The organism is Empedobacter sp. UBA7252 (genome assembly GCF_002472765.1).
In the GTDB taxonomy this organism is placed as follows: Bacteria; Bacteroidota; Bacteroidia; order Flavobacteriales; family Weeksellaceae; genus Empedobacter; species Empedobacter falsenii_B.
Genome location: NZ_DKSQ01000002.1, coordinates 25,215 through 82,885 on the forward strand (window position 1 = coordinate 25,215; position 57,671 = coordinate 82,885).

Genomic DNA, 57,671 nt, shown 5'->3' on the forward strand with positions numbered 1-57,671 from the left:
TTTTCGATATGTCCAGTAACTTTCCAATTATCATGACCTGGAATAACTTGTTTAATTTTTGGATGTTTTGTAACTAGTTTCTGTACTGTTTTTGGCCATTCAGTAACATTTGCTTCACCTGTGTAACCTAAATTTACAGCGTCAGCACCTTTTATCAAACAACCTCCATTCAGCACTTTATATTTTGGAAACCAAACCACAACATTATCAGAAGTATGTCCTTCACCAAAATATTCAACAACAAATTTTTCATTACCAAATTTGTATGTTTTTCCTAATTCAATCTCAAATTTTGATGTCGCTTTTCCTTCTTTTTTTAATTTAGAATTGGTTAAAGAAGTTGCATAAGTAGGAATATTCAAATCATTATAAAAACTTAAATCTCCTGCTCTATCATCATGCGAATGTGTTGCAAACACAGCGATAACTGGCAAATTATACTTTTCTTGTAACATATCATTTAATTCTTGATATTGCGATTTCTGCCAAGGAACATCAAACAAAACGATTCCTTTATTCGTTACCAAATACATTCCATTTGCATTATACTCAACACCATTAAACGAATTGAATGTTTGATAAACAAATAAATTGTTATTAATCGGATCAATCTGAATTGGTTTTATTTGACCAAATGCAAAACTTCCTATCAATGCTATAAGTGAAAATAATTTCTTCATTAATCCTCGTCTATAAAACGTTTTGTAATTGGTTGATAAGAATCGATGCGGCGATCTCTTAAGAAAGGCCAGTGTTTACGGAAGAAATCAGATTCGTTCAAATCCAATTCAACCACTTCTGTTTCCTCTTTATCATGCGTTGCTAAGTACAACAATTTTCCCTGCGCATTTGTCGCAAAAGAGCCTCCCCAGAACTTCATTGCTCCATCTTGCTCAAAACCAACACGATTTACAGAAATAACCGGAACTCCATTCGCAACCGCATGTGAACGCTGAATTGTTTGCCAAGCATTGTATTGATCTTGATTTGTTTCTTCGTCTTGCGTCGTATCCCAACCAATCGCAGTAGGATAAAATAAAATTTCTGCTCCCATCAATGCTGTTATACGAGAAGCTTCTGGATACCACTGATCCCAACAAATTAACACTCCAATTTTTCCAAATTTAGTATCAAAAACTTTGTAACCTAAATCACCTGGAGTAAAATAGAATTTTTCATAAAACGCAGGATCATCTGGGATATGCATTTTGCGATATTTTCCTAAATATTGTCCATCAGCATCTAAAATAGCGGTTGTATTGTGATATAAACCTTGCGCACGTTTTTCGAATAATGAAGCGATAATTACCACTCCCAATTCTTTAGCTACAACTGATAACGCATCTGTTGATGGTCCAGGAATTGCTTCTGCTAAGTCGAAATTATCGTAATCTTCTACGTCACAGAAATATAATGAGGTAAACAATTCTTGCAAACACACAATTTGAGCGCCTTTTGCAGCTGCTACTTTTACTTGCTCTATTGCTTTGTTTAAATTTTCTTGTTTGTTATTAGTACAAGTCATTTGTACCATTCCAACTTTAACTTTTGCCATTTTATAAATAGGTCTAAAAATAAAAATGAATAATAATTACAAAAATAGCGAATTTAGTAGGATTTAATCTATTAGAATTTATATTTAAGAATATTTTATGTTTCAAATGTGATGAAATTTAAATTTCTATCAATCTATCTAGCAATGCTATTTTGAGAACAGATTTAAGAAAATTTTAAAAAAAGTTTACCTAAATATTATAATTTTTAACAAGTCTTTATTAAATTGTAACTTCTAATTTTGTCGCGTAATAATTTAAAACATGAAAAAATTAATTGCCCTTTCTTGTCTTTTTAGCGGAATATTTATTTCAGCTCAAAGTCAAGAAAGTTACATTTTAGCAGAAAATTCTGCCTCTTCATCCACTTCTATCTCTACAAAAAAAGTAACTTATGACGATCATTTAATGGCAGCAGAATCATTCAACATTCCAATCGTGAAGAGTTTTGATGATATTGAAGGTTTAGTTGCTACAAAAAAATTAGTTGCAATTCCTGAAGAAGGAAATGGGTACACAATTGAGAAATTAACACACAGTAAAGCTTTTTTAAATAACAGAGCAAAAACTGTGTTGGAACGAATTGCTTCAAAATTTCTGGACGAAAACAATGCTACAATTACTGTAACTTCGCTTACCCGTTCTGAAGAAAGTCAAGCAAGTTTAAGACGAGTAAATAGCAATGCAGCAAAAGGCGAAAGTTCTCATAACTATGGTGCTTCTTTTGATTTGTCGTATACAAAATTCAATAATAAATATACGTATAGCAAAACTCATCGTGATAATTTAGAAGCGATTTTAAAACAATTGCAAGAAGACGGTAAAATTTACTATATCAAAGAATATAGACAACACTGTTTTCATGTAACGGTTCGTAATCCCGATCAATTTAAATCAACAACAATGTAATATATAAAAGTTCTTTTCTATTTTTGCAGAAGAGAATTGAATCATGAAACAATTTTTAACAACTTTTTTTATTTGCTCTTCTTTATTCGGTTACGCTCAATCTCGAGTTATTATAGAACCTTCTAAAGAATATGTTCAGCATTTGAATGCCGCAAAATCTCATAAACTTGAGCTAATTGATGGTGATAAAAAGTTGAACAAATATATCAATCAAGGTAAATTGGTTAAAATAAAGCAACGTGGTTATGGTTGGCGAGTTGGTGATTTAACGCATAGTCATTCGTATCTTATTCCAAAAGGTCGAGATATTTTGACAAGTATTGCAAGAGATTTTGTAAAAACAACAGGTCAAAATTTTTTCGTTGTTACATCAATGACACGAACGCTACATGATCAAAATCGTTTGAGAGGAATTAATAAAAATGCTTCTTCTAATGATAGTTCACATAATTTTGGTGCTGCTTTTGATATTTCTTATGTTAGGTTTAATCATAAAATTAGACCTGATTCTAAACTAGAAAAAGAGTTAGAACAAGTGCTAAAAAATTATGTTAGAACAGGTAAAATTTACTACGTAAAAGAATCTAAAATTAGATGTTTTCATATTATCGTTCGGAATTATTAAATTCTGAACGATTTTTTTTTGTTTGTAAATAATAACTATACAATAATCCTATAAACACAAACAAACTACAAAAACCAAATAAGTTTGACATTCCAAACAAACTGATAACACCACCAATTAGAGGACCTGTAATTCCCAATGAGATATCAATAAACAAGCCATACGCAGCTAAAGCAGCTCCTTTACTATTATCTGAAACCAAAGCAACAGCCTCTACTCCCATCGCAGGAAAAACCAATGAAAAACCAATTCCTGTAATACCTGCACCAATAAGAGCGATAAAAGAATTTGGCGCACTAAAAAGAATTAATAAACCTATCGTTTCGACTATCATGCAAATAATTCCAACTTTTAATCCTCCTAATGTATTAATTGAACTATTAAAAAATAATCGTCCTACAATAAACAATAAACTGAAAACACTTAAACATAAAGCTGCATTCGACCAACTATAAAAGTCGTAGTAAAGTGTTATAAAATTAGAAATTCCTCCAAATCCAAGACCTGCAAGTGCTAAACAAATTCCAAAAGGAGCCACTGTTTTCAATACACTTATAAATGGTTGCGGAACTTTTGAAACTGCAGTTAATATATTCTCTTTATTTCTAGCTAAAAAATAACCTATAATCGCACAAACAATACTAAACAAACCAATAAAACCAAGTCCAAAATATTGATTTAAGATAACTCCCAATGGTGCTCCAATTGCCAATGCACCATAACTAGCAACACCATTATAAGAAATTGCTTTCGCTGTATGTTGTTGTCCAATTTTTAAAATTGCCCAGTTTATTGGACTTCCACCTACCATTCCTTCTGCTGCACCAGTAACCAATCTCGCAAGTACAAGAATAGCTATTGACAAAAAATGATTGTTTCTTGTGAAGTAACAAAAGTATAATAAAACTCCTGCTAAAATAAACAAACTCATACTCAATAAAACGGCTGGTTTAGGACCTTTTGTATCTACGATTTTTCCCGCATAACCTCTCAATATAAAAGTTATCACATATTGCAAACTAATTACAATACCCGCTACAAGCTCAGTAAAACCTAATGTTTTTGTAATAAAAATAGGTAAAATAGCCAACGGTAAACCTATAAGTAAATAACCTATAAATGAAAAACTTACATAACCTATAATTTGCATGAAAATTTGTCGTGAACTCATGCTTAATTTCTCTTCCATAACATAATGCAATCGGTTGCAAATTTAGAATATTTAATAATCAAAGACAATTATTCATCCATTATTAAATTTGAAAATATATTATTCTTATTTACTTAAATTTAATCTTTACTTATTGTTGTGTTAATCCGAATACCGCATAAAATATAGAATTTTAACATCTACAAAACAAGAAATTCACACAATGAAAAAAATCGTATTATCGCTAGTATTATTTGGAAGTTTTTATACTTCTGTCAACGCTCAACAACTTGCTAAAGGAATTGTTTTTGAAGATAAAAATCAAAACAATAAATTCGATAAATCAGAAAAACGTTTGGCAAACGTGCAAATTAGTAACGGAAAACAAGTTGTTTCGACAAATGATAAAGGAGAATATCAAATCGAGATTGATAACGAAACTATTTTGTTTGTCATTAAACCAACAAATTACAAAATTCCTACAAACGAATTCAATCAGCCACAATTCTACTACATCAACAAACCTAATGGCTCTCCAAAATTAGAATATGCAGGTTCTGCTCCGACTGGAAATACTCCAAAGAGTATTGATTTTGCTTTAATTCCTACAAAAGAAAACGAAAAATTTTCGGCTTTAATTTTTGGTGATCCTCAAGCTTATACAGAAGAAGAAATCGAGTATTTCTCTAAAGGTGTAATTGATGATGTTAAAGGAATTAAAGGAATGGAATTCGGACTTTCTTTAGGAGATTTGGTTGGTGATGATTTGAATTTGCATCCATCTTATATAAAAGCTGTTTCGAAAGTTGGTTTACCTTGGTACAATGTTATGGGAAATCACGATATGAATTATGATGCAAAAGAAGATCAATATTCGGATGAAACGTTCGAGAAAAATTTCGGTCCAAATAATTATTCATATAATATCGGTAAAGCACATTTTATTGTTTTAGATGATATTTTATATCCAGATCCTCGTGATGGAAAAGGATATTGGGGAGGTTTCCGTCCTGATCAATTAGAATTCATTAAAAATGATTTAAAATTTGTTCCAAAAGATCATTTAATTGTTTTAGCATTTCATATTCCGTTGCGTGACACACGTCCAGAAGATAGAAATCAATTATTCGAATTGTTAAAAGATTACCCAAATACAATTTCAATGTCTGCTCATACACATTTCCAAGAACAGATTTTTTATGCAAATCAAGATGGTTGGCAACAACAAAAACCTCATCACGAGTACAATGTTGGAACAACTTCTGGTGATTGGTATTCGGGACCGAAAGATGCAAAAGGAGTTCCGGCCTCTACGATGCGTGATGGTACACCAAAAGGTTATGCTTTTTTACATGTAGATGGTAATCAATATAAATTTGATTATAAAGTTGCAAATTCACCAAAAGAAAAACAAATCGACCTGTACCACACAAAAAAAGTAAAAGAAGGTAAACGCAATCGTGCTTTTTTATATGCTAATTTCTTTATGGGACATGAATCAAATAAAGTTGAATATCGTGTAAATAATGGTGAATGGAAAGAGATGAATTGGGATCCAACAGTTGATTACAATTATATGGAAACCATCATGAAAATTGATAATGCAGAAATTACAAATATTGGTAACAGACCTTCTGCTCCAGAAATTTCGAAACATATTTGGTCAGTTCGTTTACCGAATAAACTAAAAGTTGGAACTTATCCAATTGAAGTTCGCGCAACCGATTTGTACGGAAACACTTTTACAGAAAAATCTTCTTTCGAAGTTATTAAATAACCGTTTTATACACATCTTGATAAGCCACTTCTTTTGAAGTGGCTTTTTTAAATAAAATATTTTACAATTTATTCATGTTAAATAAAAATCAATAAACCTTTATTCAAATGTAAAACTAATATCAAGACCTCTATTTTAGTAATGTTTACTTAAAAATCTCTTAACCATGAGTTAAACAACTTCATAAAAAGAAGTTCTAGTTTTGTTAAAATTTTTAACACATAAACATTTCACATTTACAGCTATGAAACAATTAAAATTACCACTACTTCTACTAGGTGGATTTTTAAGTTTACACGCCAATGCTAAAACTTACACCGGAACAGATTATCATCAATCGATTTCTCAAGATCAAAATCCAATCAAAGGTCAAATCGTTGATCAAAACGGATTAGGAATTGCAGATGTAGAAATCATCATCAAGGGAACATCTTTTAAAACATTTACAGACGGAGATGGTTTTTTCGAATTTGTTTCAGTAAATGTTGCTCATCCTACATTATTGGTAAATTCATCTCAACACAAATTTATTGAATACACACCGAAAGATATTTCTCAAGTAAAAATTACTTTACAAGAAGAATCTAACCAACTGAATGAGGTAATTGTAACTGCTTTGGGGATAAAGCGAGAGCAGAAAAAATTAGGATTTGCTCAACAAAATATAGGTTCGGAAGAACTTGCAACAGCAGAAGCGAATAACTGGTCTTCGGGATTGAAAGGAAAAGTAGCTGGTCTTAATATTATTTCTGGAGGAAATGGACCAATCAATTCTCAGCAAATTATTTTGCGCGGAGCAAATTCAATCGACCAATCAAAAAATTACGCTTTAATTGTCATCGATGGTGTTCCAATGAGTACAGAAATGACTTCTTCTGGAAACAATACTGCTTACATGGGCGATGATTCACCTATCGATTTTGGTAACGGTATTTCTGACATCAATCAAGCAGATATCGAAAGTGTAACCGTTTTAAAAGGTCCTTCTGCAGCGGCTCTTTATGGAAACAAAGCTGCAAATGGAGCTTTAATTATAACAACAAAATCAGGTAAAAAAGGTAAACAATTAGGTTTAGAATATAAATCAACTGTAGCTATTGACGTTATTAACAATTGGCCAGATTTTCAATATGAATATGGTCAAGGAACTGGAAAAAGTTTCGATAAAAACGGCAATCCTTATTACTCATATCAAACCTCAGCAGATGGACCAAATACAGGAAGTACTTCTTCTGCATTCGGACCAAAATTTGACGGACAATCATTTTTTCAATATGATCCAACTTTAGAAAAACAAGGGGCTGAAAGAACTTTATGGCGTGCGTATAAAGATAATAGAAAAGGGTTTTGGCAAACTGGTTTCACTTTCAGTAATGCAGTTACACTTTCTGGTGGAAATGACAAAGGAAGTATGAGAGCTTCTATTGGACATCAGAAAAATAGCTGGATTATGCCAAATACAGGCTACGAAAATTATACTGCTGCTATTAATGGAAACTATCAAGTAAGTGATCGCATCAAAGTTTCGACTGCCTTAAACTATACTCGCAAAACAAGTGATAATTTACCAGGAACTGGTTACAATAACGGATCTATTGCTTATTTTATGATCTTCCAAAATCCAAACGTAGATTTAAATTGGTACAAACCAATTTGGAAAAAGGATTTCAATGGAGTAAAAATGATTCGCCCATTTAGTTCATACATGGACAATCCTTATGCTATTGCTTACGAAGCTGTTAATCCAATGAGTAGTAATCAAATTGTTGGAAATATTAGAGCAGATTTTAAATTAAGCAATAAATTAAGCTTAATGTTACGTCCTGCAATTAATACCTATACTCAATTGCGCGAACAAAAACGTCCATTTGATATGAATCGTACGCCGAATGGATATTACAAAAGACAAGACATATCTAAAACTGAAACAAATATCGATTTCTTATTAACTTATACTGATAAATGGGGAGATTTTGGTTTCAATGCAAATGTTGGAGGTAATAGAAAAAATTATGAATACAGAAATTTAACGGCTTGGGTAAATGGTTTAGCTTCGCCTGGAGTTTATAAACTTTCGAATGGATTAACTTCTCCTTTTGCAAGAACGTATGATTCTAATTTAAAAGAAAATTCATTATATGGAATGGCTTCATTTGGTTGGAAAGACATGATTTTCGTTGATTTTACAGGTCGTAACGACTGGAATTCTTCTGTTGCAGTAAAATATAGCTCATTCTTTTATCCTTCAGTCTCTTCAAGTTTTATTCTGTCAGATTTATTCAAAATAAAAGGACCTATTAATTACTTAAAATACCGTTTATCATTTGCAAAAGTTGGTAACGGAGGTACAACAGGTTGGACAAATAGATATTACGATCAAAGCGATTTTACAGCATCTGCAGTAGTACCTGGAAGATTATTTAATCCTGATATTAAACCTGAATCTACAACATCATGGGAAACTGGTTTCGAGGCTTTATTATTCAAGAAAAGATTAAGCTTAGATTTTACAGTTTATCAACAAAGTACAAAAAATCAAATCTTCGAATTACCAAATGATATCACAACTGGCTATTCAAGAAGAGTGGTAAATGGAGGAGAAATTGAAAACCGAGGAATTGAAATAGCAGCTACGTATTCTCCAATTAAAAGTAAAGATTTTGAATGGAAAATGATTGGAACTTGGTCTAAAAATGAAAACAAAGTAAAATCTTTAGTAGAAGGAATAGAAGGTGATCAAATGATTCTTGGTCAATCTGGAACAGTTTATCAAATTGCTAAAGTTGGCGGTTCTTCTACAGCTCTATATGGTGAAAAATTTGTAAGAAACGATGCGGGACAAATCATTTATGATGCAAAAACAGGTGTTCCACTTAAAAATGGATTAATAGAATATGTTGGAGACGCAACACCTAAATGGAGAGCAGGTTTCACAAATGAAATCAAATTCAAAACATTGCGTTTCAGTTTTACATTAGACGGACAATATGGTGGAATTGTCTATTCACAAACTTATCACAAAATGATGGAGCAAGGAAAATTGGCAGATTCTTTACCTGGTCGAGAAGATGGTTACATCATTGGAAATGGTGTTGTATTGAATGCTGACGGAACTTATTCTCCAAATACAACAAAAGCTGATGTGGCAACTTATTATGCTGAATATAATCGTCGTGCAAATGTAGAATCTAATTCATTCGAAGCTTCATATTTAAAATTAAGAGATGTGAGTTTAACATTTGATTTTCCTAAAAGATTATTATCAAAAACAGGTTTACAAGCATTGTCATTAACAGTTTACGGACGCGATTTATTCACGATTAGTGATTTTCCTTTATACGATCCAGAAACAGCATCATTAAATGGAAATACTTATGTACCTGGAGTTGAAATGGGACAAATGCCGTCAACAGCAACGTATGGAGTAACCTTAAAAGCTTCATTATAATTTACAACATTCAATTTATTAAAATGAAAAAGATTTCAATTCAACTATTTTTTGCCTTCACTATAATTTCAACTGTTTTCTCTTGTACAAACGATTTTGAGAAAGCAAATGAAGATCCAAACTTAATCACAGAAATTAATTCAGGTTCTGTTTTAAATCCTGTTCTTTATGATTTGGCTGAAAATAATGTTTTAAAAAACTACGATATTACAGCTCAATTGATGCAAGTTCATATTCCTTATCCAAGCAATGCAATGGGACTTCATCGTTATGATGTAACAACAGGAACGGGAAATTCGACTTGGAATAATGCCTACACAAATCTTGTTAATTTGGAGGAAATGCTAAAAGTTTCGCAAAAAGCTGGAGATGTCAATTATCAAGCAATTGCATTAACGCTTCGTTCTTTAGTTATTTCTAATTTAACCGATATGTTTGGCGATGTTCCTTTTTCTCAAGCAGCCAAAGCAGAAGAAGGAATTACAAAACCAAAATTTGATACACAACAAGATATTTATAAGCAATTATTAAATGATTTAGAGAAAGCAAATCAATTATATGTAACTAATTTAGGTCTAAAATATGGTACCGATATTTTATTCCCAAGTAGTGAAAAAAACATCAATATAACACGTTGGAAAAAATTCACAAATTCTCTTAAAATGAGATTATTATTAAGAATTTCGAATCGTGATGCATCTGCCTTAACAGAACTTAAAAAAATAATTGATAATCCGACAACTTATCCTATTTTCGAAAGTGAATCAGAATCTGCTATTTTACAAATTTCTGGTTTAGCACCAAGTTTATCTCCTTGGCCAAGAGCACAAGATTATAGAGATAGCCGAACATTCACAACATTTTTTATTGATAAAATGAATGAAACTAATGATCCTCGTTTACCAATTTTAGTCAATAAAGCTTCTAATTTGGATGGTTCTTCATTAGGTTACAAAGGAGTTCCTGCAGCTTACGAAGGAAATAGTTCTGATTACAAATTCAATCCGTCATCTCCTAACAATGCAATTGTTATCGCTCCGATGAAAATTCCATTAATGACTTATGCTGAAGTTGAGTTTATAAAAGCTGAAATGGCTCAAAAAGGTTTAGGTGGTGATGCAAAAACTCATTATGATAAAGCTGTAAAAGCTGCTGTACAATTATGGACGAATATCGAGCCTACTGCTGAATTTATGGCACAAGAAAAAATTAAATACAACAATACGTTAGAACGTATCATCGATCAAAAATATTTTGCTTTATTCTTTACAGATTACCAACAATGGTTTGAATATAAAAGAACTGGTTTTCCAAAATTACCGACAACTTCTACCATGTTGAATGATAAAAAAATGCCTCGTCGTATGCTTTATCCAACAAGTGTTAGAAATTATAACCCAGAAGGCTATCAGAACGCACTTCAACAAATGGGACCAGATAACATCAATACGCGTGTTTGGTGGGATGTAAATTAATTGCATACATTCCACATTTAATAGAAAACGACCTTGTAATTAAGGTCGTTTTCGTTTTATTTGTATCTTCACTAAAAATATTTTTATGCATATAGAAGAGTTAAGAGAGTTTAGTTTAGGACTTCCATTGGTCGAAGAAAAATTTCCTTTTGATCAATCTACTTTGGTCTTTTATATCGCTGGAAAAATGTTTTGCCTTTGTAATATTGACGATTTTGATTCTGTAAATATCAAATGTGATCCAGATAATGCAATCGAATTACGCGCAACTTTCGAAGCTGTAATTCCTGGTTATCACATGAACAAAAAACATTGGAATACTGTTAAAATTCATCAAGACGTGAAAAACATTCAAATCAAAGAATGGATAAAAGATTCTTATAATTTAGTCATCTTAACTTTACCAAAATCTAAACGTCCTAAGTTGATTTAATTCTCTGTTTTCACCAACAATTCACCTATTGTTTTTGATTTCAGTTCTGTTTCTCGCCATTCATTTTCAGGAATAGAATCGGGCATAATACCTCCTCCTACATACAAATTTACTTTATTAGAATAGATTTTTGCACATCTAAGATTAACAAAATACTCCGATTCTGTTTTATTTTGAAAGCCCATAAAACCTGCATAAAAAGTACGATTATAGCCTTCGTTTTCGAGAATAAAATCTTTTGACAGATCCTTTGGCATTCCTCCTACAGCAGGCGTTGGATGCAAAGCTTTCAACAAGTCATACAGCTGAGATTTGTCTTTTAATTGAGCTGAAATAAATGATTTCAAATGTTCAAAAAATCCTGCATTTACCGAAAATGGTCCGTCCACATCAATGTAAGAAGTATAAGGTTCTAAAGTTGACGAAATATAATCAGTTACTACTTGTTGTTCGTGATATTCTTTCTCTGTCCATTCATCTTCTTTTGCTTTTGTTCCAGCTAAAGAAACAGTTTGTATAAATTGATTATTTTCTTTCAATAAAAGCTCTGGCGAAGCTCCAATCCAACAACCTTCTTCTGTATCAAATCGCAAATACACATAGGCATTTGGATAATGTTGATGTAAATTTTTAAAAGTTTCAACTAAATTAATATTCGTTTCTGGAAGTGAATTGATTCGACTAATTACAATTTTTTTAGTTGGTGAATCACTTTGTAATTCTTCAACTGTTTTTTGAATTAAATCAATATAATTTTCATACGAAATTGCTTCATTTTTGTTTGATTCTGGTAAAGAAAGTTCAAAATTTGGTAATTCATTTATTCCAATATCTATAACCTCATTATCATTAAATTCAACCAATTTTGTATTATCGAAACTATTACAAATAAACTTGTTATCCGATTCAAAATCTTTATTTTCCCACAACTCCACTTGTGTAGAATTTGGTTTTCTAAAAAGAAGAAAAGGTTCTTGATTCTGAATTAATCTTTCAAGTTTATCTTGAAATTTTTTAAACATGTTTTTTAGAAATAATAGCGTTTGTTAAATGTGTATAACAGATTAATTTATCGTTTTCATCTTTGATTTCAATCTTAATCAAATGCGAAGTACGACCTTGTTTTACGACTGTTGCATGCCCAAAAATTGTTCCTTCCTTTTTTGGACGAAGATGATTTGCGTCAACATGTTGACCAACCGCCACAAAATCATCCGAATGTAAAATAATATTTGACAATGTACTTCCCAACGTTTCCGCCAAAACGATAGAAGCGCCTCCATGCAATAACCCAAATGGTTGATGAACTTTAGGCGTAACAGGCATTTTTCCTGATAAAAAATCTTCTCCAACTGCCGTAAATTCTATATCTAAAGTTTCAAGTAATGTATTTTTCGAAATTTCATTGAACTTCTGTAAAATATCTTGTTCGTTCATAATTTAATGTATTTTTGGGTTATAAAGTGCTGGATGTTTTGCCCTAACTTTTTTGTAAAAATCTTGAATTTCATCCATCACATCTTCTAAAGTTCTGTTTTCTGTTTCTACAATTTTTGAAATTCCAGCTCTTTTTTTCTTGAAATCACAATAAGCCAAAACAATCGGAACATCTGCTTTTTGCGCGATATAGAAAAATCCATTTTTCCACTTTTCTGCACGAGAACGCGTTCCTTCTGGTGTATTAATTAAATATAATTTATCTGATTCTTTCAAAATATCTGAAGCAAAATCGACCATATTATGTCGTTGAGAACGATCAATTCCGATTCCGCCCATTTTCTTTATAAAATATCCATACCAAGGTTTTGTCCAAGCATCTTTGATAAACATTTTCATTGGAATTCCCATTTGCCAAAAAGCCAAAATAGTATAGTAAAAATCCCAATTGGAAGTGTGCGGAGCGCAAACCAAAACGCATTTATCTACTTTCGATAGATCGAGATGATTATCTAATTTCCAACCTCCTAATGAGTACAAAAGTTTGCCTAAAATTTTTTTCATAAAATGATGCTTTATGCATTTGCAAACATACAAAACTCGAAACGGATATTAGTCAATGTAACCAAAAATAAAAAGAGACATTCCGAAATGAAATGTCTCTTTTTGAATATTATTAATTAAAATACTTCCTAAGTCTATGCAAAGAAATCAACGATTATTTGAATGATTTCTGTAGTTAATGTTAATAGAATCTGTATCATCTTTATAGTGTATTTCTTGGTTTGATTTTTCTTTTTTGTTTTCAGTTCTTGGTAAATTTAGTCCTACTGAACCGTCTTTACTTTCGACACGAATACCATTTTTATCAATTCTAACTCTCGCCGAATCGTTTCCGTCATTCAAATTTATGTTTACATCCTCTGAATCAAGATTAATATCGTCCTCAGAATCTGAATCTTTTTGACAATTCAAACATACGAATTTTTTTCCATTATATCCAATAAATTTATTCTTCAAATCGTATAAATAATCACGATCATTATCATTATTAATAATTGTTATTCGATCAGTGTTATTCGTGTGAATTAATTTGTTCTTAGGAACATACAATTTGATATCAACCGTTTGATTTCTAAATTTACCATCTTTAGGAATTTTAATAAACTCATCTAAATAAAGTTTATTTCCATTTAATTCGTAATTATATCTAATTGCTTCTAAATTGCGTTTTGCTTCTTCTTTGCTTCCTCCTTTAGAAGAATAAGTTACTTGAACATGAAGTTTATCGTCTGTACTTTCTTCAATCTCAAAAATATCATCAATTGGAATGATTAAGTTTCCATCAGCATCAATTAATTGATCTAAATCGTTAAAAGTTTTGAACTTTAAGTTACCTTCATTATTTTCTCTAAAATAAACTTGTAAGGTATCAGAAGGAATAACATAACTTTTTTCTTGTGTCATTTCAACTGAGTTTCTAAATTTACTTGCTGTACTTACAGAAATTCCGATGATTGCAAATAATGCAACAAACCAAAGAGCGATTGATCCAAAGATGACAGCTTTGCTTACTTTTACTTTATTCCAGAAACATTTTACACCTAAAATTGTCAACAAAATACCTGGAATTACCATTAATATTCCTCCAAATATTTTGGCTGCCATGCTCATCCATTCCTCTTCAACAAGATAACCGAATAATTCTGTTGGCATTTCTGTCCAAGTAGTAAAGAAGAAAAAGAATCCTCCAATGATTAATCCAATTCCTGAACTTAGAATGATAAATCCGATGAACCAAAGTAAAATTCGACCAAAAACACCAAAGGCTCCGCCTAATTTATTACTTAATTCTTTGCTTCCACTTACAACAGCTTCACTAGCTTGTTCTACGTTTTTTTTTAATGTATCAATGTTTGCTGGTTGTCCGTACATCTGTAACTTCTCTGATGTTGTTTTTGCTTTTGGAACAAAAATTAACAAGATAAAATAACAGAATACCACTAAGAAAAATGATACACCTGCTGTGAAAATTCCCAAAATTCCAAGAACTAACCAAATAGAACGTACAAACCAAGGATCAACGCCCATATAATGCGCCAAACCAGCAGATAATCCTGTTACAATTGTATCATCTGGATCGCGGTACAAACGTTTCGCACCAGTTTGTTGCCCACCATACGATTGATTATTTGACGAATAATTGTATGATGAATTTGTAGACGTTTTTTCGTTCTCTTCATCTTCTTCAACCTTATATTGATCTGGATGTCCCATCGTTGCAATTACAAAATTGATGTCATCTTCGTTTACGACTTCTCTAAATTTTAATCGTTCACGAAATAATTCAGAAATACGGATTTCTACATCTTCAATAATATCTTCTACACCTTCCGTACCTCTCAACGAAGTTTTTACATCTTGTAAATAGGTCTTTAATTTATTATAGGCGATTTCGTCTAACACGAAAGAAAATCCTCCTATACTTATTGATACTGTTTTATCCATTTTTCTGCGTTTCTGTGGTTACTTTATTCACGGCTTCAATTAACTGTTCCCAAGTTTCAGCTAATTCTTTTAAAAAATTTTCACCTAACTCTGTAAGTGCATAATATTTGCGAGGTGGTCCTGACGTTGATTCTTCCCAGCGATACTGTAAAAGGTCATCATTTTTTAGTCTTGTCAAAAGCGGATATAATGTTCCTTCAACAACAATCATCTCTGCTTTTTTCAATTCGTCTATGATATCAGATGCATAAGCATCTCCTTTTTTGATAATGCTGAGAATACAATATTCCAGTACACCTTTTCGCATCTGAACTTTTGTTTTCTCTATATTCATAAGAACGGCTTGTTTTATTTTGTTATACAAATATATATAAAAGTTTTAGTATTATGCAAAACAAAGTACTGAATTATTTTTAGTATTATAAATAAAAGACATACCAATCTGCCTGTTTATCGAGGTTTATTGAATTAATATTTTTTTTAAGTTTTTTAAGTTATTTAAGAATATTTTAAAATCGATGTTTTTTTTATGAAAAAGTACTTGATTTTACTTGAAAAAATATTAACTATCATTTAAAAATCACCTTCAAAAATCACTCATTCTACTTGAATTAGTTTTATTACCTTTGTCAAAAATCGAGCTCACACAATGAAAAAAATTATAGGAAGTGCAATGCTTTTAGGAGCATTTTTAGCTTCAGAAAGTGCTTTAGCTTGGGGATTAACAGGTCACCGAGTAGTTTCTCAAATTGCAGAACAACATATTAGCAAGAAAACTCGTAAAGAAATTACAAAAATTATTGGTCCACAAAAATTAGCGTATTGGGCGAACTGGCCAGATTTTATCAAGTCTGATGATTCTTGGAAACATGCAGATTCTTACCATTACGTAAATATTCCAGGAGATTTGGATCGTGCACAATTTGATGTTGCGCTAGATGGAACTTCTGATGATAATATGTACAAAAAAGGTTTGTTTTTGATTAATGAATTAAAAAACAACAAGAATTTAACAATCGAACAAAAACAACACGATTTATATTTCTTGATTCACATTTTGGGAGATGCGCATCAACCTTTACATGTTGGGCGTCCAGACGATTTGGGTGGAAATAGAATCAAAGTTGAATGGTTTCGCGATAAAGTAAATATTCATACCGTTTGGGATTCTAAATTGGTTGATTACGAAAACTATTCGTACACAGAATATTCTAATTTACTGGATATTGCAACGAAAGAACAACAAAAAACAATGCAAGAAGGAACTTTTGCTGATTGGATTTACGGCTCTTATATTATTGCAAACAGAATTTACGCAGGTGTTAAAATGGACGATAAATTAGGTTACCGTTATCATTTTGACAACAAAAAAACGATCGAAGATCAAATGCTAAAAGGCGGTCTACGTTTAGCAAAAGTTTTAGACGAAATTTATAAATAAATAGAATCTTTACCGAGATTTACAAATCCTGAAAATGACTTTTCAGGATTTTTTTATGTTCAAAATTTAAATTTTCGGTCATTTTGACATTTGAAAATAGTAAAAACCAGTCATTTTGTCTTAAAATATCGATTTGCACATAATTTGAATAAAGTGAAAACATGAACAATGAAATCAAAAATTTAAACATACAAGACATGAATACAGCAAGAAAAAATAGAGCAAATTATTTTCCTTTTGGATTTGAAAATGCAATGCGTCCAAAATTTGAAACTTTTGTAAATTCTCAAAATCAATTTCCTGCAGTAAATATCAAAGAAAATGAAGATAGTTTCGAGATTTTATTAGCTGCACCAGGTTTAAACAAAGAAGATTTCTCTATTGAAATTGATGAAAATATTTTGAAAATTTCATCAGAATTTAAACAAAATGAAGAAGTAAAAGAAGAAAAATTTTCGAGAAAAGAATTTAATTTTTCAAGCTTCAGAAGAGCATTTACATTGCCAGAAACCATAAACGAAGATAAAATAGAAGCTTCTTATGTAAACGGAATTTTGCAATTAGTTCTACCTAAGAAAGAAGAAGCTTTACCAAAAGAAAAACGTAGCATACAAATTTCATAGATATAGTTAATTTTAGTTGGTTAGTAAATCCTCAATTCTTCGGAGTTGAGGATTTTTTGTTTAAATCAAATTTATAATTTTATCATTTCCTCAAAAACAATGTTAAAAAAAGTGACTATTTTATCGAAAACGGAATCAAAAAGTTCTTAACAAAAACACTTAATAATTTTTATAAAAAAGTGTTTTTTAGTAAAAATTATTAAAAACTAATCTTTTACATTTACAAAAGATTAAAATTCAACTATGCACAAAAACATTTTATCTACAATAACTTATGTTGTAAAAACACGTTTTTGCACAAGCTCAAAAGAATTTCAAACAACTGAATTTAATTCGGATAACGGGTTAAAAAATAGGTTGGATGCTTTTAATTTTCTTAAAAATTACATCGAAATTATTTCAAATGAAGGTTTGCTACAAATTGAAAGTAACTTTATTCAACCAAAAGCAATTGATCGAATAAATACTGAAATCAATTTTCCTAACGAAAATAATTACAAACGCTTAAAACTAGTTAATCAAGAAGCTATTTTTATCACTCCAAATGAAACCATTTTTCCTTACGGAATTAGTTTGTCTTTTGTGTTAAATGAAGATTTCGATTCTTTAAAAAAAGATAACGAATATGAAATTTATTCTTTAAAAAATTCTAAACAAATTAATTATTCTGAACAACTTAACAATTTAATAAACGAATATAAGTTACTGAAAAATTTAGGTTTTGAAGAACAAATAAATGCAATAAAATTAAATAAAAATCTATTCTCAAATTTTGCTATTAAAGATGACTATTTCAAAATTTTAGACACACCTTTTTTGTGGAATAACCCAACAAGACAATTTTTTATAAATAATATTTCGAACAACGAATTTATTCTAGATTGTCTTTACGATCATCTTTTTCATTATCAATATTTTAATTATGTTCAGTTTTTAGAAAAGAATTGTCCGAAAGAAATTGAAAAAAATATTTATGCAATGCTGCATGGTCAGGGAGGTTTATTATTTGTTGGTTATCATCCAGAAAATTTAACCGAAAGTATTATGAGCGATGTCGAATTGATTAATTATTACAATTTACTTGATGCAAATTTTTCTCAGGACGAATATTTATATAAAAACATTAATTTACAGATATTTAGTTTCAATGATTTTCCAGTTTTAGCAATTACGGTTTTTCCATTAAATGAAGAATCGAAAAAGAATCATGCCTATAACCCTGACAAAATATTTGTGCTACAAAATAATCGATTCATTAAAATGAAAGATAGTTAAAAAACAATACTATATTTTCAAAAAAACATAATTACACAAAAGACATCTACAGATGTCTTTTTTTATTTCACAAAATATTCTATTTTAGACCTAATTTGTAAAATTTATCACACGAAATTACTTTAATTATGAAATTGATTAACACATTAACCTACTCTACAATTGTATTATCGTCTATTGCGGTACATGCGCAAGCACAAGAAAAATTAGACCCAACTGTACAAAGTTTTGTAACCGAAATTCAAAATAATTCGCAGTTGAAGAAAATTTCGCACGAATTATTAGACGGAATCGGACCTCGTTTAGTAGGAACTCCACAAATGGATCAAGCAGGAGAATGGGCAATTAAAACGTTGAAATCTTGGGGAATTGATGCCCGCCGTGAAGATTATGGAACATGGAAAGCATGGGAGCGCGGAATAACGCATGTTGATATGACGTATCCAAGAGCAAAATCTATCGAAGCTACTCAATTAGCATGGTCACCAGCAACTAAAAAAGCTGTGAATGCAGATGCTATCGCAATGCCTGTTTTCAAAACAAAAGCTGAATTTGACGCATGGTTACCTTCTGTAAAAGGAAAAGTTGTTTTGATGTCACAAAACCAATCATATGGACGTTCTGATTATCAATACAAAGATTTTGGTTTAGAGGATTTGTATAAAAAAGTTACTGAAACAAGAAAAGCTGAAGCCGAAGCTTGGGCAAATTCTATAAAAGTGACAGGTTACAACAACAATACACTTCCAGAAGTTTTTGAGAAAAATGGAGCTGCAGCGGTTGCAATTTCTTATTGGACAGGAATTATGGGAGCAAATAGAATTTTTGGTGCAAAAACGAAAACTATCCCAATGTTAGATATTTCGAATGAAGATTACGGAATGTTATATCGTTTAGCTGAAAATGGAACTGCTCCAAAATTGACTGTTAATGCACAATCTAAACACAATGGAGTTGCGAAAACATTCAATATTATTGGAGAAATTAAAGGAAAAGAAAAACCAAACGAGTACATTATTCTTTCTGCTCACTTCGATTCTTGGGATGGAGCGCAAGGAGCAACAGATAACGGAACTGGAACTATCACAATGATGGAAACAATTCGTACAATCAAAAAATTATACCCAAATAACAAACGTACAATTTTGATTTGTTTATGGGGAAGTGAAGAACAAGGATTGAATGGTTCTCGTGCTTTTGTAGAAGATCATCCAGAAATTATTAAAAACACTCAAGCTGTATTTAACCAAGATAATGGAACAGGACGTGTAGTAAACATCAATGGATCTGGTTTTGAAAAATCATATGAATACATGACGCGCTGGTTACAAGCTGTTCCTAATTTTATTACGAAAGAAATCAAGACAGATTTCCCTGGAATGCCAAGTGGTGGAGGATCGGATCATGCATCTTTTATCGCTGCAGGAGCGCCAGCTTTCGGACTTAGTTCATTAAATTGGGGTTACGGTACGTATACTTGGCACACAAACAAAGATACGTATGATAAAATCGTTTTTGAAGAAGTACAAACGAATGCAATTTTGAGTGCTACTTTAACGATGATGGCAGATCAAGAAAAAGATTTAGTAAGTCGTGAGCGTCGTATTTTACCTAATGGTAGAGACGGAAAACAGCAAGAATGGCCAGAGGTTAAAAGCCCGGCAAGAAATTCTGATACTTATTTAAAATAAGATATTTTCAAATAAAAAGTCCACTGAAAGTGGACTTTTTATTTCATATATTTAACTTTCTCTATAATCAACAAACGTAATTGGTTTTCTACTTTCTGGCTTGAAAACAATTGATTGTAATTCTTCAAAAGTTTCAAATTTTATAGAAGGCGTTACGCGTAATTTTGCTCTGAAATAATCTTTTATTTTTGCTAAAAAATCATCGGTTTCGTCTGTTGAAACTAATCGAATTAAAATTTCATCTGTTCCAAATTCGTTCGAATAAATTTCGATTAAATGTAATTTGATTTCATCAAAATGATTCAAAATATCATGTAAAGCTGGCGGATACAAGGTTGTTCCTTTGTACTTTATCATATGTTGCTTTCTACCTTCAACTGGTCCTAATCGATACGAATTACTCCCGCATATACATTTATCGGAATGTTTGCGTACTAAATCACCTGTTTTAAAACGCAATAAAGGCATTCCTTCTATTCCTAATGTTGTAATTGTCAATTCACCTAATTCACCATCTTGTACAACTTCATTATTCTCGTCTAAAATTTCTGTGATAATCAAATCTGGCTGATGATGTCCTCCAACCGATTCATTACATTCTGTAAACGCTGTTCCCATCTCGGTTGAAGCATAAGTCGAAAAAAGTTGAATATCCCATTTCGAATTTATTTTTTGCGCCAACAAAGACGAATTCAAATCTTTATCACGCAACGACTCTCCAATACACAAAACCGATTTTACGGATGAATTTTGATAATCGATGTTATTTTTCTCTGCATAATCTAACATTTTCAATAAAAAAGATGGAACAGCAACCAAAAATTTGGGTTGATATTTTAAAATAGAATCCCATTGCAATTGCGGAACTCCAGCACCAACACGAATAACGCCCGCGCCTATTTTTCTCAAACCAAGAAAATACGCCAAACCAGCCATAAAACGACGATCAATCGTTGTCATCAATTGTACAACATCACCTTTTTGAACCCCAATTCGTTGAAAAGAATTCATTTCATTTGCTGCCAGACGATCTAAATCTTTATCCGTCAAACCAAATGTTACAGGATCACCTAAAGTTCCAGAAGTTGTTGAGTAATCAATAATTTCAGTTAATGGAACACATAAAAAATCAAAATTATATTGTTGCAAATCATTCTTCGTTGTAACAGGAATTAATTTTAAATCTTCCGTTGTTTGAATAGATTTCCAATCAATTTGATATTTTTTGAATAAATCTTGATAAAATTTGGAATGCGTCGCAAGATACTTTATCTGTTCTTGAAGTTTCTGATTTTGAAATTCTTTAATCTCTTCTAAAGATTGAAGTTCTAAGGATGTTAACGCGTTTTTCGAGAACATTTGGATAATTTTTTCTGAATTTTATTTCGGTCAGGAACTGTAGTCACCTCCTTTGTCAATGCTAATTTATAATAAAAACTCGCTTGTTGATAATCTTTCTGCTGAAAATAATAATCACCAACTTTGTCATAAACCAACCAAAAATCAGGATTATTTTGAATGTAACTTGTTAAAAAAGTTTCATCAATTTTCTTATTTTCTTTTATCAACTTACTTATTTGGTGTGTTTGTTCACGATATTTTTCATAATTAGAATAATCAGCAGATAAGACAAACTTGTCTTTTTCTATTCTCAAACTATCTACATTTAACATATAATTTGAAATAGAATCATTAAAAATTTTATTCAAATCATAAGCTGTAAACTCACCTAATTGATATGGATTTGACGAAACCCAAACCAATCGTTTATCTGGTTGAAAAACAACTGCGTGATGCGCCAATAGTTGATTCAAAGCCTTTTCATTTCCGTAACCTAATTTAGTGTTTTTCAAACCATTTGTATCACGCAATAATTCAACCATTTTAGTGGGATTTAGCTTATTTTCATTCGAAAGATGTTCTTCAATTTTTTCAAAACGATAAACCGAATGACTTTCCTCTTTTTGAATATTATTTCGCTTATCATCCAAATAAACATCACTCTGAAAATGGTTAGTACAAGCTAAATAAGGTTGATTTTGAACTTCATAAACACCAAACTTTTTAGGAGAAATTTCTATCAACACCACACGATGATCTTTTGAACTACCAATCATGATACTCTCAGAAACGAAAACCTTTTTAGTCTTTGCTATTTCAATTGCTTGATCAATCGTTGAGGCATATTGTAAAATTTCTAAAGCAACGAGAGAAATAGGCGTTTTTGCTTTAAGTGGAATAGAAGATTTTCCCGCATTTATCGTTACTGTAAGCCCTTCCAGATTCATTCCAGACGAAACACCAATCATTCCACACCAAGTCACCGACATATATGGATAACCAGAATTTGGCTTGACAAACGAAACTATTTTATTCTTCGCAAAATCATCATTTGCATAAAAGTCAAAATTGCGACCAATCAACAAACCTCCATCTTCAGATTTATTATCCAAAACAGCCAAAGATGAACAACCAACCAACATCAAATCATGCATAGCATGTCCTATATCGTGCGCCCCATGTAAAAAAAGGTTACGATTATATTTGTCTATTAACGAATCATAGTGGCTATTTGCAGACTCAGAAAGTCCATAAATTTGTGCTTTATATTCGTTGTTGACATATTTATGTAAATCTCGATTATAATATTTGAGTACTTTGAAAAGAAATTTTCTGCGCTTTTCAGAAGGAATAAAATCAGTTATCAAATTCATGAAAGATTGCTCTTGAAAAGCATATAATTCTTTCGTTAAAACACCTGTTTTTTGACCAATTTCTAACGGATCTCCCGAAACAAAAAGTTCCCAATTTTGTGTTTTATTTTTCTTAAAAAAATTATTTTCAATATAAAAAAGTGAGTCATTGATCTCATTTCTACTATATTGTTTTGATTGAAAAGTAGACAAATCAGGACGATTTTCTAAACTTTTTCTAATGCCACAAGATATAAACGTAAAAAAAATAAACGTAAAAAAGTAAATAGTTTTATTCATTCGCATTTAGTTTTATTTCACGATGAACTTTATTCATTAAATAGTCAGCACCAAGGATTTCGCAACATGTTACAAATGCACCAACCGTTACACCCAAAACTCCATGAACACGGACATTTTGACCAGTAAAAAACACATTTTTTACTTTTGATCTTGGTGAAATAAATGTTTTCATCGGATGATTACTATCTTTCAAATATCCATACATATTTCCTTTTTCAGAACCTATAAAATCGCGATAAGATAAAGGCGTAGAAGTATGAATTGAAGAAATTTTTTCTCTAATATCAGGAAATTTTTTCTCTAATTTACGAATGATTAATTCCGTTTTCTGACGTTTAAATTCTTCATATTCTTCTCCTCTATTTCCGTAATTATCATTAATATCAACATTATACGATTCTTCCCATTTTTGTACTTCATCAAACATCATATACGTCATAACCGTCATACTTTCCGAATACTCTTCATCTTTTTGATCCATACTAAATGTTGCAATGTATGTATTTGGCCAATCATTTGTAGTTTTTTCGTAGCTGTCCCACACATCATTTATCGAGTTAAAATGATAAATATTATGATTGATATAGGAAAAACTTTTTGGCTTAAAAACAATATAAATAGTAAATGCAGAAGGCGTTACTTCCAAGCTTTTGACGCGTCGAGAAAATGGTTTACCAAACTTACGCTCGCCTAACATATCTATTGTTTTTTTAATGTCAATATTCGAAATGAATAAATTACCAAAGAAACGTTTTCCTTTTGTTGTTTCACAACCAATTACTTCTTCATTCTCGTTTTGTACAAATGATTTTATTTCTTGGTATTTATAAATTTCACCTCCATATTTCTTCAGTTCTTTGATCAAAAGTTTCGCGATTTGGCTTCCTCCATTTACACATCTCCAAGCCGAATGTATATAAGAGTTAACTGAAAGCGCGTGTATGTACAAAGGCGTTTTCTCTGCTTGTCCTACATAAAGAAAATTATTTCCTACTAAAACCGCTTTCAAACGCTTATTTGTGAAAACCGAATCGATGTATTCTTTCGCATTAATCGACAAAAAATCTTCTTCATCAGCAAAAGTTCCGATATTCAAATTATACATAGGAAAAGCAGAACAAATTTCCTCTAATTTTTTGCTGTATTTGATTAAATTTTCTCTCTCTTCAGGAAAAAAAACAGCTAATTGATCAACAAAATTCTGATACGTTTGCGCAATTGGATATTCCTGAGAATCATCATCAAACGAAATCATATCAAAACCATTTTTATTCAACTGGCGCAATTTCAATTTGTCGGATATATTCAAATAACTGAAATAGTTATACAAATTTTCTCCTTTATCCAAACCTCCAACATAGTGAACACCAGTATCAAAAATTGTTTTATTTCGAACAAAAGTTTGCAAATTCCCTCCAAACTGATTGTTCTTTTCTAATACAACAACTTTCTTTCCTTCTTTTGCCAAAATAAGCGCAGAAACAAGTCCTCCCAAACCACTACCAATAACGACTACATCGTAATGAGATTCAGAATTATTTTGTGTAAATTGTGTATTCATTTGTTTCGGTTTGTTGGGCAAAACTTGTAAAAAGTGATTCGTCAATATTTCTATTCTTTAAAACAACAATTTTCTCAAATTGATTTATTGTTTCTTGATAAATATTTTCAATATCAGTAGAAATTAAAAGCGTCTTATAATCATCTATAACATCAAGATCAGAACGATATTCTAACGAACGAATTTTTGTAATGTAATTTGTTGCTGCAATCTCTCGCTTTTCTTCCTCTTTTACAAACGTTATTATTTTTCGGTTTGCTTGTTGCATCAATAATAAAAAATCAATTTGTCCAAAATCATTCGAAAAATGAACTATTTTTTCATCTTTTGTAAATGCATTATTTAATTGATGATAAACAGATTTATTCAAACTAAAATCCTTTTTTACAACTTGAATAATTTCAGATTCTTTGTACAAAAAACTTAAAAATAATTTCTGTTTCCAATAGTTTTTATCTTCATATTTATCTCGAATTTCTTGAAAATTATTTTTAAATTCCTTACTGATTCTTTTAGTTCGTTCTGAATAATTCAAACCATAGTTTTCATCATTCCAAGCAATTCTTTTACCTATTATTGAATAAATATGTCCATCAAAAATTAAAAAATCTCCTTTTGGAATAATCTCTGAATTTCCATGAATATAAATTGGTAAAATATCAAGTTTCAATTTCTCCGCCAAATAAAATGCACCTTTATGAAAACGATTAATATTATTCGTTCGAGAACGTGTTCCTTCAGGGAAAATCATCAACGAAAACTCATTCCCAATTCGAGTTTTAATCTCTTCAATATTATTTTCAACACCGTTTGAAACAGGATAAAAACCTGCCATTTTCACAGCTCGACCAAAAATCGGCGATTTATAAACCCAATCGTTCACTAAGAACACAATTTTAGGCGTACACATTCCAATCGCCAACGTATCCAAGAACGAAGTGTGATTCGCAATTATGATTGACTGTTTCTTGAAGTCTTCTTGATTTGGATTAATAATTTTCTTGACAACCGTTGGCTTTAACATCAACACAGATTTCATAAAAGTTGACATTCCCCATCCAAAAAGTTTATATTTTTTTTCTTTCGAGATTGGTAAAATAAGCATAAAAAATCGAAGGATTAAAGACGTTATTGTACCAAATAATCCAAAATAAATGAAGAAAATCCCACTTTGAATTGCCAACCACAACGTCATTGGAGATTTACCTTTTTTAGGACGATTTGAGATGAAAAATCGAAATAAAATTGGGTAGAAAATAAATGTAATCACTAGTGCCGCCACAACTCCAACTAAAGAAACTGATGCGATTGATTTCAACGCTGGATGTTTAGCAAAAATAAGTGCTCCAATTGCTAAAATTGTCGTGATAACTGCTAACAAAATCGAAGTGCGATAAGTAGGCATTTCATCTTTTCCGGTCGTATATTCTTTTTGTAAAGCACTCGTCATAAAAATACTAAAATCAACACCATGACCAAAAACCAATGTACAAACAATACTGCTAAAAATATTGAATTTAATATCAAAAAGTCCCATCAATCCAGCAGTAACCAAGCCCGATAACGCAATAGGAATCGCACTGATAATAACCAATTCTATACGTCGAAAGAAATACCACAATATTAATAAAACAGCAATAAATGAGTAATTGACAAGATTATTAAAATCTGTCACTAAATTTCCTAAAAAATTTTCGTTTAACTGTTTGCGATCAATTACAATTGTTTCTTTATTATGATATTGTTTGATGAAGTTTTCTCGGCTTTCTTCCTTTAATTTTACTAAAGTAGAAATCGTATAAAAACCTTTTTTTTGCGAAACAAATTCTTCAAAAAGCGACGGATTAAATGCTCTATAATCTTCTAAATTTAAAGGTTGATATGCTTTATCAAAAATTGAGAAAAATTGATTATAAATTTCTTTTTTGAAACCATATTTTTTTCCATCCTTGATAAATTCATTCTTTACAAAATTCACTTTATCTGAATTCCAAAAATTTTTCCAATCATATATTTTTTCTTGTTGAACAGAAATTGGTAAAATCAACGATTGAATAGAATTATAACTTAAAATCTCATCTCTATTTTCTGCTTTTTGTAACTTATTTGTTAACGCAATATTTTCATTTAATACGTCTTCTACATTGTTTCCATAATTGACAACATACAACGATTTTGAGATAGAATTAGACGATGTTTCTAACTTTTGTTCCGCTATTTTTTGATCGGTTGGAACGTAATTCAATTTGGATAAATCTTTATCAAAATTGACATTATTAAACGTAAAACAACTCACAATAATCAAAAGAACACAAGCACCAATCAATATCTTGTTATTATGAAATGAAAAGAACGCTAACTTCTCTATTATTGAAGAATTATTTTCAATCGCATCTTGTTTTGGATGATATAAATGTGGAATAATCAATAAAGAAAAAATACCAGAAACAATAACTGTTATTCCAGCAAAAATTCCTAAATCTTTCAACACATCTGATTTCACAAAAAGTAAACACAAAAATGCAATCGCTGTTGTCGTACAGCTCATGATTAACGGTTTCGTAATCTCTCTAAACAATGTTTTAGAATCGCTATTGTGCTTATAATGCGTCATGATATGCAGCGAATAATCAATTGTTATTCCTAATAAAACTGCTCCAATACTCAATGAAATTGCAGAAATTGTACCTTGAATAAAATACAAAAGTGCCAAAGCGAAGAAAAAACCAAAAACGGAAGGAATAAAAATAATTATCGGAATGTAAATTTTTCGATAGAATACAATTAAAATGATCATTAATGTAATCATCGAAATCAAAACGGTTGTTATAATATCTTGTTTAATTTGTTTTGCATTCGCAACTGCAATAAAGCTTGAACCGAAATAACTCAATGTTGATTTTCCGCTATATTCTGGATTTAAATGCTGTTGAATTTCTTCTAAACGATTAACAAATTCAGTATTATGTTCTGTTTCACTTCCTGAAAATTTAGGATTGATAAAAAGAAATAATTTCGAATGATCTTTCGTCACAATAAATCCATTGTAAACTTCGAAATCATCCGTCAAATTCTTTTCTTTTAAACGATTTAATGCAACAAAAGTCAACCCAAGCGGATCTTTCAACATAAATTCTTTTGAAACAATTCCAGTCGGTGTAATCAAACTTTTGTAATTACTTTCAACAATAGAAGCAATCGAATCTTTTAAGAGTTTTTGTTCTAACTTTTTATAATCTTCTTTCTCTAAAAAAAGTGGCAAATTTTGATGAACGAAATCAAAAGTCGAAGCAAAATTATCTAAATCATATTGACCTTGAATATCATTATAATAATTACTTAACGGCTGAACACTATCTAAAAAATCTGTTGCTTGCGCCGTCATATCATCCAACGTTCCAGCTTTATCTTTTTCGATAATCACCGCAACTTTATCCGTAAATTTTAATTGAGCAATAACCTTTGCCATTGCATCATTTTTCTCATCTTTCGGAATGATTCGCGTAATATCTTCTTCAAATTTTAGTCGATTTGAAAAAAAAACACAACCAAGTAAAAAGAGAATAAAAAATAATACACTCAACCATTTATTTGCCTTGATTTGTAAAAATATGTTGTAGAAAAATTTATGCATTCTTAATTGTCTTTTGACTGAAATAAATTAATAAAAAATAACTTACAATTCCACTAACAATACTACAAAAAGTAGCTAAAACTAAACTTCCGACAATATAACGAAGCAGATTTTTTTTGATAATTTCAAAAGAAACCAAACTCAAATCCAATTGAAAATTGTCTTGCAAAATAAATCCCCCAGTCAACAAAGAAAGATAAATAATTATCGGAATCATTGGCGGAATACTAATGTTGGAACAAAAGAAACTAATCACTTTATTAAGACGAAACATCGACGCTAAAAAAATGGATAAAAAAGTTTGAAAGCCCCAAAATGGTGCAATTCCAAGAAAAATTCCCAAAGCAATTGAAAGCGCTTTTACTTTATTGCTATCATTACTCCCTAGAATATCTTCTTTAATGAATGTTCGTATATTTTTTTTTTTGAAACTGAAGAAAAAATTTCGTGGTTTGATGTAAAAAATCGTCAAAAAAACCAGAAAAGTATTCAAAATACTAATTCTCGTAAAATCTTGAAATGGACGAAAATGTGAAACTCGTTCGTTTGGATCGTACAAAATATCAATCGGAATATTGGTCACCTCAACTCCTTTCCAAGCTGTTCGTACAATAATCTCAATTTCGAATTCGAATTTATTTGTCCAAAACTTTTTCGGAATAAATTTCAACGGATACAAACGATAACCAGATTGTGTATCATTCAGCTTAATTCCAGTCTCGAACCAAAACCAAAAGTTAGAAAACTTATTTCCAAAACTACTTTTCTTCGGAATTCCATCTTGCTCCATTTGACGACTTCCAATAATTAAAACAGGCTTATTTTTTTGATCTAATTCTGTAATAAAATTTGGAATATCATATGGAAAATGTTGACCGTCAGAATCGATTGTCAATGCATAATGGTAGCCTTTTTCTCGCGCAGTTTTAAAACCAATACGAAGTGCATTTCCTTTTCCTTTGTTCTCTGGAAGTTCAATTACAATAAACTGATTCTGATAATCTTTTAAAATTTCAGAAGTAGAATCCGTCGATCCATCATTTATAACTATAATTTGATTCGTGTAATCTAAAACTCCGTCAATCACACGCTTCAATGTTTTATGATTGTTGTAAGTCGGAATAAGTACACAAACTTTTTGTTCGTCTATTTTATGTCGAATAATCGAAAAATCCATTGATTAATTTAGTTTTTTCAGCTGTTGCGCTGTAAAAGTATTGTATTTTTTGGCGTACGATTTCACCAAAGTTTTTACTTCTTTTGGTGCAGAACTAAAATTTTCGACAATAAATGTTTTATCTTCTTGTATATTTTGATTGTATTTGATAAACTTTGGAATATTCTCTTGAATAATCAATCGAATTAAACGATTTTCAACATCTTTAGAGTCTTTTTTTATCGAATTATTGATCAAAGTTGCTCCATCTGTAAAATATTGTTTCTTCGTTTCCTTATCTTTTATATACCTTGCTTTCAGAATTTTAGACGCACCTTTATATGCAATAATTGTTTGATTATCACCTGAATAATTATCTAATTTATTATACAAAATAGATACATTATTCGATGATTTTGAAGCGTTTTCAAAATCTGTTCTCAATTCGGATAAGGTTAATCCAAAGAAAAATGAAACCGATAAAAAAATAGATAATAGAGTTTTCATTAATCTAAAACTTTATAAATTGCACTAAATTTTAACGCATTTGTCGTTTCAAAAAATGAAGAATTTTTCACTTTCACTTCATTATTTTCACAAACAACATTCAAACTCAAATCCAAAATAGGATTAATAAACGGATTTATTGTCGCCATAAATTTCACATTCGAAACTTTAGACAAAAACAAATCTTTCGAAACAAAACCTTCTGTTATCTCCTTTATTATCTGCATCATGCAAACACCAGGTGTAATTGGGTTATTTGGAAAATGACCTTCGAAAACTTGATGATTTGGATTTAATTCAATTTGAACTTTAAAATTATTTTCATCAATTTTCTCAGTATTTTTAATGATATATAGATTAGGAATAAGCATTTGTAATAGTTTTGAGTTACAAATATAATCTAAAAAAAGATGATTTGTACGTTAGTTTACTCTTCCTCTAATTGTATATTTACTTTTGTAAGTGTGATACTTAAATTGAAGTGATTATGTTTGATTAAAATCTGATCAGGAAAATCTGTTTGATCTCCTGAAAATTGATTAATCGTTTTTATTTTATTCTTCTTTAAATGAACCAATTCTTTAAAATAATTTGATTCATTCTTAGCAAAAATTAAACTCACTTCTTTTGATTTTAAAATCGTTTGATCTGTCGTTTTTATATGCTCATCAACTTGAAAATCATTCTTAAAAATAGCTTGTAAATCTTCTGCAAGAGTTTTTACAACCACTTTTTTTTTCAAATCTGGCATTACATAATTCAATGTATAATCGTGGTCTGTAACTGACAAATCGAATAACGTATTCCCAAAATCAGACGTCATTACCACACGATGCGAGTTGTAACCCAATTTTTTCACAACAAAATTACCTTTCATTTCCTTTTTCATGAACGTAATCTTGAAACGATAACTATACTCTTTATCAGTTGAACTAAAATATGGGTTCAAAAACTCCCTTTCATCCTTTTGTTGTTCTTGTATATCAGCAATTTTGTAAGTCGTTCCACAAGAGGTTAAAATGAAAAAACTAAGGATTAAAAACAGACGCATTTATTGTTTTATTTAAAGATTTGTTGGTAAATAAAATTTTCGTGTAATCATCCGAAGGTTCAATTAATTTGACTTCTGTAACCGTTGATTGACCTGAATAAAACGTCAACTGAATTTCTTTGATGTACTTTTTTACATCCTTTATTTTTGGTTGTAATTTTGCAATTCGAGATTTATCAGTTTTCGCAAAAGTTATGATAAAATCGTTTGTATCAAACAAATTTCCACTTACACTTCCGACAATTAATTGATTTAATTTTTCAAATTTTTTATTTCCTTGTAAATCTACACTCGATTTATTCCCTTCATCATTAATGTAAATTTTTCCATTGTTAAAAATCACATTATAATCAATTGGTTGTGTATAATTCCAACGCATCGCTTTAGGATTTTGCAAGTACAATTTTCCTTTCGAAACAATTGGTTTATCCAAGAAACTCATCACTTTATATTGTGTAAAATCAGCCGTCAACGTTTGTATTTTCTTAGAATCAGCTATAATATCTTTTTTGAAATTCTCAATTTCAGCATTACTCATTTTACTTTCTTGCGCAAAAATTGTCAAGTGAAAAAAAGCTAATAAAATGAAGATTTTAGTTTTCATATACATCAATTTTCAAGAGTTCATTTAATGGAACTACTTTATAATTTTCCTTTTGTAAAAATACGAATAATTGCTCTAAAACATTCGCAGTTTTGTCTGAAGTATCGTGCATCAAAATAATAGAACCAGGCTTTATTCGACCAGTAATTCGGTTCAATAATTTTTTTTCATCATTGATAACTGTATCCAAAGAACGAATATCCCAACCAATTACATTATGTTGTGTTTTATTTAAAGCCTTTGCTATATGTGGATTTGTGACACCAAAAGGTGGTCTAAAAATTTTCGTCGTAACGTTTATTTTTTCTCCAATAAGTTGATTGGTAGAAACGATTTCATCAATGATTTTTTCTGTTGAATAAAAACCATTTTTAGAAGAGTGATGAAATGTATGATTCCCTATCAAATGTCCTGATTGATGAGTTATTTCAAGAATTTCAGGATAATTTTCGATTTGTCTACCAATGCAAAAAAAAGTTGCTTTTGCACTATTTTTTTCTAAAATGGTTAAAATTCTTAGTGTAAATTCCGTCGGTCCATCATCAAAAGTAAGAGAAATTATTTTCTCTGAATGATTATTTCCTCGATGATAAGCTTTCAAAAAATAGTTAAATCGAATTTCAAAAGCTCCAAAAATTGTCAATAACAACCAAATAATAAAAGGTATAAACAAATAAAAAAAAGACAAACCTTTTGTAAAACAACCAATTGATAAACAAATTAGTATAACTACAAAAAGGATTGTGACTACTCTGAATTTCATATCGATTGAAGCAATACTAAACTCAAATCTTTACCTTTATGACCATTCACTAAAAGTACGTTTTTATAACTTTCAGCTTTTACGTCATTCTTTTTGAATTGGTTTGGTAAAGTTTGATTTTTCAATAATTCACAACCTAACACAAATCCGAAAGCAGAGGAAGTTCCAAATTCTCCAATAAAATCTTTGTATCCAAATAACTCAAGTTGATTTAAATCATTAATATTCAATAAATTTTCACCAGAAATAATCGAATCAATATCGGTTAAATCAATATGATTCAATTGAATGAATTTTAAAATTTCGGAATATAAATCTTCAAATTGATTTAAAATAGAAACATCTAAAACTTTTGTATAAGAATTTTCATTTCTTTTATTAGATAAAACACAAAAATGAGCACCTTCACTATATTTAATTCCTTGATTTTCTTCTGATTCAATCTCACCAATTAATTGTAACAACTGATATGTTCTTTCTCCAATTTCATCAATTCCACCAACCAAAACGTTATTTACTTCTTGATTTTCAACTTGTAAAAAACCATCTAGAAGTGCATTTTCAAACGAATTAAAACCATTTGTATACGTGAAATTATACGCATTACAACCAAGATGCAAAGCAATTTGAGAACCAACTGTATTGTGCGTAGATTGAATAAAAGCTGTTGGCGTCAAAAACTCTTCTTTGTTTTGAATAATATTTGTCAAAAACTTCTCAGAATCAACCAAACAACCCAAAGCAGTTCCAGTAATTATTGCTTCTGGTTGTTTAATTCCTGCCTCATTCAATGCTTTTAGAGAAGAATAAATTCCCATTTTTACACCAGAAGCCATTCTACGACTCATCGCAGGAGAAATAATATCTTTTAACGAAGGCGATTTTGCCTTAGTAATAGAAGCTTCTAAAGGAAGAAAATCATCAGTTATTATATCTATAAATCGCACATTTACAAAGCCTAATCCGTTTACAAATACTTCTTTCATGATTTAGAAAAAATTAAAGTTGAACAATTTCCTCCAAAACCAAACGAATTTGATAACACATATTCAATATCTTTCTTTTCCAATTTTGTGGTCGGAAAGATATTCAACTCTTCAATCGGAGATTGAAAATTAAGATTTGGATAAACAAGATTATGTTGAATACTCAACAAACTGAATACCGCTTCTACACTCGCTGCAGCAGCCAACGTATGACCTGTAAATGGTTTTGTAGAACTAAAATTAGGGACATTTTCTCGGAAAATTCTCTTCAAAGCTCGACCTTCTGTTATATCATTATTGTTTGTTGCAGTTCCATGAACATTAATATAATCGATTTCTGAAGGCTGAATAATAGAAGTTTCGAACGCTTTTTTCATCGCCAAATACGCTCCTTCTCCATTTTCAGACGAAGCTGTTTGATGAAATGCATCATTAGCATTTCCAGCACCAACTAAATAACCAAGAACTTTTTTATTTGACTTTTGAACTGATTCTTCTGATTCTAAAACTAAATAAGCTGCTGCTTCACCAAGATTTAGACCTTTTCGATTTTCATCAAATGGTTGATTAAACTCATCACTCAAAATCATCAAACTTTTGAATCCATTAATGGTAAATTTTGACAAAGCATCCGTTCCGCCAACAATCACTCTATCTAATTTTCCTGAATTAATCAAGCGCGCTCCATACATAATCGCATTCGCAGCCGAAGAACAAGCCGTACTAATTGTAGAAACAAAGCCTTTCAAACCAATTTCATTTGCAATTTGATTGGAAGAAGCGCCCGCATCGTGACTCGAAATATACTTTTGTTTCTCGGGCAGGTTTTCATAATCCAAAAAATAATTTTCCGTCATATCCATTCCTCCCACACTTGTCGAAGAAATCAGTCCTGTTCTGACTTCATTTACGTTTTCGATTCCTGCATTTTTCAGAGCTTCTTTCACAGCTATTAGTCCTAACATCGCTGTTCGAGAGAAATTATTCTCTGAAGATAAGTTTAAAAAAGTTGCTAATTCATCATTCGATAATTTAATTTCACCTACAAAAATTTCATTTTTATGAATAGAATCAAAATTTTCAAGGCATGATAAACCATGCTTTTGATGAATTAATGAATCGAAATTCTCTTCGACATTCTTACCAATTGCCGAAATAATTCCCATTCCTGTTATTCCAACTTTTTTATGCATTATTTTGTTCTATTTTTTTCAATATAATCTGCCATTACTTCTACCGATTGAAAGATTGTTTTTCCTTCTTTTGGATCAGTAATTTTGATTCCATATTCTTTATCCAATAAAACAATCAACTCCAAAGCATCGATTGAATCTAATCCCAAACCGTCACCAAATAAAGGATCATCATTTTTGATATCCTCTACTGATACATCTTCAAGGTTTAAAATTTCGATAATTTTTACTTTTAAGTCGTTAATTAAATTTTCCATAGTATTTTTTATTGTAAACTAATATTGTTTTTAATCTATTAAGTACATTTTCGCTTCGTAATCACCTTGTAAATAATCTACCCAAGCCAAAACAACTTTCTTTGCTTTGTTTTTTCGAATTAAATAATTCGCATATTTTTTTAATTGTTCTTCATTAAAATTTTTCGAAATAAAAAAAGCATTTTCTGTCTTCAATCCATGACGAATACTTACTTCACCTAAACAAATATTTGCTAATGTATAAACAAAAACAGCAGGACTTGGAAAAATTTCATCAGTAGATTGAATACTTTGTTGATGTTTCAAATCTGATTCTAAACTCGAATTTCGATTTGCAAAAACCAATGCAATATCTTGATTTTCATTTAAAGTATTCTCATCTTTCAACAAAATTTCGGCAGCTAAAAAAGCTAATTTACTTTGATAATCCATTTTATAAAATTTTGGATAATCAATTTCGAAAGATTTGAAGAAATTTTTCGAAAATATACCAAAATCTCCTGAAGAATCTTCAAAATGAAGTTCATCATTCAACCAAACTTGTTCGTTTTTAATCTCAACTTTAGTCATTCTGAACTTTTTTTAGAATAATTACAGCATTACTTCCTCCAAAACCAGATGAAGTTTTCAAGATAATATTGACTTCTTTTTGAAGATTTTCATTCAAAATATTTAATGGAACTGAAGTTCCTATTTCACTAAAATTATGACTTTTCAAAACTAAATTTTCTTCAGCTTGCTTCATCGCAATAATTAATTCCAACAATCCAGAAGCGCCCAATGTATGTCCATAAAAAGCTTTTAAACTATTTGTCGGAGTTTTATCCATTTGTAAACGATTAAAAGCAATTGCTTCCATTTCATCGTTATACAATGTCGCCGTTCCATGTGCCGAAATATAATCAATTTCATTTGATGAAATATTGGCTTCTTTCATCGCGACTTCTATACTCAAGACCAAACCTTCACCCGTTCGAGATGGTCCAGAAATATGATTTGCATCGTTAATTGAAGATTCACCCAAAATCTGAAAACTATTTTCTTCTTGACTTTTTGAAAGATAAACACAAGCCGCAGCTTCGCCTAAATTAACACCTTTTCTATCTTTGTCAAATGGTTTACATAATTCAAAATCCATTGCTTGAAAAGAATTGAAACCTGTCAAAACAAAATCTGTCAACTCATCCAAAGCCAAAACATATGCATCATCAAACTCATCAATTTCAATGAAACGTTTTGCAACATTAACTGCTAAAACTCCAGAAACACAAGCATTTGAAATGATAATTGGTTCAGTTTTAAATCCAAAATAATCTGCAATTTTCTTTGCAAAATTTGGAATTGAAACTTTTTCTAAAGAATCAGAAAGTTGATCAATATTTCCTTTTGTAGTTGAAAGTACAAAAGCAGTTCGTTGTGAAATTTTTGATTTTTCAATAATAGATTGAAGAGCTGAAATACCAATTATTTCTAATCGTGTATAATGTTGATTATCTTTTAGTTCATTTTTTAAATTTAAGAAAATATCATCCTCAATTTTCCCAGCATAAAAATTCTTTAAATGACCAAATGAATCAATTTTAGAAACAGCCGAATTTCCTTTCAACAATTCATTCCAATTTGTTTCAATTGAATTTCCGAAAGGCGTTAAAATATTTGCACGATTAATGTAAACTTTTTCCATTACAACAATCCTACTTTTTTCTTCCATTCTTCAAAAAATGGTGGCAATGTTAACATTAAATCTCCTTCGTTGTCTAAAAAAACTTGAGTCGTTTCTCCAATACAAACCAATTTTTCATCTTGATTGAAAATCTTGAATCTGTATATCATTTTAGCAGCCAAAGTATCTTCAAAAGTTGTTTCTACTCTACATTTATCGCCATATTTCAATGGAAATTTATGTTCACAAACCGACTTAATGATTGGTGTTACAAATCCGCTTTTTTGAATATCCAAATAACTAATCCCAAAATGACGTCCAAAAGCTTCCCTTCCATCTTCAAAATACGTAATATAATTCCCATGCCACACGATTCCCAACGGATCGGTTTCATTGAATCGTACTGCGAAATTGGAATTATGTACTAATGTTTTAATCTTCTCTTCTGAACTTATCATAATATATAGCGGCAAACAAGGTAATAATATAGAACAAAGTTAACAAAATAATATTCGGAACAATCTGAAGAAAAGAATGATTTCGCAGAATTAAACTATAATAGCCATCGAGTGCCCAATTCATCGGTGATATTTTCGCAAAATGTTGCATAAAATCTGACATCGCAAAAACTGGAATCCAAACACCACCAATTGCAGCTAAAATAACGACTAAAGTCGCTCCAAAAGGTGCAGATTGTTCTTGGGTTTTCGCAATTGTACCTATTAAAAGTCCTAATCCAATTGCTGCCAAAGAAGCAAATATAGTTAATCCGTAAATAGAAAATAATATGCCATCCGTTTTGAAACCTGGTAAATCAATCAATGGAAAGACTAATTTAGCGACACATAAAATCATTGTAAATTGCAATAAACTTATGATTAAATACGTGATGGTTTTTCCGATAATTTGAACAGAATAAGGCATTGGACTTGTTAATAGTCGAATATGTGTGCCTAAACTTTTTTCTTTTACAATGTTGATAGAAAGCGGAACAACAATAAAAAATATCGCAAATAATGTCCATGCAGGCACATTATGTTGTGTAACATTTGGTTTCAAAACTGATTTAGAATCTTCAGGAACAATCTCTTGAAAATGAATAAACTTCTCATTTTGAAATCCTAAATCATTTGATCCCATCTCTTGTTGAAATGCTTTGTAAATACTTTTATTCTCAGTATCTGTAATTAATTTATCCAAAACATTCGACACATTTTCTTTGAAAGCCAATGAAGTTGCAGGATCAAAGTATAATTTAATCGTTTTTGGATTGACTTGTTGATTATATTTAACTTGCGTGCTATCAAAAGCAAATTCGTTCAGAATTTTCTCAACATTTTGATTGATTTTATAATTCAAATCCTTTGATAATTTCGCTGGAATTACAATTCCAACTTGGTATTTTCCTTTAAAAACTTCAGTTTTCAGTTCATCTTCCGTTAATTTTTTCCCATTTAATTCAGTTACAATTTTTAAATTTCCTGAATGTGAAATATGTTTTTTTACAATCGCAGAAATACTACCTTGATCATGATCAATAAATAGAACAGGAATACTTGCTTCAGCAAAAGAATCATAGGTACTTTTCTGAATTTTAGTCACCGTAATAACCAAAATCAAAGGCATAATAAAAAGAATCACCAATCCGCCAATATCACGAATAAGTAATAAAATTTCTTTCTTTATACATGCTAAAAGTTGGCTCAACATATCACGATAATTTAGTTAAATTAACAAAAGCTTCCTCCAAATTATATACATTCACTTGCTTGATTAATTCTTTCGGTTCAGCTGTAACAATTGATTTTCCTTGATTCATAATCGTGACTTGCGTACAAAAATCTTCGGCTTCTGCCATATGATGAGATGTATAAACAATCGACATTCCTTGTTGATGAAGCTCTTGTAAATAGTCTAATAATGCAATTTTTGATTGTATATCAACGCCAACAGTTGGCTCATCTAAAAAAAGAATTTCTGGCTGATGAAGAATTCCTGCCAATAAATTAATGCGACGTTTCATTCCTCCCGAAAAAGAATCAATTTTTTTATCTAAAAACTTACTCATTCCTACTTTTTCAGTCAAAAGCTGAATCTTTTCGTGTAATTCTTTTGAAGGAACTTTATAAATTTTTCCAAAAAATTCTAAATTTTCTCTCGCTGTCAACGTTGGATACAACGCATATTCTTGCGGAACAATTCCAATGATTTTTTGAATCTTTTTTAAATCTGTTTTTTGATTTAAATTTTGAATCACAACATTACCAGAAGTTGGTTTAATCAATCCAGAAAGTATCGACATCAAGGTTGTTTTCCCTGCTCCATTTGGACCAAGTAAACCGTGAATTTCGTTCTGTTTTATCGTCAAAGAAAAATCTTCTAGCGCAAAAACATCAGAATTTTTATATTTTTTATATAATTTTTCAATTTCAATCATCTGTGACTAAATTGCTTTTCTTAAACGTTTAAAAAACGATTCTTCCAAATCTGCTAATTCCAATAATTGATCCGAAATCACATCGTAAATATCTTGTGCATTGTTTCGTTTTTTATAAACTCTTGATGCATTTAGAGCTAAATCTCGCCATTTATCCCCAATTGCAGAAATTTCTAAGGCAAAATCATTCAGATTTGGTTGATTCAATTTTTGTGAAGCTTCTTGTAAAAAAGCAGCATAAATATAACGAAAACCTCCACCTCCTGTCCCAATCTCTTCTTGCATTCGAATCATTTGTGCCAAAAAATAATTCGTTTTTGCATTCCCAATTTTCTTTGGCATTTTTTTAATTCGTTTCGCAACCATTCTGATTCCTCGAACACCAACAATCGGAACTGGTGCTAACATTTCACGACACATTTTCTTAATTCCTTTTTTGATTGCTTTCTCAAAATCTATATTTTCTGGAATAAATTCAGGATAATATAAATGTCCTTTTGGTGCTAAAACACCTTTCGAAAAACGCACTTTTTCTAACTCATTTTCAGTCAACTTTGTCGTTTCTTGCATCACAGGATCACTGATTAAATACGTTTGATCTTGCTTACCGAAAACAACTAAATTATGTCCGTTAAAATGAAATTTATATTCTTCTGGAAAATAAGTTAAATTATACACACCAACCTGTAAGCCGCAAGGTCGATTGGCCAAAAGCTGTTCATCTAAGAATGTTTGGGCAGATTTTGTAGAGCGAAATTTATGACGTTTAACCTTTATACCAAGATTTTTTGCTGCACGATTAAAAATCATTCCTGGCATCGGACGATAACTAATTGCAGGTGCGTGATTGACTTTTAGAAAAGGTAAAAACACAAAAAAAAGTCCTGAGCCAATTCCAAAAATCATTGGTTCTGAAATCTCAATTCCTTTATTTTTTAATAAATTAGATGCTACTCCATTTTCGCAATGTGCTGATTGAAAATGTTTAAAATCAGTTATGGTTTCCATCAAAGTTTTTTAATTCATCAACCGAAATTTCAAAAGCTTCGGCATATTTTTTTAGTGTTGATTCTTTTAATTTTGAGAAAACAGTTGGTTTCGCATGTCTTTTGACAAAAATCTTCCAAATTTCGACATAATTAGACAAAATTTCCCAATCCATACGTTTCAATTCCATGAAATATAAAATTGGACTTGCTTTTCCATCAATTACTTTTTGTCTTGCTTCCTCTATACGTTCCTCCAAAATTTTTAAGGTTTCGGACTGAACAATATTCTTCGCTTCCCAACCCGCACTCAATGTTTGGGAAAATTCTCCCTGTTCATCAATTGCGTAATAAACTTCGTTGAAATTCTTGAGATGTCCTTTATCTTGTGGTACTTCAGATTGTTTCATTTTTTATGGTTTTGAAGCATTAAATTCATTGTAGCTGTCGCAATTATTTCGTCATTCAATATAACTTTTGCTTGCATCAAACTAATTGTAAATTCATCGTAATCAAAAACTTCTAACAACGTTGCTTTTGTTATAATGGTTTGATTAACTTTTGGCAATTGCATAATTTCAGCTTGTTTAATCGAACTAATAAAACCTATTACATCACCTTTATGTACATCAGAAAAATTGATAAAATAATTTTGTCCAATAATTGTCGAACAAACTTGCGCCATATTTTCCAATAAACCAACTTCTGCAAAATATTCGTTCTGAATAAATAATTGATTCGATTTTATCGTAAATAAAGCTTCAACATAGGTTTTCTCAATCCAAGAAATCTTGTCTACAAAAAGCATTGGTTCACGATGTGGAAGAAATTGTTGAATATCAATTTCCTGATTTACTTTCATAAAATTATGTTTCTGCAATCACTGTTTTCATCTCTCCTTTTGCAATTACTTCTCCTTCTATCTTTGTTTCAATCGAAACCAAAGTCACTCCCATTACTTCGTGCAAAATAGTTGCTGTTGTTGTTAAATTCTCATTCACTTTTGGCAAACGATTAATCTCTATTGATTTCATCGAGCCAATATATCCTGTTGGAACCGATTCATCTCGAATGTAAAATTGATAACCTGTATACAAAGCAACTGTTTGTGCCATGTGTTCTAATATTCCAGATTCTTTCAATTGATTATTTTCGACAAAAATCGAATCGTTTTTGACCGTTAAGCCTCCAACAACTTTTTCCTCTTCATATTCAAAAATAGCATTTACCATAATAATTGGTTCACGCTGTGGAATCAATTGTTTGATAAATCCTATTGTATGATTGGGTAATTGTATTTTATTCATTTTTTAAACGACTGTTAAATAGACGTACGAATACGAAAAACGCCCACTTTCTGGTACACAAAGCATAATACGATCTCCTTTTTTAAGATTTCCGTCTTGAAATAGTTCGTCAAGCATCAAAAAAACAGACGCTGAACCCACATTTCCAACTTTGCTTAAATTCATAAACCATTTCTCTAACGGAATATAAATATCTCTCTTACAAAATTCGTCATATAAACCTTGAACAAAATAATTTGACGAGACATGCGGTAATAAATAATCAATTTCATTTGAAGATAATTGATGTTTATCCATTGCAGCTTTCATGCTTTCTACGCCTTTTATCAAAATATTATCATTCAGAACTTTGACATCTTGTTTCAAAGAAAAAACGGATTCTTTTAACCATTCTTCCGAAGAAAAATCGCTCCAAGATTTCATTTCTCCATTCGGTAATTTATCACCTCCGGCATACATACATGTTTCCAATTCGTGTGCGTAAGAATAAGATTCCATCCACTCTATTTTAAGCGAAATCGAATCTTCGTTTGGTTGATTTTGCAATAAAAAAGCTGCGGCCCCATCTGATAACATCCAACGTAAAAAATCTTTTTTGAATGCTATAATTGGTTGCTCTTCTAATTCTTTTAAATTCTCAACTTCATGCTCAAATTTTTCTGCTTTCATCCATGTCGAAACTCGCTCAGAACCTGAACAAACTGCATTTTTAGAATTACCTGACTTTACCGAAAGATAACCAAATTTCAGCGCATTCATCCCCGAATTACAAACTCCCGAAGAAGAATTTAACTCTACCGAAACACTATTTTGCAATAAACCGTGTACCATCGCGGCATGAGAAGGCAACAACAAATCTGGCGTTGAAGTCCCACAAGACAACACTTCTACCTCATTTTTTGTGAACTGTGTATCAAATAAATTTGTAATTGCATTACTCGTCAATTCGGCATTAGAATGTGTGACATTTCCAGTTTTATCGAGAGCGTAATAACGCGTTTTGATTCCATTATTTCTTAAAACGATTCTTCGAGCTTTTGAAGGAATTTGATTAATTTTTCCTAAAAAATCTTCCATTTCTTCGTTAGAAATTGGTTGATTTGGCAAAAACTTCGACGTTTTCGTTATATATACATTTTGCATATTATTCTATTCCTTGAAAATATTTTACCTGTTTTTTATATTTAAAATAGTTGAACGGATAAAATATAATATATAACAAATTTACTAGTGGAGATATTATCCAAATAGCTAAAATTAAATAATAATAAAAGAATTTCAAATACTTTTCTCGCTGTTTACCTTGTTTAGAATCAATAATTTTAGACCAAACTTTAAACATTCGATTCCCTTTTGTATCAACAGAAACTAAAAAAGGTTTTACCTCAACGGCTCCAGATTCAATTAAGTTTTCTTGTAGATTAGAGTAATTATTATTTTGGATTGAATTTAGAATAATTTTACCAAATCTTCTACTTTCTTGAATAGTTTTTTCACTAATTCCTGGCAAAGGCAACAAATTGAACATTCGTTTTTTAACGCCCGAAAACATCCAATTTACAATTGTCATTGCACTTACTAAATTTGGTGTATGATCGACCAATGCGATGTTTCCGACTAATTTAGACTGTCGTTCTTTTAATATGGTTTTGATTTTTTCTTGTGCCAAAAACCACATATTTCGCGAACCACTAATTGTAATTATTTTAGAATTTTCTAAAATTTGCTGTACTTGTTTATCCTTTAAAAAAGAATTTATTTGAATAGATGGTGATAAAAACCAAACTTGATAATACAATAAAATTAAATCATATTTCTGATTCAAGATTTCAGTCGGAATTGGTTTAATCTTCTTTTCTTTTTGAAGAAAACTATCTGGAAAAGCATTGAAAAAAGAATAAAAATCCCACGGAAAAGGAAATTCCTCTTCCATTTCTATCTTGTATTTCGTTAAATTAATATCTTGATTTTGAACTAAATCATATGTTGTTTGATCGACAATCTCATTTAACTGTCCTGACTGAGAGTAATAAACAACTAATACGTTGCATTTCATGTAAAAGTTTAGGTTTTTTAGTGGTTTGAAAATTCATATTGTGGGCTAATTTACATCCAAAAATCGAAATAATTAAACCATTGATAAGGATATTTTTTTACAATGGTTTCTAGATTGACGCAAAACTCTTTCAAAAGTGCATTTGCATCACGATGTTTGAAATTTGCTTGACGCGCATATAAGTGATAGTGTAGATTTTTTTCCTTCATTACATACACAAAAGCAACGGGCACTTTCAAGCGAGAAGCAATAGAAAATGGTCCTGCAGGAAAATTAGCTTGTTTTCCAAGGAGCACTTCAGACATCGTTTTATTTCCCTCGAAATAACGATCTCCTGTAAAACAAATTAATTCGTTTCGACTAAGCGCATTATTTATTTCGAAAATATGAGATAAATCTTCTTGAATCAAGATAAACTTTACCGAAGGTTTCTTCGAAATACTTTCTAAATATTCTTTGATAACATTTCGTTCTAAATCTGTTGTAACCAAATTAATTTGACAATCAAAGTCAATATCTGCAAAAAAATGTTCAGCAACTTCGAAATTACCAACATGTGCACTTATTAAGATTCCGCCTTGTTTTTGATTCAATAGATTTCTTAATAATTCTATTCCATCAAATTCGTACGAATATTTGTTACGTAAACCTGCATTAATCGCTGTTTTATCAATCAAGGCTTGTCCAAAAGTATAGTAACTTTTGTAAACACTTAAAATTGATTTGAAAACCGAAAAATTTAATCGATAACGAAAGTATTCGTAAATAGATTTGTTACTGCTATAAGCCGTTATAAAATAATAAAAAGCTACAAAAATTAAGACTGAGTAAGCAGCCTTAATTCCGAGCTTTTTCATAACGTTGACAAATATTTTGTATCCCAGGACCGTTCCTTTAGAACGACCATCCCATTGTTTCATATCTGTTATTTATTCTCTAACTTTTGTTCTACAATTGCATAGAAATCTTCAAAAGTTATCATATTTTGAAAATCTTCTTTAATTAATTTCACACCGAAATTAGATTCAATGATTACCACTAAATCAACATAGTCCAAACTATCTAAATCTAAAGATTCTTTAATATTTTTTTCCTCTGAAATCACAGAAGGATCAACTTCAAATTCATCAATTAAGATAGCATTTAATTTTTCAGCGATTTTACTTTTCACCATATTAGGAGTTAAATTTTTTAATTACTAAGGCAGAATTCGTTCCACCAAATCCAAAAGAATTCGACAAATATACATCAAATTCTTTATTTAAGGTTTCTTTAACAATGTTTAATTTAACTGAATCTTCGTCTGCTTCTTCGAAATTAATATTTGGTGCAATAAAGTTATTCATCATCATTAAGTTAGAATAAATAATCTCACTTGCTCCTGCCATCCAACATTCGTGTCCCGTCATCGATTTTGTAGAACTTACAAAAGGTTTCGTTTTTCCAAAAACTTGGTCAATCGCTTTTGCTTCGTTCGCATCACCAACTGGCGTAGAAGTCGCATGTGCATTGATATATTGAATTTCATCAGCAGAAATTTTTGCTTGTTTCAACGCTCTATTCATTGCAATTGCTGGCCCATCTACATTTGGCGTAGAAATATGTCCACCATTCGACGAAAAACCATAACCCAAAACCTCAGCAATAATTGGCGCACCACGTTTTACTGCGGATTCATAGCTTTCTAAAATCAATGTTGCTCCACCTCCACTCGGCACCAATCCATCACGATTTTTATCGAAAGGACGACAAGCTTGTGTAGGATTTGCTTCATTTTCGGAAAAAACACCCAAACCATCAAAACTTGCCATTGCATACTTATTAATCTCCTGTGCTCCTCCACAAATAATCATATCTTGCAGACCATCTTTGATCATCATATAACCTAATCCAATCGAATGCGAACCACTTGCACAAGCTGCACTAATCGTAAAACTAATTCCAGTCAACTCAAAAATTGTTGCAAGATTCATGGTTACAGTAGAATTCATTGACTTGAAAATCGCTCCAGAACCAATTAATTCAGTATCTTTTTTCTCACGAACAATATCTATTGCATCAATAATTGCTTTTGAAACACTATCGTTTCCATATATAATTCCGACCTCGTTAGTCTTGATATACTCTTCCGTCAAATTAGCATTTTTCAACGCTTCTAAAGTTGCCATATAAGCGAACTCTGTTTCTTGACCAATTGTAATTCGTTGTCGACGATTCAAAAAAGGTTTCAAATCTGGTACTGGAACAGTTCCCGTCAAAGCTGATTTAAAGCCAAATTCTTTGCGTACTTCATCAAAAATAATTCCTGATTTTCCTTGACGCAAAGATTCTGTTACCTCTTCTAATGATGTTCCTAAGCAAGAATAGATGCCCATTCCTGTTATTACTACTCTTTGACTCATTTTATCTAAGAATAAATTCCTCCATTTATATTAATAACCTCTCCTGTGATATAACTCGATTTTTTAGAAACCAAAAAGCTTACCAAATCAGCAACTTCTTCGGCTTTTCCAAAACGATTGGCTGGAATCAGCTTCTTTAATTCTTGTTGATCCAATTCATCTGTCATATCCGTTTCGATAAAACCTGGCGCAACAGCATTCACCGTTACATTACGTTTTGCTATTTCTTGTGCCAATGCTTTCGTCGCTCCTATCACAGCAGCTTTTGCAGCAGAATAATTGGTTTGTCCTGGCGTTCCTTTCAAACCGGAAACAGAAACTATATTGACAATTCTTCCGAATCTATTTCTCAATAAAGGATTAATAAAAAAGTGAGTTACGTTGTAAAAACCATTCAAGCTCGTATTAATCACATTTGACCAATCATCTTGTGAAATCCACATAAACAAATTATCTTTCGTAATCCCTGCATTGTTTACAATTACTTCTACAATTGCATTTGTATTTTTCTCTGTCCATTCGGTTAAAACTTGTTGTGTTTGATTTGCATCAGCCACATCAAATTTTAAAATTTCTCCTGTTCCACCTAACGCTTCAACTTCTTTCAAAGTTTCTAACGCAGCAGCTTCATTCGAATTATAATTTATCAAAAGATGATAATCATGTTCTTCGGCAATTTTCAAACAAATTGCTTTTCCAATTCCACGAGAACCACCTGTTACAATTGCACATTTCATGCTTTAGTTTACTTTATTATTTAGTAAATATTTTTTAACTTCCTTAAGATAAGGATAAATCACCTCATCTTCTTTAAATACAGGAACAATTTTACGAATCGAATCATAAAATGCTTTCCCTTTCGAAGATAATTTATCTTGTATTTGTAAAAATTCTATCGCTTGCGTTACAGCCATACTCTGAACCGTCAACACTTCGAACGTATTATCAATCACTTTTGCACAAATCGTAGCCGCATTTGTTCCCATACTCACAATATCTTGATTATCATTGTTGTTTGGAATACTATGCACATACATTGACGTAGAAAGTGTTTGATTTTCAGCTGTTGTAGAAGTCGCCGTAAATTGAGCAGCTTGCAAACCGAAATTAAAACCAAGCGTTCCTAAATTGACAAAAGGTGGTAAAATATTATTGATTTTTGGATTGACTAAATAGTTTAATTGACGTTCACTTAGCATTGATAGACGCGTAACAGCCAATTTTAATTTATCCAATTCTAATGAAACATAATCGCCATGAAAATTTCCTCCATGATGAACAGTTTGATTTTCAACATCGATAATTGGATTATCACTCGCCGAATTTATTTCATTTTCTAGTACTTCTTTCGCGGCATTCCAAGTATCATAAATTGGTCCTAAAATCTGAGGAACACAACGCAACGAATAATATTCTTGTACTTTTTCTTCAAAAATTTTCTCAGTACGTTCTTGATATAATTCGTCTGCACGTTTTTTGACTAATTTGCTATCATTCAAAAAATCGGTCATTTTATTCGCCACATAACGTTGACCAACATGTTGTTTAGCCTCGTTCAACGGTTTTGAATAATGATCATCAAAAGATTGTACAATTTCATTCATCATCGAGCTTAACGTAATCGAAAGATTAATTAATTGATTAACTTTAATCAAATTTACCATTCCAATTCCCGTCATTACCGAAGTTCCGTTCATAATTGATAAACCTTCGCGAATATGAACTTCTATTGGTTGAAGATTTTCAAGTTCAAACACTTCTTTCGTCGATTTGATTTCTCCTTTATAAAAAACTTCTCCTTCTCCAATTAATGTCAAAGCCAAATGCGCCAATTGAACCAGATCTCCACTAGCACCAACGCTTCCATGTTGATAAATGACAGGTAAAATATCACGGTTTACTAATTCTTGCATCAATACTAAAACTGAAGGATGAATCCCAGAATATCCCAACGAAAGCGTATTAAAACGTGCAATAACCGCAGCTTTTGTTTGGTCTAACGTCAACGGTTCTCCAATTCCTGTACAATGACTTCTGATTAGATTATATTGAAGCTGAATTGTATTTTCATCTTCAATACGATATTGTGCCATTGGTCCAAAACCTGTATTTACGCCGTAAATTATTTTATTTTTTGAAAATTCTTTTAAAAATTTAAAACTATTCTCCACACGATCAAATGTTGATTTATCAAGCAATAATTTTTTATTCTCAAAAAGTATGTTTTCTATAGTGTCAATTGTTAATTTTGTCATGTTATTGATTAGGTAAAAGATTTATCGATTTTGGTTATTTACTCCCTCAATCAGTTGCAAAAATAATTAAAAAACTATACAAAAAGTCATGATTGAAAATACAGATGTTTTAATCATTGGTGCAGGACCTTCGGGATCGGTTGCAGCAGCCTATTTAAGAGAAAAAAACATTAAAGTTATTGTTTTAGAAAAAACTCAATTTCCCAGAATTGTTGTTGGTGAAAGTTTGATCCCTCGCTCTATGGATCATTTTGAAGAAGCTGGATTGTTACCTTATTTAGAGAAACAAAATTTCGAAGTAAAACCTGGTGCGAGATTTATTCGAGGCGAACAAATTTGTATTTTCGATTTCAGTAAAAAGTTTGGGAAAGGACAAGATTGGACTTGGCAAGTTCCGCGTGCTGATTTCGACATGACTTTAGCTGATGCAATTATAGACAAAGGTGCAGATTTGCGTTTTAATGAAGAAGTAATTGATGTTCAATTTGAAGGAAAAAAATCGATTACAACTGTAAAAAAACAAAATGGAGAAACGTATCAAATCAATGCAAAATTTTTGATTGATGCGAGTGGATATGGACGCGTTTTACCACGATTATTAAATATTGATAGTCCATCAAAACTAAATCCACATTCAGCAATTTTCACACATATTAATGATGTTCGTCGCTCTGAAGGTCAAGAAAGAACGCAGATTTCTTTTGATATTATTGAAACGAAAGTTTGGTTGTGGGTAATTCCTTTTTCGAATGGAAAAACAAGTGTAGGGATCGTTGGCCCAACAGATTATATCAATCAATTATCAACCAATCAAGATACAATAGAAGCTTTGCAAAATGCAATTCAAAAATCCGATTTTTACGTCAATCGTTTTGGTGATTTACCATTTGAATTTAACCCAATTTGGTTAAAAAATTATTCCGCTGCGGTGACTAAAATGTATGGAGATGGTTATGTTTTGACAGGAAATAGTACCGAGTTTTTAGACCCTGTTTTCTCTTCTGGTGTTTGTTTCGCAACAGAAAGTGGTTTGAAAGCTGCTAAACTTGCTATTAAAGAAATAAATGGCGAAAAAGTAGACTGGCAGACAGATTACGAAGATTATATGAAAGAAGGTATCGATGTTTTCACCACTTATGTGCAAGAATGGTACACAGGAAATTTGCAAGAATTATTTTTCCATCAACCTGAAAATCCTGATGTCAAAGAAAAAATTTGTGCTGTTTTAGCAGGATACGTTTGGAACAAAGAAAATCCATTTGTAAAAAAACACAATAGTGTAATTCGGAATATGGCGTATCTGATTCGAATGGTTAAAGAAACAGAATAAATGAAAAGTCAACAATATGTTGGCTTTTTTGTTTTTAATTCAGATAGATTCTCTATTTTTGAGTAATCCAATACTTTAAAACGCATGCAATTTCAGACTATTGATACAGTTGAATCAATTTCGAAAGAAGATTTCATCAAAAATTATCTCAAAAAAAGGAAACCTTTGTTATTGAAAGGTTATGCAAAGAATTGGAAAGATTTTGACAAATGGAATCTCGATTATATCAAAGAAAAAGCTGGAGAACAAATTGTACCTTTATACGATAGCAAACCTGCTGACGCTAACAAAAGTTCGGACACTCCTGCTACACATATGAAGTTTAATGAATATGTGGATTTAATCAAAAAAGAACCCTCTGATTTGAGAATTTTCTTTTTTATCATCAAAGATAAAATTCCCGAATTACTCAAAAATTTCACTTATCCTGATCTAGGTTTAAAATATTTTGAACGTTTGCCTACACTATTTTTTGGAGGAAGTGAAGCTAAAGTTTTGATGCATTATGATGTCGATATGACGGATTTCATTCATTTTCAGTTCCAAGGTGATAAACGAATTTTGTTGTTTGATTCAAAACAATCCAAAGCTTTATATAAAGTTCCACTTTCGGTACATACAATTTACGAAATTGATTATGATCATCCCGATTACGAAAAATTCCCAGCTTTGAAACACGCAAAAGGTTTTGATTTTGTCATGAATCATGGCGATGCTTTATTTATCCCACGTGGTTATTGGCATTATAATCGTTATTTAGAAGCAGGATTTTCAATGTCTTTACGCGCCTTTCCTAATGAGTTTTTTCAAGTGATGAATACCATTTATCATGTATTTATTATGCGCTATACAGATAAGTTAATGCGCAAGATTTTTCAACTAAAATGGATTCATTTTAAAGAAAAATGGGCTATAAAGAAAAGCCATCGTTATTATGGAATTAAGAAATAGGTTTTAAATATTACTCAATTTTATAATCCATAGGAACCATGTTTGCTATTTTTTCCCAGCTCCAATATCCTTCAACAACCAAATTAGCAGGATGGTAATATGTACCATTTTCTTCAATTTTTAATAAATCGCTTTTTATAGCGAAAATAGAAAGTTGGTTCGAAATATATTTTGCACCATTCTGTTTTGCATAGTCCAAATCCTCTTTTTCATTTTTGTATTCAACTGAATATAATCCTTTAAAATTAAGATACTGATTATTATTATCAACGATTTTCAAACTATCAGATGGAACTTTTTGATTAACTAAGTAAGTAATTATTTTTGGAGGAACTTTACCTTCAATTCTACCTCCTAACAAAGTTTCTTCTTTAAATTTTATGTATTCAGGATTATCCTTGCGAATCAATCGTTTTATATCATATCCTTCTTCCTCAATTTTATTCTCATAAACTGCTTTCATAAAATGAGTAATACTTCCTAAATAAGATTTACGACGATTTTCTTGCCATTTTTTTTCTTTAGAAGCTGATGATTTTAACTCAGTAAAAAGTGCTGTTCCAAGAGTTAAGACATAATTTGACTTAAAATCAACATTAAAATCAACCAAGTCATACTCGATTTTATAACCTAAGTAATTGTTTGTAATGATTAAAGGATTTCTAGAAGTAGCAGATAATTGTCGTGTATTTTTATCATATTTAAACCTTAAGTCTTTCGAATTTTCTATTTTGCATTTTTTTGCAGCTTCATTACTTCCCAAAAACAATTTCAAAAAAGTCTGATAATAATACAACCAATCTTCTTTAGATATTGCTTGAACAACTGTTTCTTGCAACGCTACCACTTCAGGTTCTAAAACTACTTTATAAAATGTAATTTGATTTGTATTAACATTCAAAATATAATTTTCAAACAAACTTGCACGAACAATTAAGTTATATTGTCCATTAGGAAGACTTAGTTCAAATTCACCTTTTTCGTTCGTTTTTGATTTAATCGTAGAATTATCGACATAGATTTCAGCATTAATAATTGGAAGCGATTTTTCATCAATCACTTTTCCTTTAATTGTATTTTGTGCAAATAGATTACTACTAATTAAGAAAAAACCTAAAATAATAATTTGTTTAAAATTCATTGACTAAATTTTAAAACAAGATAATAAAAAAACCGCTATAAAGCGGTTTTGAATTTATTTGAAGAAATATGTAATTCCTAAAGTTAAAAATGATGAACGATTTGTTCCATTATCCCAACGTTTATAGTCGTAAGTATCTATTAAACCATATTGATAGCGTAAATTAATTTCGTATTTTCTATCAATAGAATAACCTCCACCGATATTAAAAGCTAAATCAAACGATTTTGGAACATTATTTTCTCTTTCAGGTTCATTTTCATCAAATTTTTCTGATACTTTGAAACCTAATTGAGGACCACCTTCAACGAAGAAATCTTTTCCTTGATCATCAAAATAGTATTTATACATAATTGGAATATTGATATAATTTAAGAAAGCTTTGTATTTCTCTCCACCTTCTTTATATAACGAATATTCACCTTGAGTAGTATATAAAACTTCAGCTTGTAAATAATGATTTTCGTTTCGAGTAGTTAATTGATATTTTGCAACTCCTCCAACTAAAAATCCAACTCTCTCTTTAGAAACTCCATGAACAATAGTTGTGTTACTAAGTCCAACACCTCCTTTAACTCCAAATTCGATTTGAGCAAAAGAAAAAGTAGATAAACTTAAAAGAAATAAACTTAATAGATTGGTTTTTAAATTTTCATAAGTTATTGTATAATTTTAACAAAATTAAAGCTTTTTTTAATACAAACTTCATTTCATAAAAAAAGCTCTCCAAATGAAGAACTTTCTATATTATTTTCGAAAATTTATTTTTTTGGTTGAGGAGGAAATTTAGCAAGAATTTCTTCAATTGCTTTCGGGATTCTTTCCGCTTTAGCACTGATATTACTCAAATTAAGATCAGAACCAACACCTTGCCAAACCAATATATTACGTTTATCATCAATAATGTCTATTACAATTGTTCCTGCTTGATAAGAAGAAACGCTATTTCCGCCGTAATATCCGCCATAGTAACCATAAGGACCGTAACCCCAATTGTTATTATTTACAGAAACTTGTTCTTTAGAACTTGTCAATAAATTAATGACTAAGTCTGCATCAGAACTTACTTTTGTAAATCCTTTTGTAGCCATTTGTGCATCAATTGCTTTAATTAGTCGATTCTTATCCAAATCGTTAACCTTTAACTTATCTAATCCTTTTTGGTGAAAAGTATAAGTTTTATATGAAGCAAAATTTGTTGATCTGTCGTAATCTGTACTTACTTGAACTGTTCCACAGCTTGTTACAAATAATGACAACAAAATTATAAAAGTAAAGTGTATAATTTTCATGACCTTGATTTTTTATTTAAAACTACAATTATTATTCCTAAATGTAAAGGTAAATCAAAAAAAAAAGAAGCTCAAAATACATGAACTTCTTTTTAACTAATATTTACAATTTTATTTTGCTAATTCTAACTCTTGAATTTTCACTTCAACAATTCCATTGTGATTGATTCTAACCAAATCTACAATTTGCGTTTCGTTGACTAATTCAGGATTAAAATCTGTCTGAACTTTTACATAATTTTCTGTAAAACCAAACATTTTCCCGTCTTTATTATCATGTTCCCAAAGCACTTTTTGAGTAGAATTTAATTGAGACTGATAAAAAGCTTGACGTTTTTTCTCTGATAAAATTCGTAACATTTTATTACGACGTTTACGTTCTCCTTGATCTACAACTCCTTCAAATTCGATCGCTTCTGTATTATCACGCTCCGAATAAGTAAATACATGTAAATAGCTAATTGGTAATTCGTTTAAGAAATTATATGTTTCCATAAACAATTCTTCTGTTTCTCCTGGAAAACCAACAATTACATCTACACCAATACACGCATTTGGCATCACTTCGCGAATTTTTGTTACACGATCTAAATAAAGATTAGATAAATAACGACGTTTCATTTTCTTCAAAATCTCATCGCTACCAGATTGTAATGGAATATGGAAATGCGGAACAAATCGATTACTTTTTGAAACAAAATCAATTGTTTCATTTTTTAATAAATTTGGTTCAATCGAAGAAATTCTGATTCGTTCTATCGCATCAACTTGATCTAATTCTTGTACCAATTCCAAGAAAGTATGTTCGTGTTTTTTATTCCCGAATTCACCTTTACCGTAATCACCAATATTTACACCCGTTAATACAATTTCTTTGATTCCTTTTTGTGCAATTTCATTCGCATTTTTGATAACATTTTCTACTGTATCTGAACGCGAAATTCCACGAGCCAAAGGAATTGTACAATACGTACATTTGTAGTCGCAACCATCTTGCACTTTCAAAAAAGCACGCGTACGATCACCGATTGAGTATGAACCAACGTAAAAATCGGCTTCTTCAATCTCACAAGAATGTACAATTGTTTCTTCTTTTTTATTGATATCGTCTAAATATTCAGCAATATTAAATTTTTCTGCAGCTCCTAAAACCAAATCAACACCTTCCATTTCCGCTATTTCTTGCGGTTTCAACTGCGCATAACAACCTACAACGACAACAAAACCTTCTGGATTTGCTTTCATTGCATTTTTCACAATCGTTCTGCACTCTTTGTCTGCATTTGCGGTTACCGAACATGTATTTATCACGTACACATTCGCAGAATCTGTAAACTCAACCTTCTGATATCCATTATCTTTCAAGTTTCTTGCGATCGTCGAAGTTTCAGAAAAATTAAGTTTACATCCCAATGTATGAAATGCAACTGTTTTAGTTTGATTATTCATAGCTGCAAATTTAAGAAATTATCCATAGTTTTGAAACATAAATAAATCAGCTATTCAAAATGACTAAATACTTTATCTACATTATGTTATTCGTTTCAATATTTTCGTGTTCTAAGAAAATTGAAATCGATGAAAACAAAGTATTTAAATTAAATCGTTACGATAATATTTCTTCTTTAGATCCTATCAATGCACGTACACAAGCCAATAATTGGGCATGCAATTTAATGTACAATAGTTTAGTGAAGATTGATAACGAACTAGAAATTCAGCCAGATATTGCAAAATCTTGGACAATTTCTGAAGATGGAAAAACGTATTCTTTTACTTTGAGAAATGATGTTTTTTTTCATAAACATGAAGCTTTCGGAAAAGATTCGACTCGAATTGTAACGGCTTCAGATTTCGAGTATAGTTTTAATCGTTTAAAAGATCCGAAAGCTGGAGGTTCTGGAGGTTGGATTATGAATAATATTGATTCATATAAAGCGATAAATGATACACTTTTTGAAATTAAATTAAAAGAGGCTTATCCTGCATTTTTGGGATTAATTTCGATGAAATATGCTTCGGTTGTTCCGAAAGAATTATTCAAAAATGGAAACGATGAATTCTTGAAACATCCAATTGGTACAGGCCCTTTTCAATTTAAGATTTGGGAAGATAATGTGAAAATGGTTTTTAGAAAAAATCCAAAGTATTTCGAGTTTGATGAAAAAGGACAACGTTTACCATATTTAGAAGCGGTTAATTTATCATTTTTACCAGAGAAAAATTCAGAATTTTTAGAATTAATCAAAGGTAATTTGGATATGATGGCAGATTTGGATCCTTCTTATAAAGATGAAATTTTAAATCCAATCGGAGATTTGAATCCAAAATATTCAAATATTTTAACGATTCAAAAAGTTCCTTATTTAAGTACCGTTTATTTATGTTTTTATCTTGATGCGCCCAATGCAGTTGATTTGAAATTGCGTCAAGCATTAAATTATGGAGTTGATAAAAACAAAATCATCAAATATATGATGAAAGGTCAAGCTTTTGAAGCAGATGGAGGTTTCATTCCGAAAGGTTTACCAGGTTATTCGCCAGAAAGTGGTTACAAATATTCTCCCGAAAAAGCACGTGAACTAATCAATAGCTATAAAAAAACGAACGAAAAAATTGTACCAATCGAGCTGACAACTGTGCAAGAATATGTAGATGTTTGTGAATATATTGCGGCAGAAATGGCAAAATTAGGCTTACCAATAAAAGTGAATGTTGTACCTGGACCAACGATGCGCGATGGAAAAGCAACGGGAAAATTTACGTTGTTCCGCGCAAATTGGGGAGCAGATTATCCAGATGCCGAAAACTTTTTGTCTTTATATTATTCGAAAAACTTTGCGCCAGAAGGTCCAAATTATTCACATTACAAAAATGGTGAATTTGATAAAATGTACGAACAAGCATTTTTGACCAATAATCTAGACGAACGTGCCAAAATTTATCAAAAAATGGATGCATTGATGATGCAAAACGCTCCAATTTTGCCATTATTTTATGATCAAACAACGTTATTTTTGAATAAAAAAGTTAAGAATTTTTCGATGGGACCAATCAAATTATTGGATTTAACGAGAGTTTACAAAGAATAATTCTTTTGACATTTCTCAAAAAGTTTGAACATCTTTTAAAAAAATCTAAATAATATTTCATTTTATTTCACGACATTAGATAATTGTTAACTTATTTGAAATAATGGGTTTTCTCTAACGTTTGAAATCAACAATTTAAAAGAAATTATTTCAGAAATATAGGCGTTAAACCGAGTTTTTTTAGATATATTTGACACCAAATTTTTAATCAAAATCATTTAAATTTTTACTTATGAAAGTAAGACAACTTTTCGTAGTAGGATCTATCGTTACTCTTGTTGCAATTGGAGTAATCTCTTATTTTTGGCCAGGTATCTTATGGTCTTTAATAATTATTCTTCCTTTGATTGCTTTAGGATTTGCAGATATCTCGCAAACAAAACACGCTATCAGAAGAAACTTTCCAATTATTGGACATGGACGTTATTTGTTAGAAAGTATTCGTCCAGAAATTATGCAATACTTTGTTGAAACGGATACTGAAGGGAAACCTATTGACCGTTTGATGCGTAGTATGGTGTATCGTCGTGCAAAAAATGTAATTGACACAGTTCCTTTTGGGACGCAATTAGATGTTTATGAACCAGGATATGAGTGGTTAAATCACTCGATGTATGCAGGAAAAATCAAACATGCTGATGATCCACGTGTAAAAGTTGGTGGAAGTGAATGTAAACAACCTTATTTAGCAAGTTTATTAAACATTTCTGCAATGTCTTTCGGTTCGTTAAGTGAAAATGCTGTATTAGCGATGAACAAAGGTGCTAAATTAGGAAATTTTGCGCACAATACAGGTGAAGGGGGAATTTCTCCATATCACTTACAGCCAGGTGGAGATTTGATTTGGCAAATTGGTACAGGATATTTTGGTTGTCGTGCTACTGATGGTGGTTTCGATCCAGATAAGTACGTAGAACGCGCTACTTTACCAAATGTAAAAATGATTGAGTTGAAAATTTCTCAAGGTGCAAAACCAGGTCACGGAGGAATTTTACCAGCAAATAAAAATACTCCAGAAATCGCTAAGATTCGTGCTGTAGAACCATATACAACTGTTGATTCTCCTCCATCTCACTCAGCTTTCTCTGATGCAGAAGGAATGTTACATTTCATCAAACAATTAAGAGAATTATCAGGTGGAAAACCAGTTGGATTTAAATTGTGTATTGGGATTAAACGTGAGTTTATCGAGATTTGTGAAGCAATGATTAAAACGGGTATCAAACCAGATTATATTGCAATTGACGGTGGTGAAGGAGGAACTGGAGCTGCTCCTGTAGAGTTTTCAAACTCTTTAGGTATGCCTTTGTTAGATGGTTTAGCTTTTGCAGTTGATACTTTACGTGGTTATGGTCTTAAAAAAGATATTCGTGTTGTAGCTTCTGGAAAAATTATTTCTTCTTTCCACATTGCTCGTGCAATGGCTATTGGTGCGGATTTAGTTTATTCGGCTCGTGCAATGATGATGGCTGTAGGATGTATCCAAGCATTACAATGTAATACAAATACATGTCCTGTTGGTGTTGCGACGCAAGATCGTGAATTAATGAAAGGTTTAGACGTAGAAGATAAAGCAACTCGTATGTATAATTTCCACAAGAAAACAATGCATATTTTATCTGAGTTAATTTCTGCAACAGGTGTTAAATCTCACAGAGATTTCAATCGTTATCACGTAAATTTACGTATCGACAATACACGTATTA

55 protein-coding genes (1 of these 55 only partly in view) are annotated in these 57,671 nt (G+C 30.9%); 14 read left to right on the forward strand and 41 right to left on the reverse strand.

What is annotated here, in order from left to right:
• Positions 1–680, reverse strand: a 680-nt coding sequence (gene blaEBR / locus B2X73_RS00900; RefSeq protein WP_291095487.1) for an EBR family subclass B1 metallo-beta-lactamase, incomplete at its 3' end; no start/stop codon positions are given.
• On the reverse strand, positions 680–1,555 hold the full coding sequence (locus tag B2X73_RS00905; RefSeq protein WP_114999920.1) for a carbon-nitrogen hydrolase: 876 nt from the start codon (positions 1,553–1,555) through the stop codon (positions 680–682). The genes blaEBR and B2X73_RS00905, both read right to left, overlap by 1 nt.
• Before the next feature lie 262 nt (positions 1,556–1,817).
• On the opposite strand from B2X73_RS00905, the gene B2X73_RS00910 reads away from it, so the two are divergent.
• Together B2X73_RS00910 and B2X73_RS00915 are read left to right on the forward strand one after the other, a co-directional pair.
• Positions 1,818–2,462 carry a DUF5715 family protein gene (locus B2X73_RS00910; protein ID WP_114999918.1) on the forward strand — a complete coding sequence of 215 codons (645 nt, stop codon included), beginning with the start codon at positions 1,818–1,820 and terminating at the stop codon, positions 2,460–2,462.
• 43 nt (positions 2,463–2,505) lie between these two features.
• Positions 2,506–3,087, forward strand: coding sequence for a DUF5715 family protein (locus B2X73_RS00915; RefSeq protein WP_219034309.1), 582 nt, complete (start codon positions 2,506–2,508; stop codon positions 3,085–3,087).
• Here the strand turns inward: B2X73_RS00915 and B2X73_RS00920 are convergent.
• Positions 3,068–4,258, reverse strand: a complete 1,191-nt coding sequence (locus tag B2X73_RS00920) for an MFS transporter (RefSeq protein WP_291052708.1) — start codon at positions 4,256–4,258, stop codon at positions 3,068–3,070. The two genes, B2X73_RS00915 and B2X73_RS00920, sit on opposite strands and share 20 nt — an antisense overlap.
• A 202-nt stretch (positions 4,259–4,460) precedes the next feature.
• Here B2X73_RS00920 and B2X73_RS00925 point away from each other — a divergent pair, with 202 nt between their 5' ends.
• The 4 genes from B2X73_RS00925 (at position 4,461) to B2X73_RS00940 (ending at position 11,370) form a co-directional block, all read left to right on the forward strand.
• A complete protein-coding gene (locus tag B2X73_RS00925) occupies positions 4,461–6,014 on the forward strand; it encodes a calcineurin-like phosphoesterase C-terminal domain-containing protein (RefSeq protein ID WP_286495616.1) in 1,554 nt (517 codons plus the stop codon).
• 244 nt (positions 6,015–6,258) lie between these two features.
• On the forward strand, positions 6,259–9,462 hold the full coding sequence (locus tag B2X73_RS00930) for a SusC/RagA family TonB-linked outer membrane protein (RefSeq protein ID WP_291091670.1): 3,204 nt from the start codon (positions 6,259–6,261) through the stop codon (positions 9,460–9,462).
• Between the two features lie 23 nt (positions 9,463–9,485).
• Positions 9,486–10,937, forward strand: coding sequence for a SusD/RagB family nutrient-binding outer membrane lipoprotein (locus tag B2X73_RS00935; protein ID WP_286495618.1), 1,452 nt, complete (start codon positions 9,486–9,488; stop codon positions 10,935–10,937).
• Between the two features lie 85 nt (positions 10,938–11,022).
• Positions 11,023–11,370: an MmcQ/YjbR family DNA-binding protein gene (locus B2X73_RS00940; protein ID WP_286495619.1), complete on the forward strand. Its 348-nt coding sequence runs from the start codon at positions 11,023–11,025 to the stop codon at positions 11,368–11,370.
• Here the strand turns inward: B2X73_RS00940 and B2X73_RS00945 are convergent.
• The 5 genes from B2X73_RS00945 to B2X73_RS00965 all read right to left on the reverse strand — a co-directional run bounded on the left by B2X73_RS00945 (position 11,367) and on the right by B2X73_RS00965 (position 15,649).
• Positions 11,367–12,392 (reverse strand): isochorismate synthase, encoded by a 1,026-nt coding sequence (locus B2X73_RS00945; protein WP_286495620.1) that lies wholly within the window; start codon positions 12,390–12,392, stop codon positions 11,367–11,369. The genes B2X73_RS00940 and B2X73_RS00945 overlap by 4 nt on opposite strands.
• Complete coding sequence (locus tag B2X73_RS00950) at positions 12,385–12,807, reverse strand: PaaI family thioesterase (protein ID WP_219034304.1); 423 nt, start codon at positions 12,805–12,807, stop codon at positions 12,385–12,387. Before B2X73_RS00950 ends, B2X73_RS00945 begins: the two co-directional genes overlap by 8 nt.
• 3 nt (positions 12,808–12,810) lie before the next feature.
• Positions 12,811–13,371 carry a 1-acyl-sn-glycerol-3-phosphate acyltransferase gene (locus B2X73_RS00955; RefSeq protein ID WP_286495621.1) on the reverse strand — a complete coding sequence of 187 codons (561 nt, stop codon included), beginning with the start codon at positions 13,369–13,371 and terminating at the stop codon, positions 12,811–12,813.
• A 147-nt stretch (positions 13,372–13,518) separates the two neighbouring features.
• Positions 13,519–15,315, reverse strand: coding sequence for a PspC domain-containing protein (locus B2X73_RS00960; protein ID WP_219034302.1), 1,797 nt, complete (start codon positions 15,313–15,315; stop codon positions 13,519–13,521).
• The gene (locus B2X73_RS00965; RefSeq protein ID WP_125350363.1) at positions 15,308–15,649 is read right to left on the reverse strand and encodes a PadR family transcriptional regulator; all 342 of its coding nucleotides are present in this window, start codon (positions 15,647–15,649) and stop codon (positions 15,308–15,310) included. Before B2X73_RS00965 ends, B2X73_RS00960 begins: the two co-directional genes overlap by 8 nt.
• 315 nt (positions 15,650–15,964) lie before the next feature.
• Here B2X73_RS00965 and B2X73_RS00970 point away from each other — a divergent pair, with 315 nt between their 5' ends.
• The 4 genes from B2X73_RS00970 to B2X73_RS00985 all read left to right on the forward strand — a co-directional run bounded on the left by B2X73_RS00970 (position 15,965) and on the right by B2X73_RS00985 (position 20,345).
• Complete coding sequence (locus B2X73_RS00970; protein ID WP_219034301.1) at positions 15,965–16,756, forward strand: S1/P1 nuclease; 792 nt, start codon at positions 15,965–15,967, stop codon at positions 16,754–16,756.
• Positions 16,757–16,953: 197 nt separating this feature from the next.
• A complete protein-coding gene (locus tag B2X73_RS00975) occupies positions 16,954–17,379 on the forward strand; it encodes an Hsp20/alpha crystallin family protein (RefSeq protein ID WP_257468096.1) in 426 nt (141 codons plus the stop codon).
• A gap of 243 nt (positions 17,380–17,622) precedes the next feature.
• Complete coding sequence (locus B2X73_RS00980; protein ID WP_219034300.1) at positions 17,623–18,654, forward strand: hypothetical protein; 1,032 nt, start codon at positions 17,623–17,625, stop codon at positions 18,652–18,654.
• A 128-nt stretch (positions 18,655–18,782) separates the two neighbouring features.
• A complete protein-coding gene (locus B2X73_RS00985) occupies positions 18,783–20,345 on the forward strand; it encodes a M20/M25/M40 family metallo-hydrolase (protein ID WP_125350368.1) in 1,563 nt (520 codons plus the stop codon).
• A gap of 51 nt (positions 20,346–20,396) precedes the next feature.
• Here the strand turns inward: B2X73_RS00985 and B2X73_RS00990 are convergent, their stop codons facing one another.
• From B2X73_RS00990 to B2X73_RS01130, 29 genes are read right to left on the reverse strand one after another with little or no spacing between them, the layout of a single operon-like run.
• On the reverse strand, positions 20,397–21,704 hold the full coding sequence (locus B2X73_RS00990) for a phenylacetate--CoA ligase family protein (RefSeq protein ID WP_219034299.1): 1,308 nt from the start codon (positions 21,702–21,704) through the stop codon (positions 20,397–20,399).
• Positions 21,683–23,344, reverse strand: coding sequence for a C45 family autoproteolytic acyltransferase/hydolase (locus B2X73_RS00995; protein WP_286495628.1), 1,662 nt, complete (start codon positions 23,342–23,344; stop codon positions 21,683–21,685). The genes B2X73_RS00990 and B2X73_RS00995 overlap by 22 nt, the downstream gene beginning before the upstream one ends.
• Positions 23,331–24,902, reverse strand: a complete 1,572-nt coding sequence (locus B2X73_RS01000) for a phytoene desaturase family protein (protein WP_286495630.1) — start codon at positions 24,900–24,902, stop codon at positions 23,331–23,333. The genes B2X73_RS00995 and B2X73_RS01000 overlap by 14 nt, the downstream gene beginning before the upstream one ends.
• Positions 24,877–28,536 (reverse strand): MMPL family transporter, encoded by a 3,660-nt coding sequence (locus B2X73_RS01005; RefSeq protein ID WP_286495632.1) that lies wholly within the window; start codon positions 28,534–28,536, stop codon positions 24,877–24,879. Before B2X73_RS01005 ends, B2X73_RS01000 begins: the two co-directional genes overlap by 26 nt.
• Complete coding sequence (locus B2X73_RS01010; protein WP_291065371.1) at positions 28,529–29,713, reverse strand: DUF2062 domain-containing protein; 1,185 nt, start codon at positions 29,711–29,713, stop codon at positions 28,529–28,531. The genes B2X73_RS01005 and B2X73_RS01010 overlap by 8 nt, the downstream gene beginning before the upstream one ends.
• 3 nt (positions 29,714–29,716) lie before the next feature.
• Entirely contained in the window at positions 29,717–30,199 is a 483-nt protein-coding gene (locus tag B2X73_RS01015; RefSeq protein WP_291065373.1) for a hypothetical protein, read from the reverse strand.
• Positions 30,199–30,570: a 3-hydroxyacyl-ACP dehydratase gene (locus B2X73_RS01020; protein WP_125350372.1), complete on the reverse strand. Its 372-nt coding sequence runs from the start codon at positions 30,568–30,570 to the stop codon at positions 30,199–30,201. The genes B2X73_RS01015 and B2X73_RS01020 overlap by 1 nt, the downstream gene beginning before the upstream one ends.
• A gap of 56 nt (positions 30,571–30,626) precedes the next feature.
• Positions 30,627–31,250, reverse strand: coding sequence for a hypothetical protein (locus tag B2X73_RS01025; protein ID WP_125350373.1), 624 nt, complete (start codon positions 31,248–31,250; stop codon positions 30,627–30,629).
• Positions 31,228–31,854 carry an outer membrane lipoprotein carrier protein LolA gene (locus B2X73_RS01030; RefSeq protein ID WP_312357418.1) on the reverse strand — a complete coding sequence of 209 codons (627 nt, stop codon included), beginning with the start codon at positions 31,852–31,854 and terminating at the stop codon, positions 31,228–31,230. Before B2X73_RS01030 ends, B2X73_RS01025 begins: the two co-directional genes overlap by 23 nt.
• Complete coding sequence (locus B2X73_RS01035) at positions 31,844–32,617, reverse strand: polysaccharide deacetylase family protein (RefSeq protein ID WP_280051373.1); 774 nt, start codon at positions 32,615–32,617, stop codon at positions 31,844–31,846. Before B2X73_RS01035 ends, B2X73_RS01030 begins: the two co-directional genes overlap by 11 nt.
• Positions 32,614–33,603 (reverse strand): beta-ketoacyl synthase chain length factor, encoded by a 990-nt coding sequence (locus B2X73_RS01040; protein ID WP_286495636.1) that lies wholly within the window; start codon positions 33,601–33,603, stop codon positions 32,614–32,616. The genes B2X73_RS01035 and B2X73_RS01040 overlap by 4 nt, the downstream gene beginning before the upstream one ends.
• Entirely contained in the window at positions 33,600–34,796 is a 1,197-nt protein-coding gene (locus tag B2X73_RS01045; protein WP_280051371.1) for a beta-ketoacyl-[acyl-carrier-protein] synthase family protein, read from the reverse strand. Before B2X73_RS01045 ends, B2X73_RS01040 begins: the two co-directional genes overlap by 4 nt.
• On the reverse strand, positions 34,796–35,053 hold the full coding sequence (locus B2X73_RS01050; RefSeq protein WP_019975316.1) for a phosphopantetheine-binding protein: 258 nt from the start codon (positions 35,051–35,053) through the stop codon (positions 34,796–34,798). Before B2X73_RS01050 ends, B2X73_RS01045 begins: the two co-directional genes overlap by 1 nt.
• Before the next feature lie 30 nt (positions 35,054–35,083).
• Complete coding sequence (locus B2X73_RS01055; protein WP_286495637.1) at positions 35,084–35,623, reverse strand: 3-oxoacyl-ACP synthase; 540 nt, start codon at positions 35,621–35,623, stop codon at positions 35,084–35,086.
• Positions 35,616–36,764, reverse strand: a complete 1,149-nt coding sequence (locus B2X73_RS01060) for a beta-ketoacyl-[acyl-carrier-protein] synthase family protein (protein ID WP_291046904.1) — start codon at positions 36,762–36,764, stop codon at positions 35,616–35,618. Before B2X73_RS01060 ends, B2X73_RS01055 begins: the two co-directional genes overlap by 8 nt.
• Positions 36,737–37,174, reverse strand: coding sequence for an acyl-CoA thioesterase (locus B2X73_RS01065; protein ID WP_221854827.1), 438 nt, complete (start codon positions 37,172–37,174; stop codon positions 36,737–36,739). Before B2X73_RS01065 ends, B2X73_RS01060 begins: the two co-directional genes overlap by 28 nt.
• A complete protein-coding gene (locus B2X73_RS01070; protein ID WP_291095491.1) occupies positions 37,149–38,426 on the reverse strand; it encodes an ABC transporter permease in 1,278 nt (425 codons plus the stop codon). Before B2X73_RS01070 ends, B2X73_RS01065 begins: the two co-directional genes overlap by 26 nt.
• A 1-nt stretch (position 38,427) precedes the next feature.
• A complete protein-coding gene (locus tag B2X73_RS01075; RefSeq protein WP_221854825.1) occupies positions 38,428–39,153 on the reverse strand; it encodes an ABC transporter ATP-binding protein in 726 nt (241 codons plus the stop codon).
• A gap of 6 nt (positions 39,154–39,159) precedes the next feature.
• Entirely contained in the window at positions 39,160–40,161 is a 1,002-nt protein-coding gene (locus B2X73_RS01080) for a BtrH N-terminal domain-containing protein (protein ID WP_291059088.1), read from the reverse strand.
• Positions 40,145–40,549 carry a hypothetical protein gene (locus B2X73_RS01085; protein WP_125350383.1) on the reverse strand — a complete coding sequence of 135 codons (405 nt, stop codon included), beginning with the start codon at positions 40,547–40,549 and terminating at the stop codon, positions 40,145–40,147. The genes B2X73_RS01080 and B2X73_RS01085 overlap by 17 nt, the downstream gene beginning before the upstream one ends.
• Positions 40,546–41,001: an ABC transporter permease gene (locus B2X73_RS01090; RefSeq protein WP_114999652.1), complete on the reverse strand. Its 456-nt coding sequence runs from the start codon at positions 40,999–41,001 to the stop codon at positions 40,546–40,548. The genes B2X73_RS01085 and B2X73_RS01090 overlap by 4 nt, the downstream gene beginning before the upstream one ends.
• A 4-nt stretch (positions 41,002–41,005) precedes the next feature.
• Positions 41,006–41,446: a hypothetical protein gene (locus B2X73_RS01095; RefSeq protein WP_291059090.1), complete on the reverse strand. Its 441-nt coding sequence runs from the start codon at positions 41,444–41,446 to the stop codon at positions 41,006–41,008.
• A 3-nt stretch (positions 41,447–41,449) separates the two neighbouring features.
• Positions 41,450–42,589: a beta-ketoacyl-ACP synthase III gene (locus tag B2X73_RS01100; protein ID WP_280049818.1), complete on the reverse strand. Its 1,140-nt coding sequence runs from the start codon at positions 42,587–42,589 to the stop codon at positions 41,450–41,452.
• A 1-nt stretch (position 42,590) separates the two neighbouring features.
• Positions 42,591–43,502: a dialkylrecorsinol condensing enzyme DarA gene (locus B2X73_RS01105; RefSeq protein ID WP_291052746.1), complete on the reverse strand. Its 912-nt coding sequence runs from the start codon at positions 43,500–43,502 to the stop codon at positions 42,591–42,593.
• A 50-nt stretch (positions 43,503–43,552) separates the two neighbouring features.
• Positions 43,553–44,422, reverse strand: coding sequence for a lipid A biosynthesis acyltransferase (locus tag B2X73_RS01110; RefSeq protein WP_291046920.1), 870 nt, complete (start codon positions 44,420–44,422; stop codon positions 43,553–43,555).
• Positions 44,423–44,427: 5 nt separating this feature from the next.
• The gene (locus B2X73_RS01115; protein WP_038332291.1) at positions 44,428–44,676 is read right to left on the reverse strand and encodes an acyl carrier protein; all 249 of its coding nucleotides are present in this window, start codon (positions 44,674–44,676) and stop codon (positions 44,428–44,430) included.
• 1 nt (position 44,677) lies between these two features.
• A complete protein-coding gene (locus B2X73_RS01120; RefSeq protein WP_291046922.1) occupies positions 44,678–45,904 on the reverse strand; it encodes a beta-ketoacyl-[acyl-carrier-protein] synthase family protein in 1,227 nt (408 codons plus the stop codon).
• A gap of 5 nt (positions 45,905–45,909) precedes the next feature.
• Positions 45,910–46,641, reverse strand: a complete 732-nt coding sequence (gene fabG / locus B2X73_RS01125) for a 3-oxoacyl-ACP reductase FabG (protein ID WP_280035769.1) — start codon at positions 46,639–46,641, stop codon at positions 45,910–45,912.
• A 3-nt stretch (positions 46,642–46,644) separates the two neighbouring features.
• The gene (locus B2X73_RS01130) at positions 46,645–48,159 is read right to left on the reverse strand and encodes an HAL/PAL/TAL family ammonia-lyase (RefSeq protein WP_038332296.1); all 1,515 of its coding nucleotides are present in this window, start codon (positions 48,157–48,159) and stop codon (positions 46,645–46,647) included.
• A gap of 88 nt (positions 48,160–48,247) precedes the next feature.
• Between B2X73_RS01130 and B2X73_RS01135 the strand changes: the two genes are divergently transcribed.
• Together B2X73_RS01135 and B2X73_RS01140 are read left to right on the forward strand one after the other, a co-directional pair.
• Positions 48,248–49,489 (forward strand): NAD(P)/FAD-dependent oxidoreductase, encoded by a 1,242-nt coding sequence (locus B2X73_RS01135; RefSeq protein ID WP_286496121.1) that lies wholly within the window; start codon positions 48,248–48,250, stop codon positions 49,487–49,489.
• An 84-nt stretch (positions 49,490–49,573) separates the two neighbouring features.
• Positions 49,574–50,440, forward strand: a complete 867-nt coding sequence (locus B2X73_RS01140) for a cupin-like domain-containing protein (RefSeq protein ID WP_286496120.1) — start codon at positions 49,574–49,576, stop codon at positions 50,438–50,440.
• A 10-nt stretch (positions 50,441–50,450) separates the two neighbouring features.
• On the opposite strand, the gene B2X73_RS01145 is transcribed toward B2X73_RS01140, so the two are convergent.
• The 4 genes from B2X73_RS01145 to mtaB all read right to left on the reverse strand — a co-directional run bounded on the left by B2X73_RS01145 (position 50,451) and on the right by mtaB (position 54,322).
• Positions 50,451–51,581: a carboxypeptidase-like regulatory domain-containing protein gene (locus B2X73_RS01145; RefSeq protein ID WP_280049813.1), complete on the reverse strand. Its 1,131-nt coding sequence runs from the start codon at positions 51,579–51,581 to the stop codon at positions 50,451–50,453.
• 54 nt (positions 51,582–51,635) lie between these two features.
• Positions 51,636–52,244 carry a porin family protein gene (locus B2X73_RS01150; protein ID WP_221855012.1) on the reverse strand — a complete coding sequence of 203 codons (609 nt, stop codon included), beginning with the start codon at positions 52,242–52,244 and terminating at the stop codon, positions 51,636–51,638.
• A gap of 98 nt (positions 52,245–52,342) precedes the next feature.
• On the reverse strand, positions 52,343–52,873 hold the full coding sequence (locus B2X73_RS01155; RefSeq protein ID WP_114999525.1) for a DUF4136 domain-containing protein: 531 nt from the start codon (positions 52,871–52,873) through the stop codon (positions 52,343–52,345).
• A 111-nt stretch (positions 52,874–52,984) separates the two neighbouring features.
• Positions 52,985–54,322 carry a tRNA (N(6)-L-threonylcarbamoyladenosine(37)-C(2))-methylthiotransferase MtaB gene (mtaB, locus tag B2X73_RS01160; RefSeq protein WP_038332401.1) on the reverse strand — a complete coding sequence of 446 codons (1,338 nt, stop codon included), beginning with the start codon at positions 54,320–54,322 and terminating at the stop codon, positions 52,985–52,987.
• 59 nt (positions 54,323–54,381) lie between these two features.
• Between mtaB and B2X73_RS01165 the strand changes: the two genes are divergently transcribed.
• Together B2X73_RS01165 and B2X73_RS01170 are read left to right on the forward strand one after the other, a co-directional pair.
• Positions 54,382–55,965, forward strand: a complete 1,584-nt coding sequence (locus B2X73_RS01165; RefSeq protein WP_286496118.1) for an ABC transporter substrate-binding protein — start codon at positions 54,382–54,384, stop codon at positions 55,963–55,965.
• 232 nt (positions 55,966–56,197) lie between these two features.
• Positions 56,198–57,671, forward strand: the 5' portion of a protein-coding gene (locus B2X73_RS01170; RefSeq protein WP_286496116.1) for an FMN-binding glutamate synthase family protein. It continues 110 nt past the right edge of the window; only the first 1,474 of its 1,584 coding nucleotides appear in the window; it begins with the start codon at positions 56,198–56,200; its stop codon lies beyond the right edge, outside the window.

Bases quoted from the DNA above. Each gene is read 5' to 3' on its own strand.
- B2X73_RS01020 (WP_125350372.1), bottom strand. From the start codon at position 30,570: ATGCTTATTCCTAATCTATATATCATTAAAAATACTGAGAAAATTGAT.
- B2X73_RS00925 (WP_286495616.1), top strand. From the start codon at position 4,461: ATGAAAAAAATCGTATTATCGCTAGTATTATTTGGAAGTTTTTATACT.
- B2X73_RS01120 (WP_291046922.1), bottom strand. From the start codon at position 45,904: ATGAGTCAAAGAGTAGTAATAACAGGAATGGGCATCTATTCTTGCTTA.
- B2X73_RS00905 (WP_114999920.1), bottom strand. From the start codon at position 1,555: ATGGCAAAAGTTAAAGTTGGAATGGTACAAATGACTTGTACTAATAAC.
- B2X73_RS01070 (WP_291095491.1), bottom strand. From the start codon at position 38,426: ATGTTGAGCCAACTTTTAGCATGTATAAAGAAAGAAATTTTATTACTT.
- B2X73_RS00935 (WP_286495618.1), top strand. From the start codon at position 9,486: ATGAAAAAGATTTCAATTCAACTATTTTTTGCCTTCACTATAATTTCA.
- B2X73_RS00915 (WP_219034309.1), top strand. From the start codon at position 2,506: ATGAAACAATTTTTAACAACTTTTTTTATTTGCTCTTCTTTATTCGGT.
- B2X73_RS00985 (WP_125350368.1), top strand. From the start codon at position 18,783: ATGAAATTGATTAACACATTAACCTACTCTACAATTGTATTATCGTCT.
- B2X73_RS01135 (WP_286496121.1), top strand. From the start codon at position 48,248: ATGATTGAAAATACAGATGTTTTAATCATTGGTGCAGGACCTTCGGGA.
- B2X73_RS01025 (WP_125350373.1), bottom strand. From the start codon at position 31,250: ATGCGTCTGTTTTTAATCCTTAGTTTTTTCATTTTAACCTCTTGTGGA.
- B2X73_RS00960 (WP_219034302.1), bottom strand. From the start codon at position 15,315: ATGGATAAAACAGTATCAATAAGTATAGGAGGATTTTCTTTCGTGTTA.
- B2X73_RS00920 (WP_291052708.1), bottom strand. From the start codon at position 4,258: ATGAGTTCACGACAAATTTTCATGCAAATTATAGGTTATGTAAGTTTT.
- B2X73_RS00975 (WP_257468096.1), top strand. From the start codon at position 16,954: ATGAATACAGCAAGAAAAAATAGAGCAAATTATTTTCCTTTTGGATTT.
- B2X73_RS00995 (WP_286495628.1), bottom strand. From the start codon at position 23,344: ATGCGAATGAATAAAACTATTTACTTTTTTACGTTTATTTTTTTTACG.
- B2X73_RS01000 (WP_286495630.1), bottom strand. From the start codon at position 24,902: ATGAATACACAATTTACACAAAATAATTCTGAATCTCATTACGATGTA.
- mtaB (WP_038332401.1), bottom strand. From the start codon at position 54,322: ATGAATAATCAAACTAAAACAGTTGCATTTCATACATTGGGATGTAAA.
- B2X73_RS00940 (WP_286495619.1), top strand. From the start codon at position 11,023: ATGCATATAGAAGAGTTAAGAGAGTTTAGTTTAGGACTTCCATTGGTC.
- B2X73_RS01105 (WP_291052746.1), bottom strand. From the start codon at position 43,502: ATGAAATGCAACGTATTAGTTGTTTATTACTCTCAGTCAGGACAGTTA.
- B2X73_RS01050 (WP_019975316.1), bottom strand. From the start codon at position 35,053: ATGGAAAATTTAATTAACGACTTAAAAGTAAAAATTATCGAAATTTTA.
- B2X73_RS01085 (WP_125350383.1), bottom strand. From the start codon at position 40,549: ATGAAACAATCTGAAGTACCACAAGATAAAGGACATCTCAAGAATTTC.
- B2X73_RS00930 (WP_291091670.1), top strand. From the start codon at position 6,259: ATGAAACAATTAAAATTACCACTACTTCTACTAGGTGGATTTTTAAGT.
- B2X73_RS01060 (WP_291046904.1), bottom strand. From the start codon at position 36,764: ATGGAAGAAAAAAGTAGGATTGTTGTAATGGAAAAAGTTTACATTAAT.
- B2X73_RS01155 (WP_114999525.1), bottom strand. From the start codon at position 52,873: ATGAAAATTATACACTTTACTTTTATAATTTTGTTGTCATTATTTGTA.
- B2X73_RS01010 (WP_291065371.1), bottom strand. From the start codon at position 29,713: ATGGATTTTTCGATTATTCGACATAAAATAGACGAACAAAAAGTTTGT.
- B2X73_RS01005 (WP_286495632.1), bottom strand. From the start codon at position 28,536: ATGCATAAATTTTTCTACAACATATTTTTACAAATCAAGGCAAATAAA.
- B2X73_RS00945 (WP_286495620.1), bottom strand. From the start codon at position 12,392: ATGTTTAAAAAATTTCAAGATAAACTTGAAAGATTAATTCAGAATCAA.
- B2X73_RS01015 (WP_291065373.1), bottom strand. From the start codon at position 30,199: ATGAAAACTCTATTATCTATTTTTTTATCGGTTTCATTTTTCTTTGGA.
- B2X73_RS01045 (WP_280051371.1), bottom strand. From the start codon at position 34,796: ATGCATAAAAAAGTTGGAATAACAGGAATGGGAATTATTTCGGCAATT.
- B2X73_RS00970 (WP_219034301.1), top strand. From the start codon at position 15,965: ATGAAAAAAATTATAGGAAGTGCAATGCTTTTAGGAGCATTTTTAGCT.
- fabG (WP_280035769.1), bottom strand. From the start codon at position 46,641: ATGAAATGTGCAATTGTAACAGGTGGTTCTCGTGGAATTGGAAAAGCA.
- B2X73_RS01145 (WP_280049813.1), bottom strand. From the start codon at position 51,581: ATGAATTTTAAACAAATTATTATTTTAGGTTTTTTCTTAATTAGTAGT.
- B2X73_RS01065 (WP_221854827.1), bottom strand. From the start codon at position 37,174: ATGATAAGTTCAGAAGAGAAGATTAAAACATTAGTACATAATTCCAAT.
- B2X73_RS01075 (WP_221854825.1), bottom strand. From the start codon at position 39,153: ATGATTGAAATTGAAAAATTATATAAAAAATATAAAAATTCTGATGTT.
- B2X73_RS00990 (WP_219034299.1), bottom strand. From the start codon at position 21,704: ATGTTCTCGAAAAACGCGTTAACATCCTTAGAACTTCAATCTTTAGAA.
- B2X73_RS01110 (WP_291046920.1), bottom strand. From the start codon at position 44,422: ATGAAACAATGGGATGGTCGTTCTAAAGGAACGGTCCTGGGATACAAA.
- B2X73_RS01040 (WP_286495636.1), bottom strand. From the start codon at position 33,603: ATGAAAGAAGTATTTGTAAACGGATTAGGCTTTGTAAATGTGCGATTT.
- B2X73_RS01080 (WP_291059088.1), bottom strand. From the start codon at position 40,161: ATGGAAACCATAACTGATTTTAAACATTTTCAATCAGCACATTGCGAA.
- B2X73_RS01165 (WP_286496118.1), top strand. From the start codon at position 54,382: ATGACTAAATACTTTATCTACATTATGTTATTCGTTTCAATATTTTCG.
- B2X73_RS01030 (WP_312357418.1), bottom strand. From the start codon at position 31,854: ATGAAAACTAAAATCTTCATTTTATTAGCTTTTTTTCACTTGACAATT.
- B2X73_RS01095 (WP_291059090.1), bottom strand. From the start codon at position 41,446: ATGAATAAAATACAATTACCCAATCATACAATAGGATTTATCAAACAA.
- B2X73_RS01035 (WP_280051373.1), bottom strand. From the start codon at position 32,617: ATGAAATTCAGAGTAGTCACAATCCTTTTTGTAGTTATACTAATTTGT.
- B2X73_RS00965 (WP_125350363.1), bottom strand. From the start codon at position 15,649: ATGAATATAGAGAAAACAAAAGTTCAGATGCGAAAAGGTGTACTGGAA.
- B2X73_RS00955 (WP_286495621.1), bottom strand. From the start codon at position 13,371: ATGAAAAAAATTTTAGGCAAACTTTTGTACTCATTAGGAGGTTGGAAA.
- B2X73_RS00950 (WP_219034304.1), bottom strand. From the start codon at position 12,807: ATGAACGAACAAGATATTTTACAGAAGTTCAATGAAATTTCGAAAAAT.
- B2X73_RS01115 (WP_038332291.1), bottom strand. From the start codon at position 44,676: ATGGTGAAAAGTAAAATCGCTGAAAAATTAAATGCTATCTTAATTGAT.
- B2X73_RS01055 (WP_286495637.1), bottom strand. From the start codon at position 35,623: ATGACTAAAGTTGAGATTAAAAACGAACAAGTTTGGTTGAATGATGAA.
- B2X73_RS00980 (WP_219034300.1), top strand. From the start codon at position 17,623: ATGCACAAAAACATTTTATCTACAATAACTTATGTTGTAAAAACACGT.
- B2X73_RS00910 (WP_114999918.1), top strand. From the start codon at position 1,818: ATGAAAAAATTAATTGCCCTTTCTTGTCTTTTTAGCGGAATATTTATT.
- B2X73_RS01100 (WP_280049818.1), bottom strand. From the start codon at position 42,589: ATGCAAAATGTATATATAACGAAAACGTCGAAGTTTTTGCCAAATCAA.
- B2X73_RS01130 (WP_038332296.1), bottom strand. From the start codon at position 48,159: ATGACAAAATTAACAATTGACACTATAGAAAACATACTTTTTGAGAAT.
- B2X73_RS01140 (WP_286496120.1), top strand. From the start codon at position 49,574: ATGCAATTTCAGACTATTGATACAGTTGAATCAATTTCGAAAGAAGAT.
- B2X73_RS01090 (WP_114999652.1), bottom strand. From the start codon at position 41,001: ATGAAAGTAAATCAGGAAATTGATATTCAACAATTTCTTCCACATCGT.